This is a genomic window from Nostoc sp. LEGE 12454, assembly GCF_056620565.1.
In genome coordinates this window covers 1-50040 of sequence record NZ_JBWQXL010000047.1, presented here as the reverse complement: position 1 = coordinate 50040, position 50040 = coordinate 1, and the positions used below count along the sequence as shown (strand labels likewise).

Annotated in this window: 48 protein-coding genes and 1 pseudogene; 20 read left to right on the top strand and 29 right to left on the bottom strand. The window is 42.0% G+C overall.

Annotated features, from left to right (window positions below; translation table 11 throughout):
- A partial coding sequence (locus AC1F2U_RS29130) for a DUF4347 domain-containing protein (RefSeq protein ID WP_480264302.1) occupies nucleotides 1–2412 on the bottom strand: 2412 nt, incomplete at its 3' end.
- Between the two features lie 404 nt (nucleotides 2413–2816).
- Between AC1F2U_RS29130 and AC1F2U_RS29125 the strand changes: the two genes are divergently transcribed.
- The gene (locus tag AC1F2U_RS29125) at nucleotides 2817–3965 is read left to right on the top strand and encodes an alanine--glyoxylate aminotransferase family protein (protein ID WP_480264301.1); all 1149 of its coding nucleotides are present in this window, start codon (nucleotides 2817–2819) and stop codon (nucleotides 3963–3965) included.
- 429 nt (nucleotides 3966–4394) lie between these two features.
- On the opposite strand, the gene AC1F2U_RS29120 is transcribed toward AC1F2U_RS29125, so the two are convergent.
- Both AC1F2U_RS29120 and AC1F2U_RS29115 read right to left on the bottom strand, forming a co-directional pair.
- Nucleotides 4395–5822 carry a hypothetical protein gene (locus AC1F2U_RS29120; RefSeq protein WP_480264300.1) on the bottom strand — a complete coding sequence of 476 codons (1428 nt, stop codon included), beginning with the start codon at nucleotides 5820–5822 and terminating at the stop codon, nucleotides 4395–4397.
- 586 nt (nucleotides 5823–6408) lie between these two features.
- Nucleotides 6409–6705: a hypothetical protein gene (locus AC1F2U_RS29115; RefSeq protein WP_480264299.1), complete on the bottom strand. Its 297-nt coding sequence runs from the start codon at nucleotides 6703–6705 to the stop codon at nucleotides 6409–6411.
- Between the two features lie 560 nt (nucleotides 6706–7265).
- Between AC1F2U_RS29115 and AC1F2U_RS29110 the strand changes: the two genes are divergently transcribed.
- On the top strand, nucleotides 7266–8039 hold the full coding sequence (locus tag AC1F2U_RS29110) for an MlaE family lipid ABC transporter permease subunit (protein ID WP_480264298.1): 774 nt from the start codon (nucleotides 7266–7268) through the stop codon (nucleotides 8037–8039).
- A 145-nt stretch (nucleotides 8040–8184) separates the two neighbouring features.
- On the opposite strand, the gene AC1F2U_RS29105 is transcribed toward AC1F2U_RS29110, so the two are convergent.
- On the bottom strand, nucleotides 8185–8631 hold the full coding sequence (locus AC1F2U_RS29105) for a hypothetical protein (protein WP_480264297.1): 447 nt from the start codon (nucleotides 8629–8631) through the stop codon (nucleotides 8185–8187).
- 392 nt (nucleotides 8632–9023) lie between these two features.
- Here AC1F2U_RS29105 and cruF point away from each other — a divergent pair, with 392 nt between their 5' ends.
- Nucleotides 9024–9932 carry a gamma-carotene 1'-hydroxylase CruF gene (gene cruF / locus AC1F2U_RS29100; RefSeq protein ID WP_480264296.1) on the top strand — a complete coding sequence of 303 codons (909 nt, stop codon included), beginning with the start codon at nucleotides 9024–9026 and terminating at the stop codon, nucleotides 9930–9932.
- Between the two features lie 150 nt (nucleotides 9933–10082).
- Entirely contained in the window at nucleotides 10083–11279 is a 1197-nt protein-coding gene (gene cruG, locus AC1F2U_RS29095) for a 2'-O-glycosyltransferase CruG (RefSeq protein WP_480264295.1), read from the top strand.
- 107 nt (nucleotides 11280–11386) lie between these two features.
- Here cruG and rnhA read toward each other — a convergent pair whose 3' ends face one another.
- From rnhA to AC1F2U_RS29055, 8 genes are all read right to left on the bottom strand, one after another.
- Nucleotides 11387–12295, bottom strand: coding sequence for a ribonuclease HI (rnhA, locus tag AC1F2U_RS29090; protein ID WP_480264294.1), 909 nt, complete (start codon nucleotides 12293–12295; stop codon nucleotides 11387–11389).
- 116 nt (nucleotides 12296–12411) lie between these two features.
- A complete protein-coding gene (locus AC1F2U_RS29085) occupies nucleotides 12412–12666 on the bottom strand; it encodes a hypothetical protein (protein WP_292854786.1) in 255 nt (84 codons plus the stop codon).
- Nucleotides 12667–12673: 7 nt separating this feature from the next.
- Nucleotides 12674–12859, bottom strand: coding sequence for a hypothetical protein (locus tag AC1F2U_RS29080; RefSeq protein WP_229488400.1), 186 nt, complete (start codon nucleotides 12857–12859; stop codon nucleotides 12674–12676).
- A complete protein-coding gene (locus AC1F2U_RS29075) occupies nucleotides 12859–13602 on the bottom strand; it encodes a M50 family metallopeptidase (RefSeq protein ID WP_480264293.1) in 744 nt (247 codons plus the stop codon). Before AC1F2U_RS29075 ends, AC1F2U_RS29080 begins: the two co-directional genes overlap by 1 nt.
- Before the next feature lie 238 nt (nucleotides 13603–13840).
- Nucleotides 13841–14716, bottom strand: a complete 876-nt coding sequence (locus tag AC1F2U_RS29070; protein ID WP_480264292.1) for an FHA domain-containing protein — start codon at nucleotides 14714–14716, stop codon at nucleotides 13841–13843.
- 282 nt (nucleotides 14717–14998) lie between these two features.
- Nucleotides 14999–15721: a 6-phosphogluconolactonase gene (pgl, locus tag AC1F2U_RS29065; protein ID WP_480264291.1), complete on the bottom strand. Its 723-nt coding sequence runs from the start codon at nucleotides 15719–15721 to the stop codon at nucleotides 14999–15001.
- 265 nt (nucleotides 15722–15986) lie between these two features.
- Nucleotides 15987–16730, bottom strand: a complete 744-nt coding sequence (rph, locus tag AC1F2U_RS29060) for a ribonuclease PH (protein ID WP_480264290.1) — start codon at nucleotides 16728–16730, stop codon at nucleotides 15987–15989.
- A gap of 163 nt (nucleotides 16731–16893) precedes the next feature.
- Nucleotides 16894–17517 (bottom strand): adenylate kinase family protein, encoded by a 624-nt coding sequence (locus AC1F2U_RS29055; protein ID WP_334840968.1) that lies wholly within the window; start codon nucleotides 17515–17517, stop codon nucleotides 16894–16896.
- 448 nt (nucleotides 17518–17965) lie between these two features.
- Here AC1F2U_RS29055 and AC1F2U_RS29050 point away from each other — a divergent pair, with 448 nt between their 5' ends.
- On the top strand, nucleotides 17966–18502 hold the full coding sequence (locus AC1F2U_RS29050) for a P-loop NTPase family protein (RefSeq protein WP_480264304.1): 537 nt from the start codon (nucleotides 17966–17968) through the stop codon (nucleotides 18500–18502).
- A 57-nt stretch (nucleotides 18503–18559) separates the two neighbouring features.
- Nucleotides 18560–19141 (top strand): dCTP deaminase, encoded by a 582-nt coding sequence (gene dcd, locus AC1F2U_RS29045; protein ID WP_292786147.1) that lies wholly within the window; start codon nucleotides 18560–18562, stop codon nucleotides 19139–19141.
- A 137-nt stretch (nucleotides 19142–19278) separates the two neighbouring features.
- Here the strand turns inward: dcd and AC1F2U_RS29040 are convergent, their stop codons facing one another.
- From AC1F2U_RS29040 to thyX, 5 genes and pseudogenes are all read right to left on the bottom strand, one after another.
- Entirely contained in the window at nucleotides 19279–19980 is a 702-nt protein-coding gene (locus tag AC1F2U_RS29040) for a dCTP deaminase domain-containing protein (protein WP_480264289.1), read from the bottom strand.
- 301 nt (nucleotides 19981–20281) lie between these two features.
- Nucleotides 20282–20617, bottom strand: coding sequence for an element excision factor XisI family protein (locus tag AC1F2U_RS29035; protein ID WP_480264288.1), 336 nt, complete (start codon nucleotides 20615–20617; stop codon nucleotides 20282–20284).
- A pseudogene (locus AC1F2U_RS29030) lies at nucleotides 20605–21020 on the bottom strand (XisH family protein). Before AC1F2U_RS29030 ends, AC1F2U_RS29035 begins: the two are co-directional and overlap by 13 nt.
- A 102-nt stretch (nucleotides 21021–21122) precedes the next feature.
- Complete coding sequence (locus AC1F2U_RS29025) at nucleotides 21123–22004, bottom strand: Rpn family recombination-promoting nuclease/putative transposase (protein ID WP_480264287.1); 882 nt, start codon at nucleotides 22002–22004, stop codon at nucleotides 21123–21125.
- A 99-nt stretch (nucleotides 22005–22103) separates the two neighbouring features.
- The gene (gene thyX / locus AC1F2U_RS29020; protein ID WP_292726483.1) at nucleotides 22104–22826 is read right to left on the bottom strand and encodes an FAD-dependent thymidylate synthase; all 723 of its coding nucleotides are present in this window, start codon (nucleotides 22824–22826) and stop codon (nucleotides 22104–22106) included.
- Nucleotides 22827–23030: 204 nt separating this feature from the next.
- Between thyX and AC1F2U_RS29015 the strand changes: the two genes are divergently transcribed.
- On the top strand, nucleotides 23031–23246 hold the full coding sequence (locus tag AC1F2U_RS29015; RefSeq protein WP_480264286.1) for a high light inducible protein: 216 nt from the start codon (nucleotides 23031–23033) through the stop codon (nucleotides 23244–23246).
- A 140-nt stretch (nucleotides 23247–23386) separates the two neighbouring features.
- The gene (locus AC1F2U_RS29010; RefSeq protein ID WP_334840977.1) at nucleotides 23387–23968 is read left to right on the top strand and encodes a thioredoxin family protein; all 582 of its coding nucleotides are present in this window, start codon (nucleotides 23387–23389) and stop codon (nucleotides 23966–23968) included.
- Between the two features lie 116 nt (nucleotides 23969–24084).
- Here the strand turns inward: AC1F2U_RS29010 and AC1F2U_RS29005 are convergent, their stop codons facing one another.
- Together AC1F2U_RS29005 and AC1F2U_RS29000 are read right to left on the bottom strand one after the other, a co-directional pair.
- On the bottom strand, nucleotides 24085–24597 hold the full coding sequence (locus AC1F2U_RS29005; RefSeq protein WP_094348271.1) for a hypothetical protein: 513 nt from the start codon (nucleotides 24595–24597) through the stop codon (nucleotides 24085–24087).
- An 830-nt stretch (nucleotides 24598–25427) separates the two neighbouring features.
- Nucleotides 25428–25670, bottom strand: a complete 243-nt coding sequence (locus AC1F2U_RS29000; RefSeq protein WP_480264285.1) for a hypothetical protein — start codon at nucleotides 25668–25670, stop codon at nucleotides 25428–25430.
- 181 nt (nucleotides 25671–25851) lie between these two features.
- Between AC1F2U_RS29000 and AC1F2U_RS28995 the strand changes: the two genes are divergently transcribed.
- Nucleotides 25852–26298 carry a hypothetical protein gene (locus AC1F2U_RS28995; RefSeq protein WP_480264284.1) on the top strand — a complete coding sequence of 149 codons (447 nt, stop codon included), beginning with the start codon at nucleotides 25852–25854 and terminating at the stop codon, nucleotides 26296–26298.
- Between the two features lie 79 nt (nucleotides 26299–26377).
- Here AC1F2U_RS28995 and acsF read toward each other — a convergent pair whose 3' ends face one another.
- Nucleotides 26378–27454, bottom strand: coding sequence for a magnesium-protoporphyrin IX monomethyl ester (oxidative) cyclase (gene acsF / locus AC1F2U_RS28990; RefSeq protein ID WP_480264283.1), 1077 nt, complete (start codon nucleotides 27452–27454; stop codon nucleotides 26378–26380).
- Nucleotides 27455–27500: 46 nt separating this feature from the next.
- Between acsF and AC1F2U_RS28985 the strand changes: the two genes are divergently transcribed.
- Together AC1F2U_RS28985 and AC1F2U_RS28980 are read left to right on the top strand one after the other, a co-directional pair.
- On the top strand, nucleotides 27501–27641 hold the full coding sequence (locus tag AC1F2U_RS28985) for a hypothetical protein (protein WP_480264282.1): 141 nt from the start codon (nucleotides 27501–27503) through the stop codon (nucleotides 27639–27641).
- Nucleotides 27642–28226: 585 nt separating this feature from the next.
- Entirely contained in the window at nucleotides 28227–28724 is a 498-nt protein-coding gene (locus AC1F2U_RS28980; RefSeq protein ID WP_480264281.1) for a TM2 domain-containing protein, read from the top strand.
- 80 nt (nucleotides 28725–28804) lie between these two features.
- Here the strand turns inward: AC1F2U_RS28980 and AC1F2U_RS28975 are convergent, their stop codons facing one another.
- The 3 genes from AC1F2U_RS28975 to AC1F2U_RS28965 are packed head-to-tail and all read right to left on the bottom strand — an operon-like array spanning nucleotide 28805 to nucleotide 30827.
- Nucleotides 28805–29497 (bottom strand): DUF2996 domain-containing protein, encoded by a 693-nt coding sequence (locus tag AC1F2U_RS28975; RefSeq protein WP_480264280.1) that lies wholly within the window; start codon nucleotides 29495–29497, stop codon nucleotides 28805–28807.
- Between the two features lie 21 nt (nucleotides 29498–29518).
- The gene (locus tag AC1F2U_RS28970) at nucleotides 29519–29752 is read right to left on the bottom strand and encodes a hypothetical protein (protein WP_480264279.1); all 234 of its coding nucleotides are present in this window, start codon (nucleotides 29750–29752) and stop codon (nucleotides 29519–29521) included.
- Between the two features lie 28 nt (nucleotides 29753–29780).
- Nucleotides 29781–30827: a DMT family transporter gene (locus AC1F2U_RS28965; protein WP_480264278.1), complete on the bottom strand. Its 1047-nt coding sequence runs from the start codon at nucleotides 30825–30827 to the stop codon at nucleotides 29781–29783.
- 256 nt (nucleotides 30828–31083) lie between these two features.
- Here AC1F2U_RS28965 and AC1F2U_RS28960 point away from each other — a divergent pair, with 256 nt between their 5' ends.
- The gene (locus AC1F2U_RS28960) at nucleotides 31084–31446 is read left to right on the top strand and encodes a hypothetical protein (RefSeq protein WP_480264277.1); all 363 of its coding nucleotides are present in this window, start codon (nucleotides 31084–31086) and stop codon (nucleotides 31444–31446) included.
- 977 nt (nucleotides 31447–32423) lie between these two features.
- A complete protein-coding gene (locus AC1F2U_RS28955) occupies nucleotides 32424–33386 on the top strand; it encodes a water stress protein WSP1 (RefSeq protein ID WP_480264276.1) in 963 nt (320 codons plus the stop codon).
- A gap of 359 nt (nucleotides 33387–33745) precedes the next feature.
- Here AC1F2U_RS28955 and AC1F2U_RS28950 read toward each other — a convergent pair whose 3' ends face one another.
- Nucleotides 33746–34618, bottom strand: coding sequence for a D-alanyl-D-alanine carboxypeptidase family protein (locus tag AC1F2U_RS28950; RefSeq protein WP_480264275.1), 873 nt, complete (start codon nucleotides 34616–34618; stop codon nucleotides 33746–33748).
- Between the two features lie 282 nt (nucleotides 34619–34900).
- Between AC1F2U_RS28950 and mnmG the strand changes: the two genes are divergently transcribed.
- The 3 genes from mnmG (at nucleotide 34901) to AC1F2U_RS28935 (ending at nucleotide 40516) form a co-directional block, all read left to right on the top strand.
- Nucleotides 34901–36823: a tRNA uridine-5-carboxymethylaminomethyl(34) synthesis enzyme MnmG gene (gene mnmG, locus AC1F2U_RS28945; RefSeq protein WP_480264303.1), complete on the top strand. Its 1923-nt coding sequence runs from the start codon at nucleotides 34901–34903 to the stop codon at nucleotides 36821–36823.
- Between the two features lie 437 nt (nucleotides 36824–37260).
- On the top strand, nucleotides 37261–38622 hold the full coding sequence (locus AC1F2U_RS28940) for a hypothetical protein (RefSeq protein WP_480264274.1): 1362 nt from the start codon (nucleotides 37261–37263) through the stop codon (nucleotides 38620–38622).
- A 916-nt stretch (nucleotides 38623–39538) separates the two neighbouring features.
- Nucleotides 39539–40516: a bestrophin family protein gene (locus tag AC1F2U_RS28935; protein WP_480264273.1), complete on the top strand. Its 978-nt coding sequence runs from the start codon at nucleotides 39539–39541 to the stop codon at nucleotides 40514–40516.
- Between the two features lie 96 nt (nucleotides 40517–40612).
- Here AC1F2U_RS28935 and AC1F2U_RS28930 read toward each other — a convergent pair whose 3' ends face one another.
- The 4 genes from AC1F2U_RS28930 to AC1F2U_RS28915 form a co-directional block, all read right to left on the bottom strand.
- The gene (locus AC1F2U_RS28930; RefSeq protein WP_480264272.1) at nucleotides 40613–41233 is read right to left on the bottom strand and encodes a hypothetical protein; all 621 of its coding nucleotides are present in this window, start codon (nucleotides 41231–41233) and stop codon (nucleotides 40613–40615) included.
- 28 nt (nucleotides 41234–41261) lie between these two features.
- A complete protein-coding gene (miaB, locus tag AC1F2U_RS28925; RefSeq protein WP_480264271.1) occupies nucleotides 41262–42626 on the bottom strand; it encodes a tRNA (N6-isopentenyl adenosine(37)-C2)-methylthiotransferase MiaB in 1365 nt (454 codons plus the stop codon).
- A 148-nt stretch (nucleotides 42627–42774) separates the two neighbouring features.
- Complete coding sequence (locus AC1F2U_RS28920; protein ID WP_480264270.1) at nucleotides 42775–43338, bottom strand: retropepsin-like aspartic protease family protein; 564 nt, start codon at nucleotides 43336–43338, stop codon at nucleotides 42775–42777.
- A gap of 325 nt (nucleotides 43339–43663) precedes the next feature.
- Nucleotides 43664–44437, bottom strand: a complete 774-nt coding sequence (locus AC1F2U_RS28915; protein WP_480264269.1) for a nucleoside phosphorylase — start codon at nucleotides 44435–44437, stop codon at nucleotides 43664–43666.
- Between the two features lie 89 nt (nucleotides 44438–44526).
- Here AC1F2U_RS28915 and AC1F2U_RS28910 point away from each other — a divergent pair, with 89 nt between their 5' ends.
- A complete protein-coding gene (locus tag AC1F2U_RS28910; RefSeq protein WP_480264268.1) occupies nucleotides 44527–45135 on the top strand; it encodes a DUF1963 domain-containing protein in 609 nt (202 codons plus the stop codon).
- 209 nt (nucleotides 45136–45344) lie between these two features.
- Here the strand turns inward: AC1F2U_RS28910 and AC1F2U_RS28905 are convergent, their stop codons facing one another.
- Nucleotides 45345–45944 (bottom strand): macro domain-containing protein, encoded by a 600-nt coding sequence (locus AC1F2U_RS28905; protein ID WP_480264267.1) that lies wholly within the window; start codon nucleotides 45942–45944, stop codon nucleotides 45345–45347.
- 165 nt (nucleotides 45945–46109) lie between these two features.
- Between AC1F2U_RS28905 and fusA the strand changes: the two genes are divergently transcribed.
- The 3 genes from fusA to AC1F2U_RS28890 all read left to right on the top strand — a co-directional run.
- The gene (gene fusA / locus AC1F2U_RS28900; protein WP_480264266.1) at nucleotides 46110–48113 is read left to right on the top strand and encodes an elongation factor G; all 2004 of its coding nucleotides are present in this window, start codon (nucleotides 46110–46112) and stop codon (nucleotides 48111–48113) included.
- A gap of 64 nt (nucleotides 48114–48177) precedes the next feature.
- Nucleotides 48178–49053, top strand: a complete 876-nt coding sequence (locus AC1F2U_RS28895; protein ID WP_480264265.1) for a GNAT family N-acetyltransferase — start codon at nucleotides 48178–48180, stop codon at nucleotides 49051–49053.
- A gap of 729 nt (nucleotides 49054–49782) precedes the next feature.
- On the top strand, nucleotides 49783–50040 hold a 258-nt coding region (locus AC1F2U_RS28890; RefSeq protein WP_480264264.1), incomplete at its 3' end, for a reverse transcriptase N-terminal domain-containing protein.

Here is a 50040-nt window from a genome sequence, read left to right as displayed (position 1 = left end):
AGTGTAGGTGAGAGTGTCGCCAGCATCAACATCCTTAAAGGTGTTGTCTGGGATAGTGAAGTTGAAAACTGTGTCTTCTGTTGCTTGTTGAGGAGCGATCGCCTGAAATACCTCTGGCGGATCGTTGGTGTTGTTAACGGTGAGTACAAAAACATCATTCGCTTGAGCAAGAGATGGATCTGTAGCGGTGACTTTAATATTCAAGCTACCCACGTTTGCATTTAAGGGAGTGCCACTGAAAGTTTTGGTTGCAACATTGAAGCTTAACCAACTCGGTAGAGAGTTACCGTTTTCGAGAGTGGCAGTGTATGTGAGACTATCGCCATCGATATCAATGAAGGTGTTGTCTGGGATAGTGAAGTTGAAAACTGTGTCTTCTGTTGCTTGTTGAGGAGCGATCGCCTGAAATACTTCTGGCGCATCGTTGACGTTGTTAACAGTGAGTACAAAAATATCACTGATTTGAGCAAGATAAGTATCCGTAGCAGTAACTTTAATGTTCAAGCTACCCACATTCTCATTTAAGGGAGTGCCACTGAATGTTTGAGTAGCAGCATTGAAGCTTAACCAACTGGGTAGAGAGTCACCATTTTCGAGAGTGGCAGTGTAGGTGAGAGTGTCTCCAGGATCTGGATCTTGGAAGCTATCTGAGATTGTGAAGTTGAAATTTATGTCTTCTGGAATCTCTTTGTCTGCGATTTCCTTCACTAGCACTGGATTTTGGTTAACCCTGTAGCGTGCCACAGCAAAGTTATTGGCGCTTACTCCCGCGACTATTATCGTACCATCGTGTTGGGTGAGAGCATAGGCATTATCAGTAGTATTTGTACCGATATCAGTAGTGATGATGCCAGTAGTGTTGAAATCAGTGTCAAGAGTACCATTGCTGTTGTAACGTACTAAAGCAAAGTTATTGCTACTTGAACCCGCCACAATAATTTTGCCATTAGCTTGTACGCTAACGCTGTAGGCTATGTCAGTACCGCCCAAGTTAGTAGTAACCTTGCCAGTAGTACCAAAGCTGGTGTCGAGACTACCATTGCTGTCGTAACGTACCACAGCAAAGTTATTATTACTCACTCCCACTAACAGAATCTTGCCATCGTCTTGCAGGGCAATGTTGTAAGCTATGTCAGTACTGCCCAAGTTATTAATAACCGTGCCAGCAGTACCAAAGCTGGTGTCGAGACTGCCATTGCTGTTGTAACGTACCACAGCAAAGTTATTATTACTCACTCCCGCTACCAGAATTTTGCCATCATCTTGCAGAGCAACGCTGTAGGCTATGTCAGTACTGCCTAAGTTAGTAATGACTTTGCCAGCAGTACCAAAGCTGGTGTCGAGACTACCATTGCTGTTGTAACGTAAAACAGCAAAGTTACTATTACTCACTCCCGCTAACAGAATCTTGCCATCATCTTGTAGGGCAACGCTGTAGGCTATGTCACTACTGCCCAAGTTATTAATAACCTTGCCAGCAGTACCAAAGGTGCTGTCGAGACTACCATTGCTGTTGTAACGTAAAACAGCAAAGTTACTACTACTCACTCCCGCTACCAGAATTTTGCCATCGTTTTGCAGGGCAATGCTGTAGGCTATGTCAGTACTGCCCAAGTTAGTAGTAACCTTGCCAGCAGTACCAAAGGTGCTGTCGAGACTACCATTGCTGTTGTAACGTACCACAGCAAAGTTATTATTACTCACTCCCGCTACTAGAATCTTGCCATCGTCTTGTACAACAATGCTTCTAGCAGTGTCAGCGGTATTAGTACCAATATCAGTAATAACTTTGCCATCACTATCAAAGCTGTCATCAAGAACTACAGGTAGAATTGAAGCGTAGGCTGTTATTACTTCTTGCTCAAACGCTAAATGAGGAACAATAGGCCCAGTAGAAACCTCCAGTTCCCAATCACCACCTAATGCAGCACTCCCTGTCAAGTCATCAGAGGCCGCTACTACTGCACCTGTCAATTCGCTCAGACAGCGTATAAAAAATACACCTAGCTCGGTTTGAGCGACTTTGCAACCATACAGCAGTAGTTGTGCATCTTCACTCAAAGCATTTGCCCAACCCATAAGTTGAGCTGCGTAACGATTGAGCGTTTCGTTGTTGAGTTGACTGTTGCCCAAATAGATGCACCCAGGTGCGCCGTGGGAAACAATGTGCAGACTATTGACTCCCTGATGAGACTCCAGTACTTGACTAATTTGCTCAATGCCATCTTGGTTGGCATCTAAGACTACAACTGAGGTATCTGGTAATACACCCATCACCAGACTTTGGTAGTCATCAACCTGTGAGTCAATAAAAACTAGGCGAGTAGGATACAAGTCTAAAGTTGATTTAATATTAATGCTGTTAGATATTTTGTGTATATTAAGGTTTTTATTGCTACTATGTTTTATCATAATTTTCCAAGAGTAAATCCCTGATATTCAGCAAAAATTAAACTTTTTGCAGATCGTTTCTTGTAGTTGCTTTCACTTTCAATGTAGGAATAAAATAAATCCTTTCCCTCGGTAAATTCACCAGTTTAATTAATGAAGATTTAGAAATTTTGGGCATAGAAAGTAGCTGAAACTTTTGATAAAAAAACTCAGTACACATTTATATATGCCGACGTTGCATATTTGCGGGATGATTTAGCAACGTCCAAAATTTTCCCCAGTTTCCCCTGCTTGCCTCAATTCATACCACTGTTCTGCAATGCCCTATTCCCAGATTTCTTGTTCCCTCCCTACACAAGTAAGTTCAGGAATCAAATCGGATTCCTATATGATCCGGTAAGTATCGTCTAAATGAAGAGAGATTTATGACGCAAACAATTTCAATTAACGACTCTGGGCGCTTGCAACTCACGCCGCTAGAAATCCCATCTCGTCTGCTGTTGGGGCCAGGGCCATCTAATGCCCACCCGACAGTACTCCAAGCGATGAATACCTCACCCGTTGGTCATCTTGACCCAACTTTTCTCGCACTCATGGATGAAATTCAGTCGTTGCTACGGTACGTATGGCAAACAGAAAACTCACTGACCATTGCAGTTAGTGGTACGGGAACAGCTGCAATGGAAGCAACCATCGCCAATGCTGTAGAACCCGGTGATGTAGTTTTAATTGGTGTAGCTGGTTACTTTGGTAATCGCCTTGTGGATATGGCTGGACGTTATGGCGCTGATGTGCGAACCATTACTAAACCTTGGGGACAAGTCTTCAACTTGGATGAACTCCAAGCTGCTTTAAAAACTCATCGTCCAACTATCTTAGCTCTAGTTCATGCCGAAACTTCCACCGGCGCACGTCAACCCTTGGAAGGAGTCGCTGATTTGTGTCGTGAATTTGGCACTTTATTATTAGTCGATACGGTGACAAGTTTGGGCGGCGTCCCCTTGTTTTTGGATGCTTGGGGAGTTGACCTAGCTTATAGTTGTAGCCAAAAAGGGTTAGGTTGCCCGCCTGGTGCTTCTCCTTTTACAATGAGTGCGCGTGCAGTTGAGAAATTGCAACAGCGGCAAACGAAAGTTGCAAACTGGTATTTAGATATGTTGTTGCTGGGTAAGTATTGGGGCGCTGAACGCACCTATCACCACACAGCACCGATTAACTTATACTATGCATTGCGGGAAGCACTACGTTTGCTTGCAGAAGAGGGATTAGCAAATTCCTGGCAGCGGCATCAAAAGAACGTAGAATATCTCTGGGAAGGTTTAGAGAATTTAGGACTGAGTATGCACGTTGAGCAAGAGTATAGACTGCCAACACTTACCACTGTCCGCATTCCAGAAGGGGTAGATGGAAAAGCGATCGCTCGACAGTTACTCAATGAACATAATATTGAAATTGGCGGTGGTCTTGGCGAACTCGCTGGAAAAGTTTGGCGCGTCGGATTGATGGGCTTTAATAGTCGAAAGGAAAGTGTTGACCAACTTTTAGCAGCACTACGGCAGGTTTTGCCTAAATAGTTTTGATATATGGTGCGTTAACAGTAGCTTAACGCACCTGAGAAAAAGAGCATCGGGCTAACTTTACTGCGAGAAAAAACCAACAACCAGCAGAGGCAAGAGTATTAAGACAGATACAATCAAAACCAGGGTTGCCGGCTCGACTTTAATATGGTTATTTTGTGGATCGCGCATTTGGCACTATCTCGAAAAATCAATATATTAACCAAGCCTAAATGATGGTTACTTTTTTTCCAACCCCAATCCGGTTTAGAAGTGTAAACTTTCTAGCCCATCAGCTTATTTCTTCCAAGGCAATTTAGTACCCATTTCAGTTAAAGCTGAGAAGATAAGATAGAGAATGAGTAACCCAGCAGCCGCAAAGAAAGCGAGTAAATCGTTATCCATAAATGCCCCACGCTAAAACTTCGCTAATCATAGCGGAATCATCTAATCTTTAGCATTTTTCTGAGTCTGCAATCTTTGGTCTTCTGGGTGCAAACTGTACCAGCCATACCAGTGACGAACTGCTAGCCAAACCGCTGAAAGCAAACCCGCTAAACTAAGGGTTAGTCCGCTAAACGGTACTAATAATCCAAAAATAGGTAGCACTGCTCCAGCAATAGTGGCGACGATCGCAGCCAAGGAAGCACTGCGGCTAGCTCCCAATCCCCATGTTAAAATTAGTAAAATAATAGAAATTAAAGTCCAAGCCAACTGAGCATTGATAACGCGAGCTAGATAGGTCAAAGTCAACAGACAAGCAAAGAAAATACTACCAGCGATCGCAATATTTCTAAAACTCATTGGCAGTGACAAATATAACAATAATATCCACCACAAAAATATTGCTGGTGCTAGCAATAAAAGCCGCGGAATGATCCCCGTGTGACGAATGGGTTCAGTATTGGTAAAGACTCCAAAGGGATTTTTAACTGAAACATTATCGTCAAATATCCAAGTAAATTGAGTACTGCGTCCGTTAACTTTAATCTCATTCGGTACAACACCACTAGCAAAATCAGCCGGGGCAAAGTTAGCAATTGCTGTGAGGCGAAAATTAGAAAGCAACTGTCCCGTTGCACTATAAACCCAGCGAGGCCCGCCTTGAGCCTGATAGGTAACTCGAAAGGTGGTTTCTTCTCCTGGTTGCAGCTGGAAGGGAAAGCCATAGTCTCCCGGATTGGTTTGTTGTAACCTAGTACCGTCACGCTCAACTTTGTAGCTAGCAAGCAGTGTGTAGCCGTTAGGTGGCGGTGTTTCAAAGAAAAAATTATTAATATCCTTGAGTTGGTTAACTACTTTATAATCAGCAGTGTAATTTACTTGATAAATTGAACTGCGGCCTGGAACATCTACACTTTGGTCAAGCTTGACTTGAATTTGCGAACCAGCCAACGTTAAGAAGCGGTTGATTTGTCGTGTCTCATTTACCTTGACAATTTTGCCATTGACTTGAGTGTTATAGGAGTATGGCTCTTGAATCGAGTAGCGGACTTGAGGCGCAAATTGTTCGAGTTTTTCACCTGCGACACTTTCAGCCACTTGAGCCACCTTTGTTTGTTCCCAGTGGTGATAGCGATTGCTCAAAGTCGAACAGAGAAAAAATCCCGGTACTAACAAAACTAATACTAGAGTTAAATGCTGTAATCCCCGCAGCAGTTGGGAATAACGAACAGCCCATTCACCAATGAATATAAATTGTTCCGGCTGGCTGCGACGCAGAGAAAAACTGATGAGTGCGATCGCAATTCCTAAAGCTACGATCAAAAATACTAATAACAGTGAAGCTTTGAGCGCCTGGGTTCCAAATTGAACAAGCTCAATTGGATGCGTCAAATCGGGTAATCCGGGGATACCTTGAGCAGAAGATGACATTGGTTGATTTTTACAGAATTTGGAGAACCAGACCAATAAAATCTCTTAAAAGTTTCTGGATAATAGTTTTATTTTATACGCAGACAGTTTGAAGAAGTGCTACGTTGGCGTAGCCAGCACTTCTCTACGAGACGCTGCGCGTAGCTTGCTTCCACGTTCGCGTAGCGTGCCGTAGGCAAGTGGTACGACAAAGCTCAGTGACCACCGTAGGCATTGCTCTGTCTCTGACTTGCTCGACTGTAACTTGGTATAAACACCAAAAACCCGGTCATAAAGACCGGGTTCTTGAGGGAAAACAATGGGGATATATTCCCCGAAGGTTAGTTATAGAGGTTCAGTATAATATCGATGCTCTGATATTTACTACCACGCCATTGTTACCCATTCCGGAAAATTTGCTAAGAATTTTTGACTAGTCTTCTTTGTTCTCCTAAAATACAGCAAGCTACTGGTAGCATCAGCGTGTAGGATTGATAAATATTAATTTTCCGGCTTTTGCTGATGAACAATGCATTTGGTAGCTGGCAAGAATGGCTAACAGTATTCACGTATCTAGGTTTTACCGTCTTCATTATCTGGCGCGTGTTTACCGCCCAGAAGAATTAAAAAAGCTGCATATCATCTCACCAGGGCCTTTTTGCTCAAAGGGCAAAACAGTCCCAGCTTCTTGAACCTTGACTCGTTCGCGACAATTGTAAACCTCTGTAGGTCTTTTTATGCCATCTACGCTAACAATTGCCTTGTATTCCCAATAATTTTTGGCACTTCGGGTGATGCTGAGAATGCAAATCTGGTGGCGTAGACCGTCGTAGACAGCGTAATTACGGCATACAGATGCAAAAGCCGGATATACCACGGAGAAAGGTAGTATTAATAACAACATAAATATTATGTATTTAATCCTGCTCATAAAAAATTGTTTAACATTATTTGGAAATATTATTAAATTTTTCAACCCTTTGAGTTGATTCAATTACTTTTCCTAGTTTGACAGACCAGAGATTGCAACTCCACAGCACACAAAGCATGAAAGCAGTAACAAAAAAGCTCACAATACTTTATGTGCTATTTTCCGCTAAAGTTTACTAAGCTCAATTGAACCATGCCCAAACGCCTCCTTTACTTTGAGGATCAACATCTAGTACAACACGGCTTACATAAACCACACATTCCAAATAAATGAAACAGTTATACTGTATACCTGTTTGAATTTTGAATTTTAAATTTTGAATTCTGCCTTGCGGTAGTAGTGCGTCTGTTCATGTACCATACCCTAATACCAATTCGTAATATCCTGCAAGAAGCCGCACTTAGTGCGTCTATTTAATTGAGAAAGTCAGATTACATCTGGCTGGGTTCCCACCATTTGTATCTGTAGTCTTATTTTGGAAAATTGATATAACAATAAATGTGCAAAAAAAGTCAGTCGTAAGGACGATAAAATTGCAACCAAAAACAAATTTTGAGCAATCTGGGATTACACGCTGTTTTGCAGCAATACTGCTCTTTGGTCAAGTGTGGCTACATTTACTCCAAGGGAAAACCTACTATCGCAAGATTTTGCAACATCTTGTTACGGCTGGGCCAGGTTCTATTTCTCCAGTTCTCCTTGTCAGCGGTTTTGCAGGAATGATTTTTACTATTCAGATAACGAGGGAATTAGCCCGATTTGGGGCTATCGATGCGGTGGGAGGTGCTTTTGCCTTAGCTTTTTGTAGAGAATTAGCTCCAATTTTGACCGCTAGTATTATGGCGGGACAAGTAGGTTCTGCTTTTGCAGCAGAAATAGGTGCAATGCGAGTCACTGAGCAAATTGATGCACTTTATATGCTCAAAACCGATCCGATTGATTATCTAGTACTTCCTAGAGTAATTGCTTGTTGTTTGATGGTGCCTTTGATGACGATTTTGGCTTTAGTTACAGGCATCATTGGCGGAGTTTTTGCCGCATCAAAGTTCTACCAAATTATCCCTGAAACATTTTTAGAATCAGTCAGAAATTTTTTAGAACCGTCAGATTTGTTTATTATTTTGCTAAAAGGGTTTATTTTTGGAGTGCTGGTTGCTGTGATTGGCTGTAGTTGGGGTTTAACTACTAGAGGGGGAGCAAAGGAAGTAGGAGAATCGGCAACAAAAGCAGTTGTTACTAGTTGGGTATCCATTTTTATTATGGATTTTTTCCTATCTCTACTGCTGTTTGAACAGCCTGCATTTTGAACCCAAATAAGTATTGAACAAAATTCCCGACTTTTTAATAAGTTGGGAATTTGAGCTACAAAGGAAATTGTAGGTAAATAATACTGCTTCTAAAGGATTGGCGTAACCCAACCCAGGCATTGCTTGCTTTTTCGGGTATACTTCATCACGTTAACGGAATTTGGGAATATATGAACTTGTAGATTAGCGCACCCAAAGCTAAACCTCCCAATGAAAAGACAGAGGCAGTCGAAAAAGCTAACCCTTCCCTAAGACCTGCTTTTTGAAAGTCTATCCTGACTAATATAGTCGCTGAAATGATGAGTAAAGTATCAAGAAATACCCGAAACCAGGCAATCATAATAAAGAATAAGAAAGCTGCTAAAACGGCAACACCGAAAGCCCTGGTATTTGATTGCAGAAAAAGACTGTAATAATATGTCATCTTCGGCCAAGGAGCGGTCAACGTGATGATTAAAAGCAAGATAGCAATTACAGTTGCCACCCACACAAATATAGGAGCACGTGTTTCTGATATTACCCAGCCCAAAGTACTGTAACTCAGCAGTACTAGCGCCAGGGACACCCAAGGAACTCTTTTCAAAATTGACATGGGTTTATATTTCTAGTATAGGGTTAAGGTCTTATCGCATAAATTAAGTGTAGTAACTCAAGACTTTATTTTGCTTGAGGACTTGCTCAGTTATGATGGTCGTTCTCCCTTAACGATATCCCAGTATCAAAGGAGTTTTTTACGATATGGAAGGAAGTGAGACAAGAAACCAGAAGTTCTTACAGATAACAGATAAAATTATGTAGATTTTGAATATATGGCTTAAACTGGTAAATTTAGCATCATATTTTTATAGCTTCAATCAATAGACTTTTATGCTGTTCCCAAGAAAGCCAAACAAGTTTGTCGAAAATTGCGGTACAAAGTAGTTAAAGATTTGTAAACTGTTAGCAGCCGAGTAGCCGCGTGTCACATCTTGTTAAGGAATTATCATGAAACAACTTATTATTGCTGAACGCGTATGCCTCATTGGTCATATCGCGTCAAAAGCCTTTGGACTGGTAGGGATGCTACTGGTAGTACCTAATGCCGAAATAATTTTCAACTTATCGCAGGTAGGAGAAACTGCCGTACAGTTGAGTATGGCTGGCGGCGGTGTAGTTGATATCATCTTAGGGACAGTAGCTGTCTCTATTTATGCCTACCGGACATTGGGATTAGGAACTTGGCTAGCATTTATGCTACCAGCTATGTTTATTTCTTTGGGAAGTGAACTACTGGGAACTAGTACAGGGTTTCCATTTGGTGATTATAGCTACTTAAGTGGTTTGGGTTATAAAATTGGAGGGCTAGTTCCTTTCACAATTCCTTTATCTTGGTTTTATGTTGGGCTATCGTCTTACTTAATTGCAAGAACTGGTTTGAAAGTGGCTCAAAAACCCAGTTGGGGTCGCCATATTGCTGCGATAGCCCTTGGTGCTTTGCTCTTCACTTGCTGGGACTTTGCCCTTGAACCAGCTATGAGTCAAACTTCTCTGCCTTTCTGGTATTGGGAACAACCAGGAGCTTTCTTTGGAACACCTTACCAGAACTATATAGGTTGGTTTGGTACTAGCGCTCTGTTTATGAGTGTGGCAGGATTATTGTGGAGAAATACCTCGATTCAATTAGAGCGATCGCAACTCAATCTGCCTTTAGTCGTTTATTTAACTAATTTTGCATTCGCCGCCGGACTCAGTTTGGCTGCTGGATTCTTTATCCCTGTGTTACTTGGCTTATTGCTAGGTGTAATTCCGGCTATGGTGCTGTGGTCAAGGAGTTCAACCACACCTGCTCAAGTTACTGTTGAACCAGTAACCAAAGAAGTATCAGTAGCAAAGGTTGAAGTTGCCTTGAAATAAGTCTAGAAATTAGGGAGTAGGGGGTGGGGAGGCAGAGGGAGCAGGGGAGCAGAGGAGCAGAGGAGAAATTGCAGTAAGTCTTTCCCCTCTGCTCCTATATCCAATCTCATACCCAATACCCAATGCCCCATACCCAATGACTAATGACTAATGACTAATGACAACGCTTTGATAGCAGAAAGCGCTATCTCTCTTTTATTGCTACTTATCCAAGTACCAGCAACGGCGATTCTGTTTTCGCGCCTGTTAAAAGGGCCAAGACGCCATCCTCCAATAGAACCCCAACAACCGACACCTGAGCTTTTGGGTAGGGTTAGCATCGTTGTTCCTACACTGAACGAGGCGCTTCGCATTAGCCCTCTGTTAGCTGGTTTAAGTCAGCAAAGCTATGAAGTTCGGGAAATTATGGTTGTAGACAGTAAATCGAGTGATGGCACCCCCGATTTAGTCAAAGCCTCACAGCAGAAAGATCCGCGCTTTCGTCTGATGACAGATGATCCCTTACCCTCTGGTTGGGTGGGGCGTCCTTGGGCGTTGCATAACGGTTTTCTATATAGTTCAGAGGCTAGTAAGTGGTTCTTGGGGCTGGATGCTGATATCCAACCACATCCTGGTTTAGTTGCTGGTTTGGTGAAGACGGCCGAAGCACAGGGCTACGATTTGGTTTCTCTGTCACCCCAATTTATTCTCAAATATCCTGGGGAGTGCTGGCTACAACCTGCTTTGTTGATGACTTTGCTTTACCGATTTGATCCAGCGGGGATCAATACAGAGCAACCAGAACGGGTAATGGCAAATGGGCAGTGTTTTTTGTGTCGTCGCTCCGTTTTAGCTGCTGTAGGTGGTTATAGCAGTGCGAAGAGTTCTTTTTGTGATGATGTCACGTTGGCACGCAATATTGCTATCCAAGGTTATAAGGTCGGCTTTTTAGATGGCGCAAAGGTATTGAAGGTAAGAATGTATGAAGGGGCGATGGAGACGTGGAAAGAATGGGGGCGGAGTCTCGATCTTAAAGATGCAACTTCTCGCTCTCAGTTGTGGGGAGATTTATGGCTACTCGCATCTGTTCAAGGTCTACCCTTTTTAATTGTTCTGACTTTTTTGTTGATTTCTCCCACACTCTCATATTCGCCCACTCCCCCACTTCTGCTGCTGGGACTGAATTTATTCCTGTTGGTGATTCGCTTTGCGATGCTAATAGCGATCGCACCTTCTTACGATCGCACAAACGCTAAAGGTAGCTGGTTATTTTGGCTTTCCCCTTTGGCCGATCCCTTAGCTGTGCTACGAATCTTTTTATCTGCATTCCGCACCCCGCGCGAGTGGCGAGGACGCAAGTATATATAGTGGGGCATGGGGCATTGGGCATTGAAAAGAGGCAGAGGGGCAGACGTGCAGAGGGGAAAGATTTACTGCAACTTCCCCTCTGCTCCCCTGCTCCCCTGCTCCCCTGCTCACTCTTCTTCACCTCCTACTCGATCCCCGCGTTCCAATTCCCAAAGAATTTGATTTCCTTCACGGCGTACCCGTGACACTATCCAATTTCGCCAGCGCCATTGATCTCCACGACTGGTGACAGCACTGGCGTGGACATCCATCAAGTCTGCTAACTCAGAACTGGTGATTAAGTAGCCTTTTTCAGAAATTTCGTCAGCTATACGCAGAGTTTCGACCAAGCTGCGGAGTTGCGAAACCCTCATTTCTGGTGGTTTTTCATCGGTTACGGCCGCAGTTGGCCCAGTTGATGGTTCCATAACGGTTATTTCTGGTGCAAAAGTACTGATTTGTTGGGGACTTTGGTTAATTATTCTAGATTTTTTTTCATAATCAGCTACTTTTGCTACATTTAGGTCATTTTTAGTAGGTAAAGATTTGTAAAAATCTGTGGAAGATAATTGTTGTAGGGAAGGGATTTTGCCACTGGCATAACTGCGAGCGATCGCATCACAACGTTCGTTACCTATGTTACCAGAATGCCCCCGAACGTATTGCCATTTTACTTGTTGGGTATTGAGTTCATCTAAGATTTCTAAAAGGTCTTGGTTTTGGACGGGTTTACCATCTGACTTTTTCCAGCCTTTATTTTTCCAGCCTTTCACCCATTTGGTAACGCAGTTAATCAGGTATTCGCTATCGGTATGAAGGGTGATTGGTTGGGCTTGTTGAGATGTTTGCAGAAATTGCAGGGCGGCGATCGCAGCTTGCATCTCCATTTTATTATTAGTGGTATGAGGAGATGCATCGCCCATTTCGTGGATTGAGCCGTCGCTGAAGTATACGACAACACCCCAACCGCCAGGGCCAGGATTACCGGTGCAAGCACCATCGGTGTATATGCTTTGAATTATGGGTTGGGTGGACATGCTTAGGGTATCGAACCGCGAAGGCAAGAGTTATTAGCGGCGAGTTTTTTAACAATATCCAGGCTATTATACCGATAAAAACTCTTAATTCTGACTCCTGACTTCGGAATTCTTCTTTAATCCTCATCATCAGGCAAATTTTCCATTTCTTCAGTAATTAGCGTCTGAAAATCTTCGTCACAATGATTATACAGATGAACCGCAGCAGCTAGGAGTTCTGCTAGAATTTCAGCTTGTTGGTTAGCAGTTAAACTAGTTAACTGTAACTGGTTAATTAAGGCTTGTACTTTCAGGCATTCTGTACCTAATTCAGCAATCAAGGTACTGAGGGTTGAATTGGTGACTGCAAGAGGGCGATCGCTAATCTGCATATTTTAGTTATTGTCCCAATCTTTTACGCGCTTGTTGGATTGCCTTGTCAAAAGCACGAATCTCTTTTTCCCAATGCTTAATTAAACCTTCGTCAGGAAAACTCTTCTCTGATTCCAGTCTAATCTTTTCTTGATGTTCGGTAATTCTTTGAGCTAAAGATTCAATCGCTTTTTGATGGTGCTTCTTACTCATTACTCCGAACGATAGGCAACGCGGAGACTTTGGATTAAAATCACCAGAGATCCGATCGCCATTAACCCGCCCCAAAACCAGTAAGGTAAAAGCAAATATCGCTGCATTTGCGCTGTATCAGATGCACCAAGAAGGCCAGCAGAACTACTAAATAGATAATCGAGTTGATGGTACGTACTTACACAAGCTTGTACACCCAAAAATTGAATGACAAACCCTTGCGCCCAGCGAGGTGCTTTCAGGGAAATACCTAAGATTATTAAACCTAGTAAGGGAATTGCCACCAATCCAAACCAGGAACGCACCCAAATTAATGTCGAAAATAGCAAAAAACTCCCTAAAATTTTTAAACAGAGGGTTGCTGCTGTAAAACTGCGGGAAGCCAGAATTAAAGCTGCACCGGCAAGAGGTGGCCCCATTGGCCCGGCTGCGGCGATTATTGCTGGGCCAATTGGCCCCAATGGCGACCGGATGCCATAAGTTGCGACACCAGAACCATTGCTAAAAATCTGCAACTTCTGAAACTGTCCCCCTAATAGCAGTGCCATTAAGCCGTGACCCATTTCATGAAACCAAGTTGCCAGAATTGTAAATGGGTATAAGATATAATCCCCTCCTGGTACTTGCCACAATAAAGCAGTTGCGATCGCTGCTGCAACTAGCCAGGTAAGCCCCATACGTTCAACAACTGGCGGGGCTTCTTTAGCGAGCAAGGTTTCAAAATTTTTACTTGGTTCCCTCATAGGTCACTCATTGGCAGTGTATTTCCATCCATCCTAGTGTAATTATTCAGGTAATGGAGTTGCCGAGCAATGCAACAATTCGCACCTCGAAGCGACGGCTGTCAACTATGGCTCTATCAAGAACAACATAGTTATCCGTCGCTTGCCTGATGCGGTTCAATTTGTTTATCCTCCAAAATGGATGCCGGAGGATGGGCAGAAAAGACTTAGACTGATGTCACAATCGATCGAGAATCAGTTAAGCAAGTTGAAAGAGGAATGTCATCAAGTCTCCTTTACCCAAGCTGATGCGATCGCCTGGTCGCAAGCGATGACGGTTCCCTGGTAAAAGTGGCAAATTATTAACATAAGTGCCATTAGAACTTCCTACATCCTCTACATAGTGGGCATCTCCCTCAACACGAATATCTGCATGAATCCGCGAGACAATTTCGGAATTGGGAAATCCTGAAACATCTATATCTGGAGGAATCCGGTCATTAGGCTTGCCGATATGAATCACAGAGAAATTTTGCGGCAATTCAATTAAGCGATCGCTTTGAACGTGGATTAACCGTGCTGTAACCTGCTGCAATTGCGTTCTAGCAGCAGTTGCAGTTGGTGCTGCTGGCGGGGATGCTTCGGCTTCAGAGGCTGGTACTGGCTCCACAGGTGGTGGAGTCGGAATACTACTTTGTCCAGAGACTACGGGTTGAGCTACAACGGTTGACACAGGTTCTGGAGGACTGCTTTTTGCAACAGGTATCTGTGGCACAGGTTCTGGGGGAACTGCCATCTCTGTTGGTGGTAAAGATGATTCAGGAGGATGGGAGTTAGTAGAACCACCCATTCCCAAGGCATCTGGTTGTAAAAGTTCTAACAGTGGATCGGGTGGAACTAACGCTGGCACTTCCACGGGAATATCGGGAGTAACTGTTGTAGCTACTGCGGGATGAACGTGTGGAACACCAGCAGAGTGAAGGTTATAGCCACACTGACCACAGAATGCAGCATCTGCCTGCACAGTTGCCCCACAACTGGGACAATTAGTAGTCGCAGGTAATGGTGTATAACAAGCTTCACATTGGACAGCGCCGTCAGGGTTGGGATGATTGCAATTAGGGCAGACGATCATCGATATTTAGCCTTTGTTCAAGATCATCATAAATATAGTTAGGACTGGCAAGCAGAGGGCGGCCCTAGATTTAGATTCTAGCAATTACTGCTAATGGAACAATAAATTGGACACTCTTATACGGGGAAGGGGGGCAGCACTTCGGCTACGCTCTGTTACCGAGGGGCAGAGGGGCAGGGGAGCAGAGGGGCAGGGGAAATAATAGTAACTCCTAACTCCTAACTCTTAACTCAGCACTCAGCACTTAGCACTCAGCACTCAGCACTCCCAACGCCCCATTGTTCAATGTTGAAGTTCCAAACCTGCTGCCGCATCCAGCAGCCACCAAAGTTCTCCTTGGGGCTTAATTAAACGGGATGGGTAAGTGAAGTCATCGGCTACAGGTGCAAAGACTTGAGCTAAAGCTGGTCGTTTATTAGCACCAGCAACCAGAAAAATCACGCTACGAGCAGAGTTGATGAAGGGGTATGTGAAACTTATCCTGGGGTTTCCGTCTTTGTTACCCACAGTCACAAGGCGATCGCGTACTTTAAGAGCCTCTGTATGGGGAAACAAAGATGCAGTATGTGCATCATCACCCATTCCTAGTAATACTACATCCAAGGGGGGAAACTCGACCCCAGAAGAATTGAAAAATTCTTTGAGATGTTGTTCATATTTGGCAGCAGCTAGTTCTGGATTGGCTTCTAAAGTTGGTACGGGGTGAATGTTAACCGCTGGGATGTCAACGCGATCTAGCCACGCACGACGCGTCATCAGTTCATTGCTATCGGGGTGATCTGGTGGTACGTAACGCTCATCTCCCCAGAATATATGAATTTTATCCCAAGGCAGTTTTTGAGTAGCGATCGCTTCGTATAACGGTTTAGGTGTACTGCCGCCAGATAAGGCGATGGTAAACCGCCCCCGCTGCTCAATCGCAGTTTCTAACTTGGACAGAATTAATTCTAGCGCTCGTGCAACCAGTGTCGGCTGATCCGGTAGAACTTCAACGGTTTTGTTCATGGCTTCATCATCATATTGCTGGCTTCTGGCAATACAATACCGAACTTATTACAGTCTCCCTTTTTAACTTTTGAAACATTTAACATCGTGGATTAAGTAAGCTGGAAAAACGTAGACCTCCTTATCACCTTCAAGGGTAAGTTTTCAGTAGTCAGTCGTACTAACTACTCTCATGATTATTTTTATTTACATCCAGTTACTTGATACTTTGTTGATTAACGCCACAAAGGATACATTTGTTAATTCTTATTAAAAATTAATAAAACTAATCGCTCGCAAACAACCCTTCCCAGTCAGCGATCGCTTCACGTTGGGCAATTAACAATTCCTGAATTCCTTTTTGGGCGACATCTAGCAGTTGATCCAACTGAGTACGGCTAAAGCTGCCTTCTTCAGCTGTTCCTTGGATTTCAATGATTCCCAGGTGTTGATTCATTACCACATTAAAATCTACTGTTGCAGCCACATCTTCGATATAATCTAGATCCAAAAATGGCTCTCCCTCCAGTAATCCTACGGAAACTGCTGCTACTTGTCCACACAAAGGCGATCGCTCCAACACGCCCTCTTGCAACAATTTGGAAATTGCATGAGCCAACGCCACAAATGAGCCTGTAATGGCTGTTGTCCGAGTTCCGGCATCTGCTTGCAACACATCAGCATCTACAGTCAGCGTGCGTTCTCCCAGTGCCTCAAAATCCACTGCTGCACGTAAGCTACGTCCAATTAGACGTTGAATTTCTTGCGTCCGTCCAGATAATTTCAATAATTCCCTTTCTTGACGTTTTTGAGTGGCAGATGGTAACATTCGGTACTCAGCAGTTAACCAGCCTTTACCAGTTCCTTCGAGAAACTTCGGAACTCCCTTATTAACGCTAACAGTACAAAGTACCTGAGTATCACCGCATCTTGCGAGAACAGAACCGGGGGCAAAGCGGGTGAAACTGGGGTGAAAGCTAATCGGACGTAGTTCGTAGGAAATCCGACCATCAGGACGCTGCCAAGCCATTGGAATTGCCTCAAGTTTTACAATACTGCCTTAAGATTACCTTAGTGTTGTAAATCATCTTTTTGGCCATTGGGCACAAGAGGCAGAGGTGCAGAGGGGCCGAGGGGCAGAGGGGAAAAACTTACTGAACTTCTCCTCTGCTCCCCTGCTCCCTGCTTCTTTTCTAAGGAACTGAAAGCAGAGTCAAAATATTTTGCTGCACCATCTCTGGTGATTGGTCGCCGTTGATGGTCAATAAACAGCGGCGACGATCGTAATATTCTAGGATGGGAATGGTGCGATCGTAGAATAATTCTACACGGCGCTGCACGATTTCTGGTTGGTCATCTGGTAGCGATCGCCCCAAGGATCGACTAACCATAACTGCTTCCGGGACTTGGAGATAAATTGCCCAATCTAACTTTTGCCCTAAATCATCCAACAAAAAATCTAATTCTTCAGCTTGGAAGGCAGTACGGGGATAGCCTTCTAATACCCAATCGCAGTTAATATCTGGTTGTCTGAGGCGAATTCGGATCAATTCAACGATCATTTCGTCTGGAACTAACTCCCCTTTTTGCATGTAGGGCCGTGCGTGGTAGCCTAGTTCACTCAAGCTAGCGTAAACCGAAAGAGAAGTCCGGGGATCGGCTTCCAACCATCGAAATTCCGGCAGGGACTGATTGCCAGATATTGCTTCTCGTAAAATCTCACCTGTGGAAATCAGAGGAATATCAAAGTATCTGCAAAGCCTCTGTGCTTGAGTGCTTTTCCCCGATCCTGAACCTCCCAGAATCACCAATCTCACAACGATTTACTCCTCATCCTGTCAAATTCACTACTAGCTAAGTCTGTTTTGCCCAAACAACCGACAAATCTAACATTTAGCGATTTTTAGGCGTTGTGCCTAGCTTTTTTAAATAATTGGAACTAAAAATTTTATGTTTTCATTTTTACAACTGATTACAGAGAAAAGACGAAAATTTACAGCAGTTAGCGGTTTTATACACTACATCTAGAGACGTTACCTACAAAGTCTCTACAGCCTTTCGGGTTTTGTCTATGTACTTCATTTACTTGAAATCTGCTGTAAATCAAAATAACTCTTGACTTCAATACAAACCTAGTGTTTGACTAAGAATGCAATTTGCCAAATCCACCATACCTGTGAAAAACAGATTGATTATACAGGCAAATTTGTCAGTTTTACCGCCAGTAATAACCCTTTACTTATTGTATTTTTTGCACTTAACTTTATGGTTGCCCAGCTAGAAACTCAAAGTATCAATTCAACCCTAACCGTACCATATCCAGTTGAAGGACTAGTGCAAGTTTTCACTAGTTCTCATCGCAACTTTTTTACGAGTGTGATGGCTCAATCACTGAGAATAGCTGGACAAGGAACGCCAGTATTAATAGTGCAGTTTCTCAAAGGAGGTATTCGCCAAGGACACGATCGACCTATACAATTAGGACAAAATTTAGATTGGATTCGGTGTGATTTGCCTCGTTGTATCGATACACCACATTTGGACGATACAGAAAATCAAGCCTTACAAGATCTGTGGCAGTATACACAACAAGTTGTCTGTGCGAGTAAGTATTCTCTCGTGGTGTTAGATGAGTTAAGTTTAGCGATTAACTTTGGTTTAATTCCTGAAACGGAAGTTTTAGCGTTTTTGGCAAAACGCCCTCCCCACGTCGATATCATTCTCACAGGGCCAGAGATGCCAAAATCCCTCTTAGATGTAGCAGATCAAATTACAGAAATCCGTCGGAGTTATCGACCTTAAACAAAACACTCAATTTCTGCTAATATCGTAATTCTGTGTAAAATAGTTTTTGAAGCTGTGATTAAAAACGATATCTGGATTAGAAAAAAAGCTGAAAAAGGGATGATATCGCCCTTTGAGCCAAGTTTAATCCGTCATAGTGAGGAATTACCTGTCATTTCGTATGGTCTTGGTAGCTTTGGCTATGACATACGCCTATCATCATTAGATTTCCGTATCTTTAGGCATATTCCAGGAACTGTGGTTGATCCCAAAAATTTTAATCCTGAAAACTTGATGCCAGCGGAGCTTCACACAGATGTCAATGGCAGCTATTTCATTCTTCCATCTCACTCTTATGGACTTGGGGTTTCACTTGAAAGGCTAGAAATACCTAATAACATCACAGTAATTTGTATAGGCAAGAGTACTTATGCTCGTTGTGGAATAATTGCAAACGTAACTCCAGCAGAGGCTGCTTGGCGTGGTTACTTAACTTTAGAGTTATCCAACGCTTCTAGTGCTGACTGTCGCATTTATGCTAACGAAGGCATAGTACAGTTAATGTTTTTGGAAGGAGAAACTTGTGCTGTTAACTATGAGGCACGTCAAGGTAAGTATCAAGATCAGCCAGATGTTGTAACTATCGCTCGGGTTTGAATTTCAAAATTAGACATTTGAGTTATAAAATTTTCAAATGGTTAATCTAAACTTTTTAAGAAGCTGTTTAAAAGCTATGGATTATAGTAAATGTCACATTAAATTAATAGCAATAAATATATCTAGGTGATAAAGAATCACTTAGTTCTATCTCTATTTTCTGTAGGAGATGTTTGTACTGCTTGTTGATGTAAAATAGGCTGTAAAATTTGAACTAGTGTTAAAAGTATAGTTGCAATAGTTAGAATAATAGTAAAATACGTCTGATTTGTTTCAATAAAATCTCTAAGTTCACTGAATAAACCCTTTCTAGTGTTTCCAGCAATTCTTTTAGAAGGTTTCTTATATGGAATAACTCCCTGTTGGACATCAAGTATATAGAGTGTACAAAATACTTGTCCTTTTTGAAGTTTAACGGTTCTTTTGCCTAAATTGAAAACTGTGATCGAAAGTTTTCCGTCGTATCCAGGATCTATTTTTGATGAGGTATTAGATAAACCATCTTGTAAAAGAGATACTTTTGGAACTATGTGACCAAATCTAGATTTAGGTAATTTAAACGCTTCAGCCGTCTCAATAATTACAGTAGCTCCTGGTTGTAGAGATATTCTGCCATTATCTAATAAATCAGTTTTACCTGATTCTCTATGATCTCTGTATTCATCGCCAACTTTTAAATCGTAAGTTACATTACTAGAGTCTGTATTACGAATTTGTTTGGCATCAAGATTCTGTATAAATATTACGTTTCCTTCAAGACCACCAGCTTTTTCATACTCTTCCGCTGTTTCCACTACAGTTCTGTTACTACCATCCAATATAAACGGGATAACACTCATTTTTTTATCGAGCTTAAAAAACTGTCATCTATTATACTGTTATATTTAGTAACCTTACTCGAGCAAATAAAATTCAGAAAGAAAAAATTGTGCTATAACCTACGTAATGTAGTAGTGCAAATACTAGCTCACCTATAAATTGTTACGCTGGCTAAAGTCTAAGCGATTCAAAATAAAAGTTTGAGTTTTGAATTTAACGTAACTAGTAGGAATCTAATCTCGTTTTATCTAGACGCTGCTTTTCATCCCATTGTGCGATCGCTCTAAATAATACCCAAAAATCGGAGTGCGATCGCTTGCTTTATCCCACTGCAAATTCTGTCAGCTTTCGCATATAAGGAGGCTGATAAGCCAGCACTATATCTTGCTTAGGAATACCATACTCTATTAATTCATTAGCCACGCCAACCTCAGTCCCATCATACTGAATCCAAATCTTACCATCTCGAATATCTAGATGAATTAAACAGCCATAAACTCGACGACGATTTTCCCACCCCGTATTCACAACTTGATAATGATCCTGTTGCACATCAAAAATAGTTTGTCGTTCGATTTCACCATAGGCAGGCTTAATCTGAGCATGAATTGTCAAAACTTGCTGGATGATTTCTCTATACTCCGCTAGTTTATCCATTGTACAATTACCTCATTTTCCGGGTCAAATATTAGCAGTTTCAATTGATATTCATGAAACTCAGTTGTGGCAATTGCCGTGAGAAAAAATCTTCATAAGTTGCTAGCGGAACTGCTAAATAGAGAACTCGCTCAGACTCTTTTAGTTTTAGTGCTACTCGATAATTTAAACATTGCCCTAAAGCTGTATGAAACTCGGAAATCGCAGAAGGAGCAACAAAACTCTTGATTTCTACAGCAATTCTTTCGTCTTGTTTTTGGGCAGCAATTAACCATTCTGCACCCAAATCAATTTGCAGTTGTCCATCTGCTAAATCAATAGACAGTGGATCGTGTGTAATTGTCCAGCCATCTTTTTGCAAAGCCAATCTAACTAAATTATGGAAAATATCTCTTGCAGACATTCATTAAAATTTTAAGTGTAATAACTCGAAAATTTTATTTTATAGTCTAAACTTTCATCATAATTCTAGCTCTTAAGCAAAAGTTGGTGCGATCGCTTTATCCTACAAAACATTCCGTAACTCTTGAATTGTATTTGCTACAACAATTCTGCGTAAAATCTCTTTCAATTGATCTAAATCAGAAATTTGCGAAATTTGCGACATCAACTCCAAACCATCGCTGCCAAATTTCGCCTCTAAACTTGTTTCGATGCTAGAGATTATTCCACGTGCTTCTCCTCGTGCTTCTCCTCGTGCTTCTCCTTCTGCTTCTCCTCGTGCTTGTCCCTCACGTAAAATTTCTTGATACCAAGGTGACTCTCTTAAAACTGTCATATCCCACCTCATGATTTCCCGAACTAAAGTACTTTCTAATACAAAGGTTGCAAAAAATGCCAGAACTGTCTCAAGTTGATTTAATTGCTCGTCAGCACGCAGCATTCGCAATGCTTCCCTAATTGTAGACTCGTTTTCTCCGCCTTTAAGAATCGGTACAAAGGGAAGCAGCGACGGTAACGGCGTCTCAAAAGCAATATTTACGTCAACTTCCCAGAGATTGATTACGCGGTAATCTTGAATTGCTCTTAAGCCTATAAAATTTGATGCAAAGCTTGTAGGTATTTGACTGTTGCTGATTTTGAGAATGTTAATTAGTACAGGGTAGGTTTGTAGTTTATATTTCTCTTCCGCAAGAGCCGCATAAGCACGCATCCGACGCGGCATTTCTGATGTGTGGCGTAATTGTAACTCATTGAGGATGAGAAACTTACCGTATTGGGGACTTTCAGCCTGAATTACAACATCGCTTTGTCGGCTAATCCATTGGAATTCTGTATTTAAGATTTCGCCTGTAACAATGTCGGGAATTCCTGTCACCCATTTTGCCCAATTATTTGGTGCAAGGCTGATTAATTTTTTAGTGCTAATATCGACAGCTTTGTTCATTAAAAAATAGATGCGATCGCTCTAAATCAAACCCAATAAATCCGAGGATAATCGCTTCGCCTTATCCTACCGTAAATTGTGTTAACTTTCAGCCATTATCTAAGGTGCTAACCTGGCTTTACCTAGACGCTGCTTTTCATACCATTGTGCGATCGCAGGTGCCCAATCTTCAAAATGAGGCCACATCATTTCACACAACTTTTGAATTTCCAGTTGAGCATCTTTCTTATTTCTCAGGTCGCAAAAATGCAAGAAAGACCTTAAATTAAAACTAACTACAAAATGTTGGCGATAGTCAAAAGGCACTTTGCCTCTAGCGTGTTCTTCAGACATCCCACCCTCAAAATCAGCTTTATATCGTTTAGCTGCTTCTAAACACCACTCCAAATCTGCTGTTCGTTGCTCTGGTGAATAGTGATACTTTTTGCCTTGTCTATCAGTGTAATAACCAACGGGACGTAGATAAAAAACATCTTCTATGTCTTTCTTACCTTCTACTACGTCAATAAACTGATTGCCTGTATACCTAAAAGATTGTACATCAAATGATACAGAAACGCGATGAGTCCGCGCCTGCTGCATTACACTGTGGGGAAAGTAGCCACAGTTGAAAACAATCTGGGGATGCTCTAAAGGCCCATAGTGTCCCCTCTCACCTGCTAAAAGCCGCTTAACAATGACTTCGCCGCTTTGTGACTCCGAGGGCCAGGAGTCGCGCTCATCAAACACAAACCCATCAGTATAGTCCTGGTGCATCGCGGCATAAATCACCTGCTGCGGGTTTGGTGTTTTGGCAATAACCTCTACTCGAAATCGATGCATTAGCTGTTAGGGAATGGATATGTGATTGAAAGTGCTTACGCACAAGGAGCGGAGCCTGTTGCTTAGACATGGCTTTGAACTCGATTCATCATCATATCTTTTCTCTGGCTTGCTTGGACTACTACTTGATTAGATTAAGATACTTTACAAATATTAATAACTTTGTTACACTTATTTACATAAAGAGAAGACAGGGAAAAATCCATGCGTACAAGTACTGCTATCATTGACGACCAAGGAAAACTGAACAACTTTGCAATCGAGCCAAAAGTTTATATAGATGAGCAAGGCGATCGCACTGGTTTCACTCCTTATGCAGAAATGCTCAACGGTCGTTTAGCAATGATTGGTTTTGTCTCTCTCATAGCATTAGAAGTATTCACAGGACACGGTATTGTTGGTGTTTTGACAAGTCTGTAAAAACTAATTTTTTTAAAATAAATCTCAAAAAGAGACGGTAAATTTACCGTCTCTTATTTTTATGGAAAACTTAGTGCTAGAGTGAAAATATACTGATAACAAAAGCCGTTAGTTATCAGCGTAAAAATATTGGGTGAACTATGGCTTTAGCTACTTCAACTATGTTGCCACTAGGCACTAAAGCGCCAGATTTTAATCTACCGGAAGTAGTATCTGGAAAGGCAACTTCACTTTCTACCTTTGCAGATAAAAAAGCACTATTGGTAATGTTTATTTGTCGGCATTGCCCGTTTGTAAAACACGTCCAAAACGAATTAGTGCAGTTAGGAAGAGATTATTTTACAAGTGATTTAGCGATCGTTGCTATTAGTGCTAACGATGCAAAAAATTACCCAGATGATGCGCCAGAGTCGTTACAAGCATTTTCCACAGAACAAGGGTTAAATTTTACCTTATGTTACGATGAGAGCCAAGAAACGGCGAAGGCTTACACAGCAGCTTGCACACCAGATTTTTTTGTATTTGATGACCAACGCCAACTTGTTTATCGGGGACAATTAGATGATAGCCGCCCCAGTAATGGTAAACCTGTAACAGGTGCAGATTTACGCGCAGCCATTGAAGCAGTGCTAGCGGGTAAACCTGTTCCAAGTGAGCAAAAGCCGAGTGTTGGTTGCAATATTAAATGGAAACCAGGAAACCAACCCAGTTATTTTGGTTAAGAGGGATTGGGCATTTAGATTAGGGGAGAGGTGACAGGTGACAGGGAAGAGGTGATAGGAAATAATCTATAACCCTGTAACCTGTACCCTGTTCTCTTCTTCACTCCCCACATTTATCAATGTTTAATTTCCAAATTCAGTATGTAGCATCCTAATTGGACTTTTTCTGCCCACAATTCATATTCCAGCCGCAAATTCTCTGGCAAAGGATGTCCGTTGAGAGTTAGGCTACGAGTAAAATTTCGTAAACGAATCGGATCGTTAGGTTGCAATGACTCAGTTGGCAACCAATAGCGACTAATGCCATAAACACCCTGTTCCCAAAAGTGACGATAACTCACTTGAGCGTTACCTTGCATAGTCATGATGACTCGGTAAGGTGAAATCTCCAGCCACAAAATCCTGGGACTGTTAGGGGCGTAAGCTTTGCTCTTGCTTTGAGGAAGTGTGTCTTCTGGACTTATGACACTTTCTACTTCGCAGCTAATTAAAGGCGGTGCGGTCATCAGTAAATGAAATCGATCGGTATCTTTTTGATACAATGTCGCGGCAGTTTCGACAACAGACCAGATCGGTAGGTCAGTGGAAATCAGTGATAAGCACACGGGCTTGCGGTGATGGGTCAGCATGGGAGCGATAAGGGCTAAAAGCTATTGAACAAAGTGAAATGAACACTCTAGCTGTCTAATAGGTCTGGCTAAGAAACTAAATAGTAAAGCAGGCTTAATATTAATGAATCCGTTGATTTGTTAATAAGCTACACAAATCTGGATGAAACAGGTAGAATGTCAGCTTACACAGTAAAAATGGTACTTTTATCTAGAGAGAGCTAATTCGTAAGTAAAGCTTGTAAATATTCTAAGGCTATAGCCTCAAAACAGTGGCAGTCGTTTTAGACGCTAAAAACCTTCTTCAGGGAGACTTACCGTAGATTGGAGTAAGTTTCATACAGCCAAAAGCAATAGGATACTAGGAAGGAAGTCACCAGAAGCGACAAACTAAGTCGCTGATGAACTTCCGGTGTATTCAAATGCCAGTGTATCCTAATGTCGGCTTCTGTTATATCCGTAAAAACTCACGAAAACCTTTCTCACCAAAATATTGCTGAGTAAAAAATAAAATTCATTGACTCAGCAATATTTTGGTCTGCTCATTGCGCGTCTAGCAGAGAAGAAAGAGCAAAGATTTCCATTTCAAAGCAGCAAAATATGAGTAACCGTGTGAAGTGAAAGTTTCATCTACGGTTTCAGTTCAGGAGGTAGGAGGCAGGAGGAACCCATATTTACAACATGGGATGTAGCAATGACACTTTGTCTCTCGCGCTATCCGTCTCGATACAATTCTTTTTTTTGACTGGGCAATGACTTAAAAGTAAAGTTTTGACTTCTGCCTCCTGCCGACGCTCGCGGACTCGCTATCGCTGCGCTATCCTGCCCCCTGCCTTTCTTTGTGAAATATCTTACTTCAACTTGTCAAGTTTTAAATACCCGATCGAGTCGATTTCAATAAGCAAAAAGGCGTATTGCTTTCTCATTTCGGTATATTCAGCAAGCAAAAAGGCATATTGCTTTCTCAAAATGCTTAATTGCTTTCTCATTTCGGTATATCGCGCATTCATTTCGGTAGATTCAGCAAGCAAAAAGGCATATTGCTTTCTCAAAATGCTTAATTGCTTTCTCATTTCAGTAGATTTAGCAAGCAAAAAGACATATTGCTTTCTCAAAAGCTTGATTGCTTTCTCATTTCGGTATATCGCGCATTGATTACGACATCGCTATGTAACAAAAAGCATTGGAGAATTGCTGGAGTTCTCTCAAGCCGATCGATACGGAAGTTTTTTAAAGTAAAGAATATTAACCGTACTGTATTACAAGGTTCATATCATGGCTCGGAGAAAAAGAACCTCTCAGGTGTTAGAAAAAGCAGTGCGTCGTGCTGCTAGCATCAACTCAATCGATCCGAATTTAAATTTAGGCAATGGACTTACTTTACCGACCTTCTCATCTCTAATTGAGACGATGCGAACTAGAGAGAATTTATACAACACTGCTCTTTCCAACCTGGATAAGTTGTACCATGAAATGCTCCAAACAGAGCGCGAGTTGGCAGATATGGCAGAGCACATGCTCTTAGGAGTTGCGACTCAGTATGGTAAAAGTAGTGTGGAGTACGGTATGGCAGGAGGTGTTCCGAAAAACCAGCGCCGCAAGGGGCTGCGAGGGGAGTCACCAGTTTCTAATTTAGAGCAACCGTCATTTATTGCCAGTATGAACGGCAACGGCAGCAAAAATGGCAACCAGAATGGAAACAAAGCAACAACAGCAAGTTAGCTTGTATTCGCTAGCAACGACAAAAAAAGTGGCTCTGCAATCAGCAGAACCACAAAAGCTTTCGCAAATCTGTTATGAATTAACGAACTGCCCCTTGATAAGAAACAGTATCAATCGGTTTCATTAGGTACAGCCGCAATAACTGCCAGCCGTTGGAGATGTAAAGCGGCAGTTTTTGGAAGAATTGCAGGAATTTAGGAGTCTTGGAGTTAGCGATCGCACCCAACTTTTCATTATTGCTTATACAAACATCCAACCGCTGATAAAACTCTGGATTTTCTACATCCAGCATCAGTGGGAATACCCGACCTGCGTTTTCGTTGGTCTTCTGAATTACATGGATATCGTATTCTCGCGCATCCAATCCAAGAGTGGCATAAAAGTCCTTGCGTTGGATGTCATTGAGGTACATGGTCGCAAATACCGACAACAGGAAGAAGCGACTCCATAGCCTTGCTTTCCAATCATTCAACATTTGCGGCTGAGATTTCATGATCGCATCAAAGAAATCGCCGTGACGGTTTTCATCCTGACACCAGTTCTCAAAGAACCGGAAGATTGGATAAACCCGATCTTCTGGATGTGCTTCTAAATGGCGATAAATGGTTATGTAGCGCCAATAACCGATCTTCTCAGAAAGATAAGTAGCGTAGAAGATGAATTTCGGTTTAAAGAAGGTATAACTGCGACTCTTAGTCAAAAACCCTAAATCTAGGGACATATTAAAGTCCGACAAAGCTTTGTTCAAAAAGCCAGCGTGACGCGCTTCATCCCGTGACATCAGGTTAAAACACTCTGCCAAAACAGGGCTTTTTCCTTTCAAGCGACGGCCAAGTTCTTTATACAGCAAAAAGCCGGAAAACTCTGCCGTACATGAACGTTCTAGAAATTCAACGAACAACTTGCGAGTTTCCCCGTCAATATGATCCCAGGATTGTTCAAACTCGGCATCCCGAACAAAGTGGTGGCGGTTGTAGTCAGTGCGAAACTCTTCGAGAATGGCTTGTAACTCGTCTTCGTTGACGGAGATATCCATCCGTGCCATTTCATCAAAATCGGTAGTATAAAACCGAGGTGTTAACAAGGTTTCTTTTGCCGGGACTTTAATCCCTGGCCGGATTTCTTCAAAGCCTGGTTTTTTGAGGGAATCTACCATGTCTTGATTTCTCTTTCGTCTTTATTATCTTAAGTAGACCTTTCGGGTGACGTTCTTACGTCTCTACCGCTACGGTAACGGCAGTTCCTCATGGGGAGCCACTGCGGTCTTCTCCCAAGGGGAGACGCCAAGGGCGATGGGGTCTCCCCAAGTGGAGCAAGTGGCGTGGAAAACCCTGTTGGTGTGAGCCTCTCCATTTGGGAGAAGACCGGACTGCCTCACCAGAAATGCTCTGGCAAACCGTAACAGCCCACAATAATCCAATTGTATAAAGTTCAGTCTACCAAGGTGCGGGTGAGAAATTTCTAAGCAAAACATTAAGAGTTGCAACAATCATTCAATATTTACGGAATCAAAAATCGCGGATTGGTAGTCAAATAAATATAGTTCAGCAAGCAGCATTATCTCGTTTAAGTGGAGTAGCACTCAGCTCTTGATTCTCAAAGCACTAGTATCTCAGTAATTTTCTGTGGTTGTTACTACAATAAATTCATGGGGTTCTATTAATACATTAGACAGCTTAAAATTAACAATCCATGAGAAGCATAATTACTGGAAAAGCTAAGTACTTTAGTTATTTTTTGCACCTTTCTCAATAATTATAGATTAGACAATGCCGACAACTTCAAATCAGAACAGCAGTGTCTATTACGAAAATTGTTAGAAAGCAACTAGTGCAAGATGTAAGTCTAGCTATTAGCACTTGGTATAAAAAACAGTCCAATAAAACCATTTTAAACAACAAGAGTAAATCCAAAAGGTTGAAAACAAGATGAATCTTGAAAACAATCAGCAGCAGAAAGACCGACTTCTTGTCTCTTATATCTTGTGTGCAGTCGGATTTATGGGGGTGGGAGGATTGCAGCGTTTCTACAATGGCAAGATCGGAACTGGTTTGTTATGGCTGTTGACTGGTGGTATGTTTGGTATAGGGCAGTTCGTGGATTTATTCTTTATCCCCAATATGGTTAACGAATACGAACACAACTTGAGATTAAAGGCGGGTGTATCTCTCTTTGGTGTGCCGTTGAATGAAGCAGTAGTTGCTTCTCAAGTCCACCGACCAACAGGCAACCAACTGATGATGAAACTGATTGAAGCGGCGGAAAGCAAGGGTGGTTTTTTAACTGTCACTCAAGGCGTAAAGTTTACAGGAGCCAGCTTTGCTGAAGTGGAAGCTACTCTCAAAGAGATGTACAAATCAGGTTATGTAAAAATTGATAACGACCCCAATACTGGAGCCGTTACCTACCATTTCCACGAACTTTAATTATTATTAGTCATTTGTCATTTGTCCTTTGTCCTTTGTCTTTTGTTAAAAACCAATGACCAATGACCAATGACCAATGACTAATTTCTACCTAACCACTTTTGACCATCTAAGCGCTGAACTAAGCCATATACCAACAAATCGAGGGTAATTTTGCGCTCATCGATTAAGAATGACTCAAGAGTGCTAGGTTTTTTGCCTTCATTACAGGAAAATCCTTTTTTTCCTTGAATATCTCCATCGGGGAAATACAGGTTAAACTGACGCTTACCAATTTCTGACCAACTGCCGATAATTTGCCAGCATTCTTCGGCGGATTCAAAGCCAGTGATTGGCATCTTCTGCTTGGCAAAAGACACCTGTAAATCTTGCACACCTTTTTGAGCGATCGCTTTTTGTAAAGCTGGCAAGTAGTCTTGCTCAATGAACTCTACAAATGGCTTATCTTCAACAGATGGGGCTTTTTCCTTTTTGGCGGCTTTAGCTGCGGCGGGTTTTTCTTCTGTTGCTTCGCGAGCAGCGGGTTTTTCTCCTTTTGCGGCTTTAGCTGCGGCTGGTTTTTCTCGCTTGGGTGATGCAGCAGCTGGTTTAGCAGCATTGGGATTATCTTCGGGGTTTGCGGCTTTAGGATCTGGCGCGTTGGCAGTAGGAATATCTGTGGCTTCGGGTGAGTCTGTACTAGGAGCTTGTTCTTCAGCCACACTGGGAGCTTGCTTGTCAACAGTGCTGGGAGCTACTTCTCCCGCTTGATTGTGATTGGTTGGGTCTGCCATTGCTCAGGTCAATCCTTTAATCTAGCTTTGGGAGCGATCGCTCACCTTGATGTATCCGGTATTTTTATTTTGACATACTACTACCGCTGTGCAGAATTCGTAATTTGTATTTGTAATTTGTAATTTATATACTGCAAGGGTTTCATTTATTTGGGATGGGTGGTTTACTTGCAATACTGTTCGGTTAAGGCAAGAGACGCGATGAATCGCCGTCTCTACAATATTCAGTCTTTTGTCTTGATGGCGATAAATCACATCTTTAGCGATCTAGAATTTTCATCCTTCAAATCCCTTTGAATCCTATACCAGTTTCTACCTGTTGCTTTGCTGGAGTAGAATTTACCTTGCTGCTAGAAGTCTGACGCTTGGTGCCAACTTGGCTCAAGAATATACCTCCTAAAATCAAGCTACCGCCAATATATTGAGGCCGGGTAGGGGCTTCACCCAAAATTAAATAGGCTGCTATAATTCCCACAATTGGGCCAAATGAGCTAACTAAGGAAGCTGTAGATACAGTAGAAGTTTTCAAGCCTTTAACCCAAAAAGACTGGCCTACCACTACAATCAATCCGCCATAAAGAAACATCCATTGCCACAAGAATGGTGAGAGAACATCAGCGAAATGATCCTTGCCATAGAGGACTAAAGCAATAAAGAAAAAGATTACAGTTCCAAGTGCAGTCCGAAAGATGCTATAGATTCCCAAAGGAATCTGCGAAAGGTGTTTCTTGCTAATAATCGTAGAAGCGGCTATGGCTACAGATGCTACTGCTGCCAAAAGTTCCCCTATGCCTAAACTGAAACCTCCCATGTTCATCATGGTTTCTGTTGCAGGCTGAAGGATAATAGTTAGGATAACGCCAACAAAAGCTGCGATCGCACCAATAAATTCCCAAATATTTACTCGTTCTCTCAATAACCAGACTGATAAAGCCAAAGTTAGAGGTGGTTCCAAGCGTCCTACCAAGATGACATTGTTCACCCCTGTAAGTGCCAGTGCCTGGAAAATTAAACCAGGGGCTAACGCTCCTGATAAAATAGCCACTGCTGTTAAACTGACCCAATCTTTCCTTGAGAGTTGTTTCAAATTAGCTTTGTTCCACTGCCGCCCATAGATTAGGATCAGAAGTATCAAGGCGCAAAGGTTTCCCACGAATAAAACATTACACAAAGAAATCGGATTGCGATTACCGATAAAATGTTGAGCACCAATTTCTGTTAGTTTCCTGGTAACAGCGCTAGATGCTCCAAAAATTAGCATTGCTAGCCAAAGATATGTTTGTCCTGCAATTCTATGGATTTGGCGATGTGGTTTTTTGGGTCTAGTCACAATAACATCACTGCAATGAAAGCATTGCTCATCATATTAAGTTATCCTTACGCACTTCAAAATGAGGTTTTGTTGAGAAAATACTTAAATTATCCTGTGACTTTGAGCAACCATGATTAGCTGAGAAAATGCTGAGAATTAGTTAAATTTTCTCAAAGGATAAATTCATGAAAATAGTGGCTGAGTTTCAATAAGCTCTCACTGCCACCTGAGATGCTTGGGATGTTCAGGATAAAACAAAGAAGAGAAGAAACAAATGAAACTTGCACCCTTACTTACAAGCGTAGCCTTAGTTGGTTTTTTCACAGTTTGGGACGTACCATTAAAAGCGATCAATCCGTTATTAATACAGGCATCAGCAGCCGAAGAAATGTCTGTAGCACAAAAAATAGACTTGCTTACTAAGAGTAAGGGTCAAATTGGTAGTGGCGATCAACTGCGTCGTTTCTTTTTTGCTGACTTGGAACCAATCGGTATCCAGGTAGGTGGTGCAGGTCATGTAGTTAACCTTTATAACAAAGCTAATGATGTCACATTCGCTTACTGTTCGCATTACGATGTGATTGTTGCCATTAAAAAAGGTAAGATAACTAAATTTGAACCTAGCGAAGTGAAGTAATAATAAATCCACTTTCTAATTAATATTTTGCTGAAACCAGCGGAGCAATTTGATTGCATCTAGGTTGCAATATATGAAAAAAAGCCCGGAGTCACGGAAACGCCTCCGGCTTTATGCTGTGCGTTCACGCTTGAGAAAAAGTCTGATTTAGTCCTTCTCAAGAATTTATTAATTTTCTGGAAGAATCAGGTCAAATAGAAAATTTAAAACATGAAATCTTTTTTTATTTTGCCCTTAAACTCTTATTTAATTATTTTCGTTCCAGGTATTTTACAATGAGGCTTTTAAAAGCGATCGCCTGCGAACAGAAATTGTTTAATAGCTATTAAAGCAATTATTCTATGCTACCTCATAGGTAATCGGTAGCAGTTCCAGATTAATGTAATCAATGATTTTCCTTTTTTGAAAAAATATAAAAGTCATATAATCCAGTCAAAAAACTCAGCAAAAACTAAACCTTAACCAAGATGATATTCAACCTTAATGATTAGTAAAAATATTCTTAACATTATTCAAATACAGTCTTGCTAAGATAACTCCAAATACAGATTACAACCTTATTTCTTGACTTTTAATGGGCAAATCAAAGATGCTTAACTCTGGGTTAATTGTAATCAAATTTGGAAATAATGGGTTGAAAAAAATGTGTGAAACTGTAGCTAGATGTAGTTTTGAGATTTCTACATCCGACATCAAGTTCTCACATATCCTAATTTCCCAACTTGAGCAAATAGTAATTCCAACAATCTTGAGTTAAGTTTTCCTAGCCTGTTTACAGTCAAAAGTTTAGTAATTAGTATTTCAGCTTTGCAAATTTCTCTGCTATATAAGCAAAGTAAGATAACGCAAACTAATCTTAAATCTCAGCCTAGCAAAGTTAGCTTTGTTTATGTAGTACAAGCTTTTAGTCAGATAGCAATTTGCATATTTAGAGTGTTCTCAAAAGTTTAACAGGTTTCAATAAGGAGAAAATTCTCATGGCTCTTTACGGCTATACCATTGGAGAGGATCGTGACGGCAACGCTAGTAATGGCAAGCAACTTGACGTTTACCGCTTTTTGATCCCTTCTGGCCCTGGAGGTTCTATTACCCCTACAAGAGTAGGTACAGTCAATCTTCCAGCTACTGCTACTACCGCCGATCTAGAAGGTTTGGGAACTAACCCCGCTACTGGAAGGGTAAGTGCGGTTAACGAAGCACGGGCCACTGGTTCTACAACACCAATTGATCCAACAGTCCTTCGCGTTAATAATGTAGATCAGCCTTTTGCTTCAACCACGACCTCACCAAGCCGTACACCATCTGACCTACGTCGTTTTGGATTTGAGTCAGGTGCTGACTTTAATAGTAGTGGTCTATACAACATTTCAGGGAATCCGAATCCCGCAAATGGGCCAGTAGGAAGCTCTCTTTATAAAATTACTACAGCTACCCCTGGAACTCTTAGCCTTGTAGACACCTTTGGCCCAGCTACTACTGCTGCACAAAGACAAGGAACTCAACCTACCAACTCTCAATTTGCCGATGGATTAGCTATCGACAATCTCAATCCTGGTAATACTCGCGCTCTTGCTAGCGATTTTAGGACTAATGATAGAGATGGGAACCAGCTTTACAAAGTCGATCTGCTCACTGGTCAGCTATCTGCGCCGATTGCTCTGAAAACTCCTTCAGGGCAAGCTTTGAATCTCAACTTAGATTCTGGATTGTCATTTACTAACAGCGGATCTCAAAGATTGATCGGTTGGGTGGAAACTGGCGCTGTCTATGAGATCACAGGCTACCAAGATGAACTTGCTGCATCAGGTCTAGGTTTAGGTAGTGCTGGTGGTGCTAATGGTGCTGGTTTTGCAACCGCCACCTTGCTTGGTAACGTTAATTTACCAAATGCTGTGAGTGGAGTCGTTGATTATGAAGGCTTTACGATTGTTAATGAATAACAGTCGTTAATAGGATATTCTTTCTTCAACTTTTGTAAAAAGCACTTTTACAAGAGTTGAAGAAGCGAAAAAGTGAAGAGAGCTAAAGAGTAAAAAGTGCTATCTACCAAACTCATTGTACTTTTATTAGAGACTAACTAGATTTTTATTGTTAAATTTATTCAATATATCTTTTAATCAAAAGCTATCATTAAATTCGCTGAGATTAGATTTTAGAATTCAATATACTTCTTAATTATGATAAGTTGCTATTAATAAATTCTTCAATCAAGTTTACTCGGTGTTAGTAGTTCCCTTTAGATAAAATATGATTTTTAGATTTTATGCTAATCTTACCAAGTTTTTATTATATTTAACAATTAAAGCGGCGTAATCCAATAAGTAATTCCTCGAATAGCTTGTTTTTTAAAACCAAACAAAGGTAAGTTCTCTTCAGATAGACCCACATAAGTCCAATGTGGAACATCGTTTTCTACAGTTTGAAACCAACCATTTTGATTAAGAGCTTTTCTCTGCTCTTTACTACCTACGCGTAAATCAATGGCTAATCCCCAGAGATGTTGTGAAGTTCCCGGAGGCGCAACTAAACCGAGAATTTTTGTCTCTTTACCTTGTTGAACTTTTGCTAAAACTCGATCGTTAGCATACTTGTGCCAAAATCTTAAATTCGTGTTGAAAGTGCGAGTACAATCACCAGAGCCATAACCAGATTTTAGCGGAATTTGTTGCTGAATTCGCGCTTTATTTAAAGCATCAGCCGCCGATTTTTGTAAATAACAGTCGTTAGTGCCATCAACATGACCCATTGTTAAAGTAGCTTGAAACTCTTGGGTTTCTTGTTCATTAGCAAAAATATTTTGTTGCGGTAGTTTAATCCCAATATCGGGATTTACGAATACTGCACCATAGCTTTGCAGCAAAGTATATTCATAAGTACCAGGCTGGGGAATTGTAGATAATTTTCTAGCGATCGCAGATAAAAAACGCTGTTGCGCATTTAATTTTGGATCGGGAATAAATGGTTCTGATGTTGTATTTTTAGAGGTATCTATACAAGGTAATGAATCATTACTCAAGCATTTTTGTAACGGTTGAGCAGTTATAGCAACTTTGTGGTGGGTAATCTCATTGCTAGCGACTAATACAAAAATCATCAATATAAAGATACTGATAAAACTTGTCTTTCTAATAAACCTAGTAATATTTTTTTGATTTCTGAGGGTGAGTTTCATATTTAATAATTACTTAGCGATTCAATAATAAAATTAAGAATTTTTTAGACTAATTTCTGCTGGGTTAACGCTCTGAACAATAGCTGCGAGTGAAAAACCGGAATGTTGTCACAAATTTTAAAAAGATGAAATTTTTCACTTCCTACTAAACTTAAAAAATGGAACCTTGCTTTTAATTGAGTACTAGTAAGTTTGATAACTTTTTTATCAGAAAGTTACATCCATGAAACCACTGGAACAGCTAAAATTGAAAAGAACTCTAAGCTTGCCGATCCTGTAAGTATGACCATGCACAATTCCGTTGAATTCCAAGACGCTTTTGATGTCATAGTCGTCGGTGCAGGTCACTCCGGTTGCGAAGCAGCTCTCGCCTCTGCACGCCTCGGTTGTCGTACCCTGTTATTGACGCTCAATTTGGATAAAATCGCTTGGCAACCTTGTAATCCAGCAGTGGGTGGCCCGGCGAAATCCCAATTGACCCATGAGGTAGACGCACTTGGTGGGGAAATTGGTAAAGTTGCAGACCGCACCTACTTGCAAAAACGTATCCTCAACTCTTCACGGGGGCCTGCTGTTTGGGCATTACGCGCCCAGACTGATAAGCGCGAATATGCAGCGGTGATGAAAAATATTGTTGAGAATCAAGAAAACTTGACAATCCGCGAAAGTATGGCCACAGATTTGGTGCTGGGTGCTAACGGTGAAGTTATCGGCGTTGAAACTTATTTTGGTGTTGGGTTCCAATGTAAAGCAGTCATCTTGACAACCGGCACGTTCCTGGGCGGCAAAATTTGGGTTGGTAACAAATCAATGCCAGCCGGACGTGCTGGAGAATTTGCAGCTGAAGGATTGACACAAACCCTAAATCGCCTGGGATTTGAAACCGGCAGACTTAAAACTGGAACTCCAGCACGGGTAGATAAGCGATCGGTAGATTACAGTAAAATGCTCATCCAGCCAGGGGATGAAGATGTGCGCTGGTTTAGCTTTGACCCAGATGTGTGGGTAGAACGGGAACAGATGCCTTGCTACATCACCCGTACAACCGCCGAAACCCATCGCCTGATTCAGGAAAATTTGCACCTGTCGCCAGTTTATGGCGGTTGGGTGGAAGCCAAAGGGCCGCGTTATTGTCCCAGTATTGAAGATAAGATTGTGCGCTTTGCCGATAAGGAAAGCCATCAAATCTTTATTGAACCGGAAGGAAGGGATATACCCGAACTTTATATTCAAGGATTTTCTACAGGGTTGCCAGAAAATTTGCAGTTGCAAATGTTGCGGACTCTCCCCGGTTTGGAAAAATGTGTGATGCTGCGTCCTGCTTATGCAGTGGAATATGACTATTTACCAGCAACTCAGTGTTACCCCACACTGATGACTAAAAAGATTGCGGGGCTGTTTTGTGCTGGGCAGATTAACGGCACTACAGGTTATGAAGAAGCTGCTGCTCAAGGGCTGGTGGCGGGAATTAACGCCGCTCGATTTGTTCGCTCTCAAGAAATGATTGTCTTTGCCCGCGAGCAAAGTTACATTGGGACGCTAGTTGATGACCTGTGTACAAAAGACCTGCGAGAACCTTACCGGATGCTCACCAGTAGGTCAGAATACCGATTGCTATTGCGTTCTGACAATGCCGACCAACGCCTGACACCCTTGGGACGGGAGATTGGTTTAATTGACGATCGCCGCTGGGATATGTTTACTCAAAAACAGGGTAATATCACCACAGAAAAGCAAAGATTGCAAGCCACACGAGTTAAGGAACATGATGAAATTGGAATAGCGATCGCATCTGATACCCAACAAGCAATTAAAGGTTCGATTACCCTCAACGACTTGTTGCGGCGTCCAGGATTACATTACGTTGATCTCGACAGGTTCGGACTGGGAAACCCCAACCTCAACCGAGCCGAGAAAGAAGGTGCAGAAATTGACATCAAGTATTCTGGCTATCTCGCTAGGCAACAAAATCAAATTGACCAAATTGCCCGCCAAGCGCACCGCCAGTTACCTGGGGATTTAGACTACACAACAATTGATACTCTTTCTAAAGAGGCACGGGAAAAGCTGACTCACATAAAGCCACTCACCCTTGGTCAAGCTGCACGTATAGGTGGTGTAAACCCAGCGGATATTAACGCCTTATTATTATATCTAGAATTGCGTAGAACCAAGAGCCAGTCAGAGTTTCCAGCGTTAGCTTAACACAAGCTTGATAAAGACTGAGTATAGTAGTAGGGAGAGAGATTGGTATGATAGATGACATAAGGATTAGTAGTGGCATCATCAACAATCCCCAGATGAAAGTTGAGTTTAATACCAACACTCAATCAACTTATCTCAATTAGATGGGGGATTGGATGTTTCATTATTCAGGAGGCAGGAGGCAGGAGTAACCCACGCACAACTGCATAGGATTGGCGCAAGACCGGAGGCGGAGCGGCTCCTCTGTTTGTTTATCGCCCGACACGTCTCAATACAATTCTTCTTTTTAATCAGGGTAATCACCCAGGACTAAAGTTTTTATTCATACTTCTTTCCTCCAGTAAGAACTGCCCTCGACCTACTGCCTCCTCTGATAATCCTAATTTTCAGGCAGTAGGGGTGGCGTTTCCTCGTCCAAGCAACAACCCAGAACGTCTATGTTACAAGAAGCCAGCACCCGTCTCATAGTACCAGAACCATCAGAAGACTTAATCACCAACGAGCCTTGGTCGATAGAAAACTATGCTGATGGCCTAATGGATGAACTCTTTGCCGATATCGACTACATTCTGGATGCTAGTGGTAATCTACCTTCTCAAACTGTTAGGCACAGTAGTCAGAACAGATCGAGCCACTCTGTTGCTGGAGTTTCCGCCCAAGCTCAACGCCAATCGCCTCCAGAATACGTGCCTCTACAAACAGTTACCATACCACAGATTATCTTACCAAACACCCTGAACCAAGGAGTACAGTCAGTTGCTCAAGATAACCACAAGCAATTGAGTACCGTTGTGTTTGACACCTCTACTGTTAAACCAGTTAGTAGAAAGCGTCAAAAAACTAGTTCGGTTTTGGGCAAACTGCTGATTGTAGGAACAACTTTAGGCGTGGCGATCGCTAGCACGATTTACTTGGTGCAGTCTGGAGTCGTATATCTTTTAAATAACAAATTGCCTGAGTCAGCGCTTCTATTGCCGCAATCGCAGTCACGGTTGCCCGTAAAAACGGAAATAGAGGCAGAGTTAGTTGACTATATGCTCCAAGCGTTGGCTGTCATAGATAAGCAAGGAGCAAAAAGCAATCAAAAATCTTTTAATCCAGGATTCTCCAGTCAGGCAAATACTAACCAAATAGCCCTTGGTCGCGATCGAGCAACTGGTAATCTACCAGCACTTCCACTTCTCGCTAATAATACACCACCAGCCCCCAATCGTTCTGGAAGCGTTGTTGAGCGTATCTATGTCCCCGTTTATCAAGCGCCGTCACCAATGCGCTACGCCCTTCCAGCCATTCCGGGGACTCCCACACTTTTACCACAAGTTGCCAGCGCGTTACGGGTATCTCAACCTAATGTTGTGAAAACTGCTCTGAATACAGTTCGACAAGCTGCCAAGCCTGTAACTGTCAATATGTTAGCTGCGGCTGTACGAGCCGAACTCAAACCGGTGGCAGCAAAAACTGCACCCATTAGCGTGCGCCAAACACCCAAACCTCTGCCTGCATTACCAGTAGTTCCATTGCGTGCTGCACTCGCACCAGAGTCAGAACCAACTATTACCCAAGAACAAGTATATCCGGCAACTGCGATCGCAGTTGCTCCAAGTAATACCTTAGAGGGATTGCTAGAGTTGGGCAACAAATCTGCCGCTTTGTTTAAAATTGATGGCGTGACTCGCCGCATCAATATGGGTGAAAGTATCGGCTCAAGCGGTTGGACACTAGTAGATGTCAGTAATGGCGAAGCAGTCATCCGACGTAATGGCGAAGTGCGATCGATTTATGCAGGACAGAAACTATAAATTTTTTAACCTACTGCCTGGTTGAGGAGAGTTTGAAGATTAAACTCATCTATCACCACTAACAGTACTACGACCAGCAATAATTGATTTAAATAATTCGATCGCGTCAAATAGTTCTCTGTCTCAATGTGCACTGTTAGGATTGCCTGCTGATATGTAGCCTAGCTAATGCGATCGCGCCTTAATAGTTTTAATATTATCAGCTTTATTGATAGGAAGATCGCTTTTACCTCCAGCAGACTCTAGTAACTATTGAGCAAAGATTACTTTTTTGAGAATTTGCCGATTGATTTCAGTAACTTTGATACTTTCAATGCCAAATTGTGTAAATACTGTTGCTAAATCTTTATTAAAATAAGTTTCAACTAAATCATCTAGTAATCATATAGTTTTGTCCTTTTAAAAAGGATTTGCATAACCCTTCACCCAATAATAGTTTTTCTCAAAACGGACATCTAAAATTGGGTTACTCCCTGGCTTAATATCAAATTTCATTGGGTTTATCTCCTTTTATAGCTTAAGAGTTACGCATTCGCTACACTGCTATTAACCCAAGATGTTTAGGCGTAGTCTGTCGTAGACATCGCTCTGTCGGTAAGAAAAATTAAATATTTATTATAAATAGCTGAAAATTTTGTCTAATTATCTCATAAAGCAGTGAAATACCACAACCTTTAATCAATATAAGCAGAAAATCAGGTTTGTGGTGAAGAATTGGAAGACAGTATTGAATTTTCCTACCTAAAGATAGTTCACAGAAAGAAATTTCAATGTTAGAACTATAATTTATGTTTATTATAGTTCCATTACGGTGACTATATGAAAACCTACATCGTGCATACATCTTGCTTAAGCAAGATATATTTAGCTAAAAAAGTTAGTTTGCTAATTGATGTAATCCTCAAACCTTAACAACATGAAACAACCTAACTATTTTCAAAATAATTCTAAAAACTCTTTAAGAGAAAAGTATCATCTTTACAAAGGCGAAAAGCTGAACTGGCTTCAAGTAACTCTTCGGCTTGAAAGGTCAATTATCTCTATTATTCTTCCTTGGGTATTTTTTTGTACCATCTATGGTACTTTTATCTCACTTTTAGCTCATTTAGGATTACCAATAGCATTTTCCGATTCCAGCAATATTCTTACCAATGCTGTTTTAAGTTTTAATATTGGTTTTACATTACTATTAGTTTTTCGGACGAATACAGCCCATGATAGATTTTGGGAAGGTCGTCAACTATGGGGAGCTTTAGTTAATACATCGCGTAATTTAACTCGTGGAATTGCAATAATAGTTAAAGAAAAGACACCACAAGATAAATTAGAAAAAGAAGCAATGCTTCGGTTAGTAACTGCTTTTGCAGTTGCAATGAAGTTACATCTAAGATCGGTGCCTTTAGATACTCAGTTGGCATCATTAATGTCTGAAAAACAATATTTACACCTCCAAGATAGCGATCATCCTCCACTACAAATTGCTTACTGGATAGGAGATTACTTGCAGTATCAGCATGACCGAAATTGTCTAAATGTTTATCAACTGACTACTCTACATAATTGTGTAGATGAGTTAGTAGATATTTTAGGCGGTTGCGAACGTATTTTAAAAACGCCATTGCCTTTGATATATACTATTAAATTAAGACAACTGTTATTAATTTTTTGTCTTATATTACCTTTGGAAATTGTGAGCTTTTTAAATTGGTGGACTGGTATAGTAATGGCTTTTGTCAGTTTTACATTATTAAGTATTGAACAAATTGGCTCAGAAATAGAAGAACCTTTTGGGTTTGATCCTAATGACTTACCTTTAAATACTATTTGCAATACAATCTCAAACAATGTTGAAGAGTTAATTAAGCTTACTTCTAACAATGTTCGTTCTTATTAAATCTGTAAATAAGTTTTATTAGTCAACTTTTGATGAGAACGGAGAGGTTTTTCCTCTATGAAACATAGAAAATACTTGGCTGAAAAATGCGATCGCTTAATAAATAGTTCGCCAAGCTTTTACCGTCCCTTTACCAATTTCGCTATCAACAGTTTGACCTCCCTCCAAGACTAGTCTGATATCTAAGTTCTCATCTGGAGCATTTTTCAAAGCAGTGGCTAATTCTTTACTGACAGCAAATGTGCCATTTGAACCATCTAATTGAAAAACTTTTTCTCGAACCTTGAGCAAAAGCTTATCGACTTTTTTAGTCGTGACAAATCTAAAATAGTCAGGTCTAGAATACACACGACCTGCGGTGTAGAAAGAAGACCTTGCTTGACCCGAATTTACTGTTACGAGTACTCGAATGCTCGAAAGAGTCCACAAACTAATAACTTGCGTTGAACCCTCACGGTACAAATAGCCACCTAAAGAATTGCGGTCGAAAACTCCAACAAACTCCCCTTCAAAGGGGTCAACAATTCTTACGGCTTTCGACCAAGGTACATCCATTTCGGGGGACAGTCCAGCCGATTTGACCATTGGCAAATCGCTTGATGCTTGAGCAAGAATAGCTATTTCTTGAACGGTGAAAGCAGCACAAATTTGAGGGAAAATTACAGCCAAGCTAGCCCCAAAAAGAAGAACTGGAATCGTTTGCAGTAACTTAATCATAAGTCAGGATATAATCTTTAAATGCTTCTTAGTGCAAAACAGTTTGCCTCACTTCAACTGGTTCACCCGTCAAACTAAAAGGTCGAACTTCGGTAATTTTTACCTTCACTAACTGCCCTTTGAGTTCTTTGATGTTACCGCTAAAAAAGGTCAAACGATTACCGCCAGTGCGTCCCATTACCTGGGTTGGATCTTTAGGATTTTGGTCTTCTACTAAAACTTCTTCAATGCGTCCAAAGTAACGTTGCGATCGCTCTGCTACTTTCAAGTTTCCCAGATGATTGAGCCGTTGCAGGCGATCGCTTTTAATTTCTTCACTCAGCTGATTGTCCCACAAAGCGGCTGGTGTCCCTGGACGCGGCGAATATGCTGCTGTATTCAACATATCAAAGCCAATATCTTCCACCAGTTTCAGGGTATTTTCAAACTGTGCTTCTGTTTCCCCAGGAAAACCGACAATCACATCGGCACTAATGGAGGCATCTGGCATATACCGCCGAATTGTATCGATAATCCGGCGATATTTTTCATGGGTATAACCACGCGCCATCGCCTTTAAAAGTTCATTATCCCCAGATTGAAAGGGAATGTGGAAGTGTTCGCACACTTTGGGTAACTCAGCACAAGCCTGAATTAATCTCTCGGTAAAATAGCGGGGATGGCTAGTAGCAAATCTTAGCCTTTCAATTCCCGGCACATCATGGACGTAATAAAGCAAATCTGTAAAGTTGTGCAGATGCCGACCTTCTGGTGTGACTCCAGGTAAATCTCTGCCGTAAGCATCAATATTTTGACCGAGTAAAGTAATTTCTTTGTAACCTTGCCGTCCTAATTCTTCCATTTCAGCCCGGATAGCTGACGGCGTGCGAGATTGTTCGACACCGCGCACATTGGGAACCACGCAATAGGTGCAGCGTTCGTTACAGCCGTAAATGACATTCACCCAAGCGGTCACTGTACTATCCCGTCGCGGCTGGGTGATATCTTCAATAATGTGAACTGCCTCGGTTGCTACAACTTGGTTGCCCTCAAATACTGACTCCAACAAATCTTTTAGACGGTTGGCGTGTTGTGGCCCCATTACCAAATCTAATTCTGGGACTCGCCGCAACAGCGCTTCTCCTTCTTGCTGGGCAACACAACCAGCAACGATGAGGGTTAAATCAGGCTGCTCATGTTTGCGCTTTGCTTGTCTGCCAAGATAGGAATATACCTTTTGTTCAGCATTATCCCGAATGGTGCAGGTATTGTAGAGAATCACATCTGCATGATTCGGATCTTCACACCACTCAAAGCCCATGTCTTCCAAAACGCCAGCCATGCGCTCTGAGTCAGCTTTATTCATCTGACAACCGAAAGTAGTAATGTGATATTGGCGTTTAGAAGTGGTCATGGGCAATTCTGCTGAATCAGCGTAATGTATGTCAGGTTTATTTCTATTCTATAACGCTCTTAAGCTGCTTCAGGTGTGGCGAGTATCTTGGCTCAGATTCCTTTTGATATTCAATATAAAAACCTCAATAAGTTACAAGCTGCAAGCATTAGCGGTGATGAAATTCAACTTCTGTTTCCAGAATTTTAATATCATAGTTGCCAAAGAAATCGTGACCTAGTAGCCCGATACTTGCTTTTGGGGCGATCGCCACTTGAAGATTATTGGCTGTAACTCCACCTACTGCAATAGATTTTACCTTACTGGTTGAGAATTTTACTTCACTACCATCAGCAATTTGGGCTTGCATTGTACCTGTAGCCTGTAGTTGCAGTGTATTCGCCATATCTTGAGTGATAATGGTTCCACTAGCACCTGTATCTACAATCATTTCAAAGGTTTTTTTGTCGTTGAAGGTGACATCAATCACAGGAGTTCCACCAAAACGGCGTTTGATTGAGACTCGAAAAACTTTATTGTCTGAAGGTGCAGCTATTATATTGCCACAAATCCTTCCTAATCCAACGGTTTTACCAGAAGAAGTTATCATGTAACACACTCCTGGATCGTCTGCTGTTGCCCGATGAGAGAATGCTAAAAATATCAGCGTCGGCATTAGTGCGATCGCAGCCAGATTAACGGTCGTCATCCAACGCTTCCAAGCATTCTTCATCTTATACTGCTCTCCACTTTTTGTGATTACTCTTAATAGCTAAACTCATCATGGCGGCTGTAAAACATGGTATTAAATAACAGGTTTTTAATATACAAATTCAAATTTTATCTATTTAAAATAGACATTTCTAACAACTTTTTTAGTTTTAAATTAGCTAATTATTTATATATGTATATCAAAAATATTAAATTGCATCTTACTCAATACATCTTACATAGAATTACTGATTGGTAAATTAAAGATTAGGTAAAGACATGATGAAACTACTTAGAGCAGATTCAATCTGACATACTAATAAGTTGGATAAGATAAATTTGTTAGCTTACTCAAGGCTTGCTGCTGCATTTACAGCAGTTGCGATCGCATTTTTAACAGCGATATCTTTTTGTTCTAGAATGATATTTTCACTATCAGTACGCGAAGCAACTACACCGCAAATAGCAGCAGCAGCAAAATTATACACTCCTGCCATTTTGAATAGTGTGCCGCATTCCATCTCGTAATTCAAGATATTCAAGCGCCGATATTCTTCTGTGATGCCATGCAGCGATCGCATTAAATTTGGATTGGCTGAATCAGTGCGTTCTTGTCCTTCGTAAAAAGTATCAACTGATGCCGTAATTCCGATGTAATGTTCAACCTTTAATTCTCGTGCAGCTTTAACTAAAGCGACTGTCAGAAAAGGATCGGCTGCGGCTGGATACTCCACAGGTGCAATGTCATTCGCTGCACCTTGGCGACACAATGCTGCACTGCTAATAACAACACTACCGACTGGTATATAAGATTGAATGGAACCGCAAGTACCAATGCGAATAATTTGCCGGATTCCTACTTGTACCAACTCATTGACAACAATACTTAATGAAGGTGCACCCATACCACTTGTAGCTGATAAGATGGGGCGGCCATTAGGCAAATATCCTACATAGCTATTGAGTCCGCGATTTTCTGACAACACGCGTACATCTTGTAAATAAGTTTGGGCAATTAGGTGCGATCGCTCCGGGTCGCCAGATAATAGAGCAATGCTGGGAGGCGATGAACCTAAATCATCTTGCCCAAAGCCAATGTGATAAAAGCGTTTACTAGTCATAGAGTTGAGAGTAGCGATCGCCATAACACAATACTATGCTAGGGCGATTTTTAGTTTAATTTGAAGCTAACTTTTAGACTGATAAACTAATGGCTTTGTTAATACGGGAATCTAATCAAGCTCCCTTTCATCAGTTGACAAAGATGGGTGGGAACCCCCTTGCCCCTCCAAATACTCAATGGGTGGGTTGCACTGTATGTGGTGGGTGGATGCAGTTCATTAGTCAAATTGACTTAGAAGAAACGGCAATAAAAGAGGTCTGTGAACGCAGACAGTTACTCCTCATATTTATGTGTACTAATAATCCTGGAATGTGTGATGAGTGGGATGCTGATTTAGGAGGTAATGCAGCGATACTGGTTGATAAAACTAATCTGACCAGTCTTGAAGCACCTTGTGACAAAGAAGAATTTCTGTTAGAAGAAACGTTGTTAACTCTGGATGAGTGTAATGATTCGGATGACACTTATTGTCAATTTTTTAACCAATCTCAAAACCAAGTATGCGGCAAAATTGGTGGTGAGCCTCTGTGGATTCAGACGGATGAAACTCCCATCTGTAGTTGTGGAGCTAGGATGACATTTGTAGTTCAGTTGGAACACAGCGCCGAAGTTCAGTTTGGGGATGCGGGTGCTGGATATGGCTTTGTGTGTTCAGTATGCCAACAACGGGCGAAGTTTCTGTTCCAATGTTGCTAAATATCCTTCTTCTGCCACTTTCCGAATATTATGAATAAAAGAATCAAAAGATAAAACTCTACAAGGTTAAGTAGAGTAAAAGCTATCAATGTAGGTTGGGTTGAATGTAGTGAAACCCAATATGAACAAGGATCAAATCTAGGGTTTCGTTCCTCAACCCAACCTACAGATATTATAAGTGTTTAACTAAACCCGATATAACTCCTGCTTTACCTAAAATCTCCTCCTTCCCATATCTGAAGTTGTCTTTCAGCCGCAACTAAGCAATTGAGATATTTGGGTGGATAGAGAAAATGATCGTAAGCTAATGCCATCTGTCTAGCAGCTTCAGTATATGGCACTCGTCCTATTCCTGTACCCAATCCAGGACAGGCAATGGTGTTAATTTTTTGCCTAGCGCGTTGATTATGCTGGCGAACTGACAGCAGCATCGCCCACATTGCAATATAAGGAATATCTGTCCCAGCAATAATCATGGGAACTCGCATAGTGGGTGTATGAGCCAAAAAAGGATGTTTGTAATGGACTGTTTCCACAATCATTGATGTTCCCACAGGCTGTTCGCCCAAATAATCCTCAAGAATGCGCTGCTGGACTCTTGCCATTAAGGAAGGTCCGAAAAAACGGATAATTGCCGCATCTATGCCACCATCCATCATTCCGAAAGAGTTAGCAGGGCTGACCATACAATCAAAATCTGGCAACCACTCGAAATAGTTATTCACTATTTCTACATTGGGTAAATAATTAAAATTCTGTTGAAAGGCTGCACACAACAAAGAGTCGGGAGCTACCAATATCAATTTCAAGCTTTCATTTCCTCCGCTTGAATATCTATTTTAAACGTCAGCTAGGGCAAATATCAACGGTTTTTCTGTATTATCAGCCTTGTCTTTTATTTATACTACAGATATAATACAAAATATATCACCACTCTTTGGTGACTCTTTGTCGCTTGAACAAAAGGAAATTTTATGATTCCCCGAACACGCATCCGAAATATTGGTATCTCTGCCCACATCGACTCTGGTAAAACTACGCTGTCAGAGCGAATTCTCTTCTACACGGGCAGAATCCACGCTATTGAGGAAGTGCGGGGAGGCGGTAAGGGTGCAACGATGGATTTTATGCTAGAAGAAAAGCTGCATGGTATAACCATCACTTCTGCTGCTACCACCTGCCAGTGGCACGATACCCAAATTAACCTCATTGATACACCTGGACACGTAGATTTTACAATTGAAGTGGAACGCGCCCTGCGGGTATTGGATGGGGCAGTGATGGTACTGTGTGCGGTGGCGGGCGTGCAGTCCCAGTCGATTACGGTGGATCGGCAAATGAAGCGCTACCGTGTGCCGCGTTTGGCGTTCATCAACAAAATGGATCGGACGGGAGCAGATCCATTTCGTGTAGTACAGGGAATACGCGATCGCTTGCAACTAAATGCGGTATTACTCCAGCATCCTATCGGTAGTGAAGACCAATTCCAGGGAGTGATTGATCTGGTAGAAATGACTGCTGACTACTTTGAAGGTGAAAATGGCGAAAATTGCGTGAAAAAGCCAATTCCCGAATCACTTAGGGATGAAGCACAACAGGCACGCGATAAGTTGCTAGATACTTTGTCACTGTTCTCAGAACCGATGACCGAGATGCTACTGGCGGGTGAGGAAATTCCCAAAGAATTAATTTGGCAAACCATCCGACAGGCAACTTTGAGCCTAGAATTCACCCCTGTACTGCTGGGTTCGGCATTCAAAAATAAAGGAGTGCAAAACTTATTGGATGCAGTTGCACTTTATCTACCATCTCCCGTGGATAGAGAGGTGGTCAAAACCGCAGAGTCGGTGAGTGTCTACCCTAACCCCGATGCTTCTTTGGTGGCATTGGCATTTAAACTCACCGTTGAATCCTTTGGGCAGTTGACCTATACCCGGATTTACTCTGGGACGCTCAAACCTGGCGATACCGTCTATAACTCACGGACTGAACAGCGGGTGCAAATCGGTCGCTTGGTGAGAATGCACGCCAATAAGCGAGAAGAGGTCAAAGTTGCCGTTGCTGGGGATATTGTGGCTCTGTTGGGTGTGGATTGTGCTTCTGGTGATACATTCTGTTCCGGAGAACCACTGGTATCTCTAGAGAAGATGTTTGTGCCGGAACCAGTGATTACGCTGGCGATTACGCCCAAGAAACAGGAAGATAGCGATCGCCTTTCCAAGGCACTCAATCGCTTTCAAAGGGAAGATCCCACCTTCCGGTTGAGCATCGACCCCGAATCAGGATTGACTCTGATTTCTGGGATGGGCGAACTCCACTTGGAAATCTACCTCGAACGCATCCAACGGGAATATAATGCCGAGGTTTACGTTGGTACTCCCGCCGTGGCGTACCGCGAAACCATTAGGCAGCAAGCTACCTTTGACTACCGATTTAAAAAACAGTCAGGCGGCCCCGGTCAGTACGCCCATATTACTGGGTGGATTGAACCCACAGATGAACCGTTTGTCTTTGAGAATCGGGTGGCTGGGGGTGCGATTCCCAAAGAATATATCCCGGCGTGTGAGAAAGGTTGCCGTGAGGCGATGGAATCAGGGAAGTTGGAAGGCTATCCGGTAACTGGGGTGAAAGTCGTTTTGGATGGTGGTTCTTATCACCCAATTGACTCTTCAGAATTGGCTTTCCGGTCAGCATCCCATCAGGCAATTGAGGGTGCGATCGCTAAAGCCAAACCCTATATCCTCGAACCTATCATGCTTGTAGAGGTGGAAACACCCAACGAGTTTATGGGAAGGGTTCAAGGTGACTTATCCTCCCGTCGAGGTTTGTTGTTGGGTTCCGAGACAATGCAGGGATACACGGTGGTTCGGGCAGAAGTACCGCTGGCGCGAATGTTTGGGTATTCTACAGAATTGCGATCGCTTACTTCTGGTATGGCTACTTTTTCAATGGAGTTTGCCTGCTATCGCCAGTCCTAACATCTTGAAGTAGCTTTTAGGGACACAGTTAGGCTGTGTCCCTTTCAATTATTAGGAGGTTTTTGTGCCTATTTTGGGAACTCTGCAACCTGGAGATGAAGTATCGCTGGAAGCATTTCTCTTGCAATACACTGATACTTCTATGTTTTTGCGCTCTAATTGGCGAGTGGCGGGACTGCTTGATGAAGGTGCCAGATTTCAAGGAACTTACATAGCAGCCTACATAGATGAAACTATAGTGGCAGTTGCAGCCCATTTTTGGAATGGGGCGATCGTAGTCCAAGCCCCTGTATATCTGCCAGAAGTGGTGCAAGCAGTTGTGGCACAATCTGGACGTGCTATTTCTGGAATTAGTGGCCCAGCAGCACAAGTCGAAGCGACAAAAAACATTTTGGGATTTAGCAACCGACCAACTCAGCTTGATGAGTCTGAGATATTGTTTTCTCTAGGATTACGAGATTTGCAAATACCTGAAGCTTTAGCATCGGCAAAAGTGCAGTGTCGTTTGCCACATCCAGAGGAGTTGGAATTACTCACTGAATGGTGCGCTGCTTATAGTGTGGAAACTTTAGGACAAAGAGATACTCCCAGTTTAACAACAGCTAGCCGTCTGGTAATTGAAGCTCGTCAAGCTACAGCTATGCATTGGGTTTTGGTAGCAGGAGATACCCCAGTTGCTTACTCTGCTTTCAATGCCAGCCTACCTGATATTGTGCAAATTGGTGGAGTGTGGACACCGCCAGGGCTGCGGGGTAAAGGCTACGCCAAAAGTGTAGTAGCAGGCTCGTTGTTAGATGCGCGATCGCAAGGAGTAAAACGTGCCATCCTGTTTACAGGTGATAATAACCAAGCAGCCCAAGCAGTTTATCGAGGAATTGGCTTTTTGCCTACTGGTGAGAAGTATGGCTTAGTTTTATTTGAAGTAATGAGTAATAAGTAATAAGTAATGGGTATTACTCATTATTCATTACTCATTACTCATTTATTTTTTCTGGATTTACTGGAATTGATTTTGTAGTCTCTACTGAATTGATTGTAATACTTGAATTATGAGCCAGTATCGCTTCAAACAGTCATTCTCTGACGATCCTAGCTTAAGCGATAAGCTTTTTGACTAGAGTGAATCCCCGTGCGATTCGTTGTAAGTGAATCACGGTACCCAGTCCGTAAATAACCTTACCAACTCGCAAGAGTTGAACTCTCAATCAGATGTAGGTGAAAGTCCTACCCGCCAGGTTCAGGCGTGACTCCTTATCTGCCCACACCGAGTAAGCTCGATTCTTACAGAGTGAAGTTGGGAACAGGACGCAATCAGACAACCGTTATGGGTTGACACTGGCGTTAACAGGGAGCTTCCACGGTGAAACAGAGCCTAGAAAAGTAACCCACACTCAAGCGGGGCATAACACAAAACCCCCGACTTCATCAGAGTTAAAACCCGCTGCATTCTGGAGGATGATAGCAGCAAGAACCAAGGGTTTCTGACGGTTAAATTGGCTACACCTAACGAAGCAATCAATCAGTTGAGGGAACGAATAAAAACGAACTGAGGGTCTAGGGGAAGGTCGAACCCCCAAGTAGTCCAGACGAGAGGCGGAACTCCCTCAGTTCGGGTAGGACAGACCGTAATTGGTCTGAGGTGTTCAGAGTACATGAACTGGAGTAGAGCATGATTGGACACAGCAATAACGCTAGTGAATCATGGAGAACTTTACCCTGGAAGAAATTCCGACGTAACCTTTTCCGCCTGCAAAGAAGAATGTACAAAGCTGTTCAAGGCGGAGACTATCGGAAAGCTCGGTCTCTCCAAAAGCTGATTCTGAAATCCACCGCAGCAAGATTACTGGCAGTTCGTCAAGTAACACAGCTAAACGCTGGGAAAAAGACCGCAGGAATCGATGGCAAAGCCTCACTCTCATTTAAGGAG

Excerpts from the sequence above, each read along its gene's own strand:
- AC1F2U_RS29125 (WP_480264301.1), top strand. The coding sequence starts at position 2,817 with ATGACGCAAACAATTTCAATTAACGACTCTGGGCGCTTGCAACTCACG.
- AC1F2U_RS29120 (WP_480264300.1), bottom strand. The coding sequence starts at position 5,822 with ATGTCATCTTCTGCTCAAGGTATCCCCGGATTACCCGATTTGACGCAT.
- AC1F2U_RS29115 (WP_480264299.1), bottom strand. The coding sequence starts at position 6,705 with ATGTTGTTATTAATACTACCTTTCTCCGTGGTATATCCGGCTTTTGCA.
- AC1F2U_RS29105 (WP_480264297.1), bottom strand. The coding sequence starts at position 8,631 with ATGTCAATTTTGAAAAGAGTTCCTTGGGTGTCCCTGGCGCTAGTACTG.
- cruF (WP_480264296.1), top strand. The coding sequence starts at position 9,024 with ATGAAACAACTTATTATTGCTGAACGCGTATGCCTCATTGGTCATATC.
- cruG (WP_480264295.1), top strand. The coding sequence starts at position 10,083 with ATGACTAATGACAACGCTTTGATAGCAGAAAGCGCTATCTCTCTTTTA.
- rnhA (WP_480264294.1), bottom strand. The coding sequence starts at position 12,295 with ATGTCCACCCAACCCATAATTCAAAGCATATACACCGATGGTGCTTGC.
- AC1F2U_RS29085 (WP_292854786.1), bottom strand. The coding sequence starts at position 12,666 with ATGCAGATTAGCGATCGCCCTCTTGCAGTCACCAATTCAACCCTCAGT.
- AC1F2U_RS29080 (WP_229488400.1), bottom strand. The coding sequence starts at position 12,859 with ATGAGTAAGAAGCACCATCAAAAAGCGATTGAATCTTTAGCTCAAAGA.
- AC1F2U_RS29075 (WP_480264293.1), bottom strand. The coding sequence starts at position 13,602 with ATGAGGGAACCAAGTAAAAATTTTGAAACCTTGCTCGCTAAAGAAGCC.
- AC1F2U_RS29070 (WP_480264292.1), bottom strand. The coding sequence starts at position 14,716 with ATGATCGTCTGCCCTAATTGCAATCATCCCAACCCTGACGGCGCTGTC.
- pgl (WP_480264291.1), bottom strand. The coding sequence starts at position 15,721 with ATGAACAAAACCGTTGAAGTTCTACCGGATCAGCCGACACTGGTTGCA.
- rph (WP_480264290.1), bottom strand. The coding sequence starts at position 16,730 with ATGGCTTGGCAGCGTCCTGATGGTCGGATTTCCTACGAACTACGTCCG.
- AC1F2U_RS29050 (WP_480264304.1), top strand. The coding sequence starts at position 17,966 with ATGGTTGCCCAGCTAGAAACTCAAAGTATCAATTCAACCCTAACCGTA.
- AC1F2U_RS29040 (WP_480264289.1), bottom strand. The coding sequence starts at position 19,980 with ATGAGTGTTATCCCGTTTATATTGGATGGTAGTAACAGAACTGTAGTG.
- AC1F2U_RS29035 (WP_480264288.1), bottom strand. The coding sequence starts at position 20,617 with ATGGATAAACTAGCGGAGTATAGAGAAATCATCCAGCAAGTTTTGACA.
- AC1F2U_RS29025 (WP_480264287.1), bottom strand. The coding sequence starts at position 22,004 with ATGAACAAAGCTGTCGATATTAGCACTAAAAAATTAATCAGCCTTGCA.
- thyX (WP_292726483.1), bottom strand. The coding sequence starts at position 22,826 with ATGCATCGATTTCGAGTAGAGGTTATTGCCAAAACACCAAACCCGCAG.
- AC1F2U_RS29015 (WP_480264286.1), top strand. The coding sequence starts at position 23,031 with ATGCGTACAAGTACTGCTATCATTGACGACCAAGGAAAACTGAACAAC.
- AC1F2U_RS29010 (WP_334840977.1), top strand. The coding sequence starts at position 23,387 with ATGGCTTTAGCTACTTCAACTATGTTGCCACTAGGCACTAAAGCGCCA.
- AC1F2U_RS29005 (WP_094348271.1), bottom strand. The coding sequence starts at position 24,597 with ATGCTGACCCATCACCGCAAGCCCGTGTGCTTATCACTGATTTCCACT.
- AC1F2U_RS28995 (WP_480264284.1), top strand. The coding sequence starts at position 25,852 with ATGGCTCGGAGAAAAAGAACCTCTCAGGTGTTAGAAAAAGCAGTGCGT.
- acsF (WP_480264283.1), bottom strand. The coding sequence starts at position 27,454 with ATGGTAGATTCCCTCAAAAAACCAGGCTTTGAAGAAATCCGGCCAGGG.
- AC1F2U_RS28980 (WP_480264281.1), top strand. The coding sequence starts at position 28,227 with ATGAATCTTGAAAACAATCAGCAGCAGAAAGACCGACTTCTTGTCTCT.
- AC1F2U_RS28975 (WP_480264280.1), bottom strand. The coding sequence starts at position 29,497 with ATGGCAGACCCAACCAATCACAATCAAGCGGGAGAAGTAGCTCCCAGC.
- AC1F2U_RS28960 (WP_480264277.1), top strand. The coding sequence starts at position 31,084 with ATGAAACTTGCACCCTTACTTACAAGCGTAGCCTTAGTTGGTTTTTTC.
- AC1F2U_RS28955 (WP_480264276.1), top strand. The coding sequence starts at position 32,424 with ATGGCTCTTTACGGCTATACCATTGGAGAGGATCGTGACGGCAACGCT.
- AC1F2U_RS28950 (WP_480264275.1), bottom strand. The coding sequence starts at position 34,618 with ATGAAACTCACCCTCAGAAATCAAAAAAATATTACTAGGTTTATTAGA.
- mnmG (WP_480264303.1), top strand. The coding sequence starts at position 34,901 with ATGACCATGCACAATTCCGTTGAATTCCAAGACGCTTTTGATGTCATA.
- AC1F2U_RS28940 (WP_480264274.1), top strand. The coding sequence starts at position 37,261 with ATGTTACAAGAAGCCAGCACCCGTCTCATAGTACCAGAACCATCAGAA.
- AC1F2U_RS28935 (WP_480264273.1), top strand. The coding sequence starts at position 39,539 with ATGAAACAACCTAACTATTTTCAAAATAATTCTAAAAACTCTTTAAGA.
- AC1F2U_RS28930 (WP_480264272.1), bottom strand. The coding sequence starts at position 41,233 with ATGATTAAGTTACTGCAAACGATTCCAGTTCTTCTTTTTGGGGCTAGC.
- miaB (WP_480264271.1), bottom strand. The coding sequence starts at position 42,626 with ATGACCACTTCTAAACGCCAATATCACATTACTACTTTCGGTTGTCAG.
- AC1F2U_RS28920 (WP_480264270.1), bottom strand. The coding sequence starts at position 43,338 with ATGAAGAATGCTTGGAAGCGTTGGATGACGACCGTTAATCTGGCTGCG.
- AC1F2U_RS28915 (WP_480264269.1), bottom strand. The coding sequence starts at position 44,437 with ATGACTAGTAAACGCTTTTATCACATTGGCTTTGGGCAAGATGATTTA.
- AC1F2U_RS28910 (WP_480264268.1), top strand. The coding sequence starts at position 44,527 with ATGGCTTTGTTAATACGGGAATCTAATCAAGCTCCCTTTCATCAGTTG.
- fusA (WP_480264266.1), top strand. The coding sequence starts at position 46,110 with ATGATTCCCCGAACACGCATCCGAAATATTGGTATCTCTGCCCACATC.